This window comes from Synechococcus sp. UW106 (genome assembly GCF_900474015.1).
Classification (GTDB): Bacteria; Cyanobacteriota; Cyanobacteriia; order PCC-6307; family Cyanobiaceae; genus Parasynechococcus.
In genome coordinates, this window is record NZ_UCNV01000012.1 from 1 (window position 1) to 54,410 (window position 54,410).

A 54,410-nucleotide genomic window follows, 5' to 3' on the forward strand; every position below is an offset into this window, starting at 1 on the left:
GAGGACGTCGAACCATCCCCGCTGTGGCGCGCGTCCTACAGCGATCGTCATGAGAGGTGAACGGTGCGGAAAGCCGCAGGCTGTGGGATACGCCGCGACCTTAACAATCTTCAAGCGTCCTGCGGGGCTGAATTTACTGAGCTGAAACCCCTCGTATCGCTTTGTTTCTTAGGGATTTTTTCCTATTTCGACGCATGGGCCTTTCTGCGGTCACAATGGCGCTTCGTTCTGGCTGGGTCATGTCCGCAGCAGTGCTCGAGCAAACCGTGCTCGGCTCCCGTCGTCTCTCGAATTATCTGGTGGCATCTGCCGTCACCATTGGCGGAGTGGGCTTCCTTCTGGCTTCGCTGTCGAGTTATCTCGGTCGTGATCTCCTGCCTCTGGGCCATCCAGCTGCTTTGGTGTTCGTGCCGCAGGGGCTGGTCATGGGGTTGTACAGCCTCGCTGCGGCGTTGCTGGCCACCTATCTCTGGTACGTCATCGGTGTGAATGTCGGCGGCGGTAGCAACCGGTTCGACAAGGACGCCGGTGTGGTGACTATCAGCCGTCGCGGTTTCCGCAAACCCGTTCTGGTGGAGATCCCTCTTAAGGACGTGAAGGCCGTGAAAGTCGAGGTGCGTGATGGTTTCAATGCTCGACGTCGTGTTGCCCTGAGAATTCAGGGACGACGTGACATGCCACTGACCCGCGTCGGCGAACCGCTGCCTCTGGCGCAGTTGGAGCAGGACGGTGCTGAGCTGGCCCGCTTCCTTGGCGTCAATCTCGAGGGGCTCTGATCCGATGCGTCGTTTTCGTTTGTGGACGCTGCTGTGTCTCATCCCCCTGCTGGTGAGTTGCAGTCCCTCTCCGCGTGCCTCCGTCGTGACGGGCTGCGCTGATGCTCAGGCGGCCTGCCTGCAGGGGCTGGCCACCATCACCATGCAGACGAGCCAGGGCGAGTTCACGATTGAAGTGAACGGAGATGCTGCACCGCTCACCTCCGGAAATTTTGTTGATCTGGTGAGGCGCGGCACCTACGACGGAACGATGTTTCATCGTGTTGTGCGCGAGCCTGTCCCCTTTGTTGTGCAAGGGGGGGATCCGCAATCCAGCGATCGATCCGTTCCCTTGGGGCAGCTTGGAACGGGCAGCTTTGTTGACCCCGCCAATGGTCAAGCTCGGATGATCCCCCTTGAAATCAAGTTTCGATCGGAGACCCAGCCCCGATACAGCAGGGTCAGCACCAATCCCGCTGACCTGGATGGTCTGGAGCTGACCCATGAACGGGGGGCCGTGGCCATGGCCCGTTCCCAGGCGCCGGATTCCGCTAGTGCACAGTTTTATGTGGCTTTGCGCCCCTTGCCGGAACTGGATGGTCGTTATGCCGTCTTCGGCCGTGTCTTGGACGGCATGGATGTGGTGGATGCGATTCAGCAGGGAGATCGCATCATCAAGGCAGCGTTAAAGGAGTGAACTCAGGCCGGGACCCGGCTCTGGCTCGGGGACACCTTCAGCATTTCTGTGTTAACCCCTGAAGCCCGCTCCAGCGCCACCTTGCCGGTGCGGGCAATTTCGAGAATTCCGAAGGGAGCCATTAAGCGTTCCAGGGCTACTAGTTTCCCGGGATCTCCCACCACTTCCAGGGTCATGGCTTCATCGGCCACATCCACGACCTTGGCCCTGAAGACCTGAACGAGTTCGAAAACAGCGCTCCGAGATGCTGCCGGTGCTGAGACTTTCAGCAGCATCAACTCCCGTTCCACAGCGGGGCGCTGGGTGAGGTCCAACACCTGAAGCACATTCACCAGTTTGTCCAGCTGTTTGGTCATCTGCTGGAGCGTCTGGTCATCGCCTTCAACAACCATGGTCAGTCGAGACTGCCCTTCCGCCTCTGCTGGACCGACTGCCAGGCTGTCGATATTGAAACCGCGTCGGGCGAAGAGTCCTGCGATCCGGCTGAGTGCTCCGGATTCGTCCTCAACCACCACCGAGAGGGTGTGTTTCATCGCCGCTGGTCGTCCCCTGCCGGTCTGGTCCTCCCAAGTTACGGTCCAGCCAGGGCAACAACACAGAAAGGAAGCGATCGGGTGCTTCGTCATGGGGGCAGTGACCGCAGCGATCCAGCACACGCAGTACGAGTTGTGGATGCGTGGCTGCCAGGGATTCCCCGATCGCCAGGGGCACAAATCGATCCTGACGTCCCCAGATCAGAAGCATGGGGGATTGGAGCTGCTCGAGCAGTGCGGGGGCAGTGGCTCCTCTGGGGCGCTTCGACATGCCCAGGCTCATGCCCCGGAGGGCCTGAGCGGCCGTGGGCCTTCGGGCAGGACGGGCAACCAGCTGAAGCAGTTCTTGATCGGATTGGATCGAACTCCAGTAGGCCCCCTGTAGCCCGGCTTTGAGCAAACCTGTGCGTGCGATCAAGGGCACCACAAGCTCAAGGGGCAGAAGATGCAGAACCAGCCAAAGCAGGCGCCGCTGCCAGCGCCGTCGCCAGGGCGAGCGACGTTTCGGCAGCGGTTGGATCAGGGCGGGGTCCGGTAGCGGAGCTGCAACTACCGCCTGCACCCTGTCGGGCCGCAGCACCGCTGCGGTGAGCGCAGTCAGGCCCCCCAAGGAGTTGCCGATCACCACCGCTGGTCCTTGAACCACTTGATCGAGGAACGCGCAGACCTGCTGCGCCCAGAGCCGATTGTCCATGGGCCGCGCCGGCTGGGCGGACTGACCGAAACCCAGCAGATCCAGGCTGTAGACCCGCCAGCCATGATCAGCCAATCGCGGCGCAAAGTGGCGCCAGTGTCCGCTGGCGGCGCCGAAGCCGTGCAACAGCAGCAGAGCGGGGCCCGCTTCAGGGCCGCTGACGCGCCAGTGGCAGGGCCAGCCTCTCCAGCACCAGGTGCTTGGAACGCCCCACTCGGCAGTCTGGATGGCAGCAGACGGCACCCTTCTGACCTCAACCGATCATCACTATCGCGAAGGTCTGGCTGAGTTCAGCCTTGGCCCAGGGTTTTTCAGGCCTGAGTCACGCCCGGCACGCGATCTCTCGGTGTTGCTGGCCCGCCACCAGAAGGCACGCGCAACGCAACCACTCCGTTGGCTTGATCTGATGGCCGGTTGTGGGATCAGGGCGCTGCGCTGGGGCCTGGAGGCGTTGGGCAGCGATGCCGCTGAGACAGAGCTCTGGATCAACGATGGTGATCCGGATCGGCTGCCGCTGATCCAGTCCAATGTGCAGGCATTGGGGTGTTCAACGCGGCTCAGCGCTGAGGCGGCAGATTTGTTGCTTTATCGGTCGATCCTTCAGCGTCAGCGGTTCGATTTCATCGACCTCGATGCCTTTGGGGCTTCGGGGAGCTTGATTCAGCCGGTCCTTCAGGCTTTGCGCTTCGAAGGCCTGTTGTTTCTGGCATCGACGGATGGCCGTTCCCCCACCGGTCATGACCGTGTTGGTGCGATTCGAAGCCTTGGTGCCGCAGCTCGCGTGCATCCCGCTAGCTGGGAAATGGCTCTGCGGCAGCAGATCGGCCTGGTGGCCCGGCAGGCCTGGCTTCTGGGCCACGGTGTGCAGCCCCTGTTCAGCTTTAGTGAAGGGCGCACCTTTCGCCTCGCCCTGCGCTTGCTGCGTCAGATCCCAGCGGGGGATGAGAAGAAGCTTGGGCTGGTGGCACGTTGTGAACGATGCGGTGCTCAACGGGTGCAGCCTCTGCTGAAGCTCAGCGGCTGGCCTGCTTGTCATTGCTTGGAGGGTCAGGGGAGGTGGAGCATCAGTGGCCCTTTGTGGATTGGTCCTCTGCAGGAAGAACCTCTTTTGCAGCAGCTCATTGCCGATGCCCAAGACCTTGGCCTTCAGCAGATCAGCCCTGTCACCCTGCGCTTGTTGCGGCGCCTGCAGGCGGATCCTGGGGATTGCCCCACGGTCTGGCCTACAGATGAGCTGGCCTCGCGATTGGGAGGCGGTGGGCCGCCCGCCCTCGGTCGACTGGTGCAGGCGCTTCATGCCGAGGGCTACCGCGCAAGTGCCAGTGGAGTCATGCCAGCACAGGTCAGAACCGATGCGGAATTGCCGCAGCTGTTACAGATCTGCACCAGCCTGCGGGGGGAAGGGATTTAAATGGGCGTGCGATCGCTTTGCCCAGACCATGGCTGCTGAGATTTTTGGAACTGCTGCGATCTTCTGGGTCCTAATTCCCATCGGTCTCGCTGGTGGTGCTCTGCTGCTGAAACTGCAGGGCGACGACTGAAGCAGTCGCTTTGAAGCGGGGGCCATTAGGCTCCCGTCTTCGCGAGGAAGGCGCCGATGCAAGTGCTTGTGGTGGGTGGCACGGGCACCCTGGGACGACAAATCGCCCGTCGTGCCATCGATGCCGGCCACCAGGTGCGTTGCATGGTGCGGGCTCCGCGCAAAGCCGCCTTCCTCCAGGAATGGGGTTGCGAACTCACCCGTGGCGACCTGCTCGAACCAGACAGCCTGGATTACGCCCTTGAAGGCGTCGATGCCGTTATCGATGCGTCCACAAGTCGGCCCAACGATCCACGCAGCATCTACGAGACGGATTGGGACGGAAAGCTCAATCTGCTTCGTGCCTGTGAAAGGGCTGGGGTCAAGCGTTTTGTTTTTCTCTCCTTGCTGGGAGCCCATCAGCATCGCGATGTTCCATTGATGGACATCAAGGCCTGCACGGAGAAGCTGCTGGAGTCATCGGATCTGGATTACACGATCCTGCAGGGTGCTGCGTTCATGCAGGGGGTGATCAGCCAGTTCGCCATCCCTGTTCTGGAGAGCCAAACCGTTTGGGTCAGTGGCAGCCCTACGGCCATTGCCTACATGAACACCCAGGACATGGCTCGATTCGCTGTTGCGGCTCTCGAGCGGCCGGAGACCGTTCGCAGTACGTATCCGGTCGTCGGGCCTAAGCCCTGGAACACCGGTGAACTGGTGCAGCTGTGCGAACGCTGCAGTGGCAAGACGGCCAGGGTGTTTCGGGTTCAGCCCTTCTTGATCAACCTGATGCAGGGTGTGGCCTCCTTCTTTGAGCCTGCCGTCAACGTGGCGGAGCGGCTTGCATTTGCAGAGGTCACCGGTAGCGGTCAGACCCTCGACGCTCCGATGCAAACCAGCTACTCAGCTTTTGGTCTCGACGCATCCGAAACCACCGAGATGGAGAGTTACATCAGTGAGTACTACGACACGATCCTGAAGCGTTTGCGAGAGATGGAAGCGGATCTCGACAAGGACGCGAAGAAAAAGCTCCCCTTCTGAACCTTGATACCCCTTGGTTCTTTTGTACTATCGCCTTAATTGATCCTTTTCTGATGGCTGTCGCTCAGCTCAAAAATCTGCAGCGGCGTCTGCAATTGTTGTCGGATGAAGCAGAACAGGGTCTCAACCGTGTTTGCGGTCATGAGTTGTGGAAGTCGGTGGGCCCCGATGCGGTTGATGGTGTGGCGGATCCGGACCGTCGAGCCGAGGCCAACTACTGGTACGGCCAGTGGAATGTGGTGCGTGAGCTACAGGAGGCCATCGGCTGATGGCTGAGTCGTGCTGCCCTCCCTCTCAGCCCCAGTCTCTGGATCAAACGCAGGCTGTTGAAGCCCGTTACGGAGCCGCTGCACACGAGCAGGAAGCCTGCTTGTGCACCCCGGTTGGATTCGACCCTGCTCTGCTCCGAGTGATTCCCGATGCTGTTGTCGAGCGTGATTACGGCTGCGGTGATCCCACCCGATGGGTGAAGCAGGGTGATCGTGTGCTCGACCTTGGCAGCGGCAGCGGTAAAAACGCCTTCATCTGCAGTCAAATTGTCGGAAAGTCCGGCAGCGTCACCGGTGTGGATCGCAACGAAGACATGCTTGTCCTGTCTCGTTCGGCGATCCCGGTGGTGGCGTCAGCAGTGGGGTTCGACAACGTCCGTTTTGTTGATGGAGCCATCGAAGCCCTTGATGCGCCTTCTGCCGCGGGAGAGCCCCTGATTGCCGATGCCTCGATGGATGTTGTGCTGAGCAACTGTGTGCTCAATCTGGTGAATCCATCCTCCCGCGACAGGCTTCTGGCCAACATTCGCCGGGTTCTGGCTCCCGGCGGACGGGTTGCCATCAGCGACATCGTCTGCGATCAGGCTGTGCCCCTGCGTTTGCAGCAGGACCCTGATCTTTGGAGTGGGTGTATCAGTGGCGCCTGGCAGGAGCAGGATTTCTTGGAAGCCTTCGAGGCCCTTGGCTTTGAGCAGGTTCGCTATGCAGAGCGCAGCGAAAAGCCCTGGCGCGAGGTCGAGGGCATTGCGTTTCGCGCGGTCACCCTCGTCGGTTCCCTCCCCGACGAGGTCCAGAAGAGATCGTCTTGCTGCTGATGAGCTTGTTGAGCCGCTCTTGTTCAGCACCTGTTACTGCACGCCAGTCTCCGGCTTGAAGTTCTTTCAGGTCCAGCGGTGGGCCATTGTCCATCAAGTCAATGCAGCAACGCACCAAACGCAATGTCGGTAGTCCGACGGCCGCAGTCATGCGTCGCACTTGCCGGTTGCGTCCTTCGGTAAGTGACAGCTGTAGCCAGCTGGTGGGGATCGCGGCGCGGTAACGAATGGGAGGCCTTCTATCGGGGAGTTGCGGTTGGTCGTGCCCTTGAAGCCACTGTGCTTTCGCCGGCAGGGTGCGACGGCCTTGAATGACAACACCATCCCGAAGCTGTTGCAGCTGTTCGATGGTGGGCGTGCCTTCGACTTGCGCCCAGTAGCTGCGCCAATGGCCAAAGCGTGGGTCGGTGAGGCGCTGCTGCAGGCGACCGTTGCTGGTGAGGATCAGAAGCCCCTCGCTGTCGGCGTCAAGACGCCCAGCGGCGTAGACCTGGGGCACGTCAACAAAGTCGCTCAAGCACCCCCAACGGCTCCCTTCCTCTGGCGTGAATTGACTCAAGACCCCAAAGGGTTTGTTCAGCAGCAGCGTCGTCAAGTCAGCTCGCGTTCTCTCGCATCCTCCACAGGTTGACCACGCCGACGGAGATCAGCAGCAGACCGAGATCCATGCTCAACGGGGGAAGAATCACGGCGGGGGGAGAGGGGTCGGCGTTGGAGCCTAAGGGCTCTGTTCTCTCGGCGGGGCGCAAGTGGCCTTCTAAACTGATACAAGCAAGACAGAATTGGCTACCGACGCATGATCGAAACCTCGGGCGTGATCGAGAAGGAACAGGGCAATGGGTTCTATCTGGTCACCCTCGAGCAACCTGCAGGCCACCAATGCCTTTGCAGAGCGGCTGGAAAGCTCACCAAGTTTCGAATCAAATTGCTTGCCGGTGACAAGGTTCTGGTGGAAATCAGCCCCTATGACCTAACCCGTGGCCGCATCACTTATCGAGAGCGCAATGCAGGTGCGCCTGGTGGTCGTCCCGGTGGAAACCGCCCCGGTGGCCCTCGCCGTCGTTGAAGGCCGCTGCCCTTAGGCGGCAGCCTGAAGGCAGGATTCAATCGCAGCTTTGAATTCGCTGCGCTGCTTAACGCCGCGCCACTGCTTCACCATGGCTTTCTGGTGAAACAGTTGAACCGTCGGAGTGCCATTGACCCCAGCCTGTTCGGCGATCTCCTGATCCGCTTCGATGTCGATGACGACGGCCTGGGCAGATCCATTCAGCTCTTCGATCACCCGCCGCAGCTGAGGCTTCAGCACGTGGCAAGGACCGCAGCTGGGTGATGTGTAGATCACCAGTAGAGGCTTCGTGCTGTCGTGATAAAGCTTGCGGAGGGCAAAGCTTCCTTTCTGCCACAGCCCTTGTGGGTCGTAGGTCGCTTCTGTGGTGACCTCCACGTTGACCGGTCGTTCTGCCACCGCTGGCTCCACGTCCTGGCGTTGCACCCTGGTGGCCAGGTTGTGATGGCTTAGCCAGCGCTCTGCTGCCAAGGCTGCTTTGCAGCCACTCCCGGCTGCGGTGATGCCCTGTCGCCATTCAGCATCAGCCACATCGCCGGCAGCGAAGACTCCCTCCAGGGACGTTTCCGGACGCCCCAGTTCCGTTTTCAGATAGCCCTTCTCGTCGAGATCAAGTTGCCCCTGAAGCAAATCGGTGTTGGGGGTATGGCCGATTGCGTAGAAGAGCCCTTTGACAGAAAGGCTCTGAGAACTCCCTTCATTGCGATCCCGCAGGATCATCGACTGCATCCAGTCATCTCCGCTGACGTCAACGATCTCGCTGTTCCAGTGCACTGTGATGGCCTCATTGGCCAACACCCGGTCAGCCATGGCAGCGCTGGCACGGAGTTTGTCCGAGCGCACCACGAGATGAACATGGCTTCCATATTTGGTCAGATACACCGCCTCTTCGCAGGCGGAATCGCCGCCGCCGACCACCGCGAGCTCTTCGTTGCGGAACTGCGGTGTGGCTCCGTCACAGATTGCGCAGGCGCTGATGCCCTTGCTCCAAAAGGCAGCCTCTGAAGGAAGTTTGAGACGGTTTGCACTGGCTCCGGTGGCGATCACCAGGGCGTGGGTGTGGATGGTCTGTCCGTCGACCTCAATGCGATAAGGCTTCGACGTCAGATCAATGCTGTCGGCATCGGCTTCCAGCAGGTGGGTGCCCCAACGAACAGCCTGGGACTTCATCAGATCCATCAGGTCAGGACCGAGAACACCATCCGGAAAACCGGGAAAATTCTCGACATGAGTCGTGGTCATCAACTGTCCGCCGGGGATACCCCCGCGTTGAAAGCCGGTGATCAGCAGCGGTTGCAGGTTGGCGCGTGCTGCATAGATGGCTGCCGTGTAACCGGCTGGGCCTGAACCGACTACCACCAGATTTTCGATGTGATCCGAACCGCCTTGAACCACCGCTTAAGCGAACTGACTATGAGTTAAATCTAAAGCCCGGCTTGAGCCAGTGGTGAGTTGCAATCCGAAAAAAGATGCTTCAAGTTTGGAGAAATTTAAGGTTGTTTTTAGATTTCAACCTGGGAATCGTTGGACGTTGGGTCGTGAATCGGTCGACGCTTGCTTGGATTGCGCGGAACGGCCAAAACATTGGCCTCAAGCATCTCAATGTTTTCTCCTATGCAAGTGATCCATTCGCAGAATTCTTGGGTGATGGCATAACTGTCTTCATAGCGCTCTTCCTTGTCCAGGACTGCGATGCGCGTGGATGCCCAGCCGCTTGCAACGATGACCCGGCGTTCCATTGCGGCATCCATGACTGACTCCTCGATGTTGATCAGGTTGACGGATCGGAGGTCCCATTCGAGCCTCCCATTCGCACAAGTTCGCATTTTCCTCTGACCAAAGCTGTGTTCAGCGCTGCAAAAAAGTGGGCAATTCGGGTGTTTTCAGGCGGATCACCGCACCGGCTCCATCTTCAACCGCTTCGAGGGGAAGGCTGGGGCCGCGCCATGGCCCAACACCCTGCAAGTCATCCTGGGAGTCCTGGCCCTGAGGGCGCAGCACGTAAGGCTCTGCCACCGACCATGACCGTGCGTAGTCCATGAGCAGTGGGTCTGCCGGAGCGAAGACGAAGGAGGCTTCTCGGGGGATGGCTTCGCAGGCGGCTAGTTCTGGTGTCATCCGCACGGCCCGGGTGATGCCCTGCACAAAACGGCTGCGGGTCACAACGGTGGTCAGATAGGCAACCACCCTTAGTCGTGGTGCATCAAAGCCTTCCGCGCACATGTCAATGCTCACAAGCCAATCGGCACTCCCGCTTTGGAAGGCGTTCAAGCGTTCCGTCGCTTGGGGGCTCTGGGAATGAATCAGCTCCACCCGGTTGCCGTCGTCAATCAACACCCGGCTGATGGCCTCGGCGTGATTGATGTCGCGGGCGATGACAAGGCCAGCTGACTGTGGCTGACGCTCCTGAAGTTGATTCAGTTTCTGCTGCGCTCTCAGCAGCACCTGCTGGCCAATGCTGCTGCTGTCGGCTAAGCGTATGGCGCGACGCAGGTTGCGAGCACGCCAGCTTTCCCGCTGTTCGGAAGAAAGGGGGGAAACGTTGCGATCGGGTAGTCCCTCGCGGCTGTGTTCCACCCAGCCGTCTTGAAAGCGGAACTCCAGGGGGCGGACATCCCCTGCCGCGATCAGGTCCCTTGGTTCCACGCAGAGATCCGGACGGATCTGCTCGACCCAGCCACCGTCGTCCAGTTGAACCCGGATTCGACGGGCGGCACAGAACCCCAGGTTGTCGGCACGAAAGGGGGTTCCTGTGAGTCCCAGACGCAGGCGGACGGTCTTGGTCAGCTCCAGAAAGGTCTGTCCCCAGGCTGTTGCGTCCGGTTCGTCGGGATTGACGCCGAGATGGTGTGCCTCATCGGCGATCGCCATGCAGTCGCTTGTGCCCCATTCCTCAAGACGTGCTCGCAGCGCGTCTGGTTGACGACCCGCACCCTGATACGTCACCAAAAGACCGTCTGCTCCAAGGCTCTGTTCCGGCGTGCAGGGCCACTCCTCCAGCCGAAAGCCGAGCCGTGAAGAGGCTGATTTCCACTGATTCAGAATTGAGGTCCGGTGGCAGAAGACCACGAAATGGTTCAGCCGGCCTTGATCCCGCATCGCGCGGAATCCCAACAGGGCACCCAATGTTTTCCCCGCCCCTGGACCTGCAAACACCAGAAGGTCGCGGCTGCTGCCCTGAAGTTCGAGCCTGCGCCGCAGGAGCTGGATCAGCTGTTGCTGCCACTGTCTTGGTTGGACAAGTACTGGGTCTTGATCGGTGTTGACCTTGGACGGGAGGTTGAAGCTGACGGCTGAGATATCGCCCCCCCCCGGAAGATGAGTCTTTTTAACCATTCTTTTGCGCCGTGGCATCTCTACCGTCCGGCCATCAGCTCCATCGGGATCGGGTCCCGCCCATCGCCATGGCCCAACGCTCCTTCTTCAGCAGCCCCCTCGATCAGCATCGCGATCAACTGGATGGCTGTTGGGAACTCGATTGCGACATCGACCCATTGATTCTTCGAGCGCGCGTTCTGCATCGCCGCGGAGAGGTGAGCTGGGCCCTTGGGCTTGAACAGGAAGTGCTGCCGATCGTTTGATTCGGCAGCACGTTTTGGCGCCAGAGCCTTTCTTCAGAGCGCTTCAGCGTGGTTAACCACTAAGTGTTCCACTTCCATCAAGGCTTCTTCTGAGGCGGAGCGAGCGGCCTTGAAATCCCCCTTCGCTGAGTTCAGCATCTGTTCAGCGAGCCGATCCAGCAGCTCTTCCCGGCGTTCCTCAAGCATCGCCACGATTTCGGTTTCCACAAGCGTGCGGACCGCCTGGATGCGCAGGTCATCATTCTCCGCTTCTGCAAATGTGCCCTGCACGAGTTCCTGGATGAACAGGCGGTGCACTTCGCTGCTGCGCAGAAAGCTTTCCGTGGCGTTGATCATCCCGTCAACCAGGGTTCGATCGGGCTCGCATTCGCCGTCATTCAACTTGAATTCCCAGTCGAGGTGTCGCCGCTGCCAGCCGGCCGTGTGCAGGCTCGGCATCACGCTTTGAGAGAAGGTGTCGACGGAGATTTCATAGATCCGCTCCGCCAGTCGTTCACACCAGTCCTTGCCATGCAACTGGAGGGTGGATTGCATGGTTTCCCGTTCAACGGCGTGGCCGCCGTGGTGGCTGTGACAGAGGCCGTCGGGACACTCGATTGCGCTGAGACCCATGAGGAGCACAGAGGATGAGCTTCACGTAGCAAGAGCGACAGAACAGGGTGTCTTTCTTCAGGAAGCTTCCCGATCGTGAGAGGGCGACCTCGTAACCTCACTTGGGTCGGTGGTTGTGTTCCCCTTGCCCAGACTTCTGATACCGGTGGAGTCGACACCGGAAGAAACCCGGGTTGCGGCAACGCCCGACACGGTCAAAAAATTCATTTCGTTGGGCTGCAATGTGGCAGTCGAACGCGGAGCCGGTACAGCCTCCGGCTACCTCGATGAGGCTTATGCCGAGCAGGGTGCGGATTTGATCCATGCCGGAGATGCATCGGCCTGGAGTCAGGCGGATGTTCTGCTCTGTGTTCAATCGCCGAGCGAAGCCGGCCTAGCCCGCCTTCGCCAGGGAGCGTTGGTGGTTGGTCTGCTCTCCCCCTACGCCAACGAAGACTTAACGGCAGGCCTTCAGCGCGGCGGTCTCTCTGCCATGGCACTCGAACTGCTGCCGCGGATCAGCCGGGCTCAGTCTGCGGATGCTTTGTCCTCCCAGGCCAACATCGCTGGCTACAAGTCGGTGTTGCTGGCTTCCGCTGCTCTGGATCGTTACTTCCCGATGCTGATGACGGCAGCGGGCACCGTTCAACCTGCAAAGGTTGTGATTCTTGGAGCTGGTGTGGCGGGCCTTCAAGCGGTCGCCACAGCCCGCCGCCTCGGTGCAGTCGTCTATGTCAGTGACATCAGGCCGGCGGTCAAAGAGCAGGTTGAATCGCTCGGCGCCCGTTTCATTGAGCCACCTGAGTTGGAAGACAAGCCGGCTGAATCCGGCGGTTATGCCAAACAGGCCTCCGATGCATTCCTGGCTGCTCAGCGACAGCAGCTGTCTGATCAACTGGCTGAGGCCGATGTGGCCATCTGTACCGCCCAGGTGCCCGGTCGCCGTGCTCCGCGCCTGATCAGTGAAGACATGCTCGATCGGATGCGTCCAGGCGCTGTGGTGGTTGACCTGGCGGTGGCTCAGGGCGGTAACTGCGCCGACACCGTGCCTGGTCAGACCGTGGACCGTAAGGGTGTGAAGCTGATCGGCGGCAATGATCTGCCCTGCAGCGTTCCCAATCACGCCAGTGCGCTCTACGCCCGCAATCTCGTGGCTCTGTTGGAGCCCACCATGAAGGACGGTGTCCTCAACCTCGATCCCGAGGATGAACTGATCGCCGGCTGTCTGATCGCCCAGGACGGCACCATCCGTCGTGGCGACGTCCTTACCCCAGGTGCCAACTGATGTTTGTTGAATTCCTTTGGGTTCTCCTGCTTGGCAGCCTGCTTGGGCTGGAGCTGATCGGCAAGGTCCCCCCCACCCTTCACACTCCGTTGATGAGTGGTGCCAATGCCATCTCGGGCATCACCGTCCTGGCAGCGCTCACTGCGATCATCAAGGCGGGAGATAACACCGTGGTGTTGCTGCTCGGCTCCGTCTCGCTGGGCTTTGCCCTGTTCAACGTGATCGGGGGCTTCCTCGTGACCGACCGCATGCTGGCCATGTTCAGCCGCAAGCCTGCTCGCAAGGAGAACCGCTGATGTCTGACCTTCTGAAATACGCGATTGAGCTGGTTGCGGTTCTTCTGCTGGCCCTTGGCATCAAGGGGCTCTCCAAGGTGCGTTCAGCCCGGGGTGCCAATCAGCTGGCGGCTGTGGCCATGGGCCTAGCGGTGCTTGGTCTGCTGATCAACTATCTCGGCACCACCGGCATCAGCAGCGCGGCCTGGGTCTGGATCATTGCCGGCACGCTGGTGGGTGGTGTGCTCGGAGCCATCACTGCCCAGCGCGTGCCGATGACCTCGATGCCAGAGACGGTCGCCCTCTTCAACGGCTGCGGAGGCATGTCCTCGTTGCTGGTGGCGTTGGCTGCTGCGCTTTATCCGGTGGCCCTTGATGCGGCGGGTCCTGTGGCCGTGGTGTCCATCGTTGTGTCTGTCTTCGTGGGTGCGATCACCTTCACAGGCTCCATCGTGGCCATGGCCAAGTTGCAGGGCTGGCTTTCCACGCCTGCTTGGATGCAAAGCAAGGGCCGTCATGTCGTCAACATCGCGCTGGCGGTGGCATCCCTCGTGGGTGCCATTGAGATGCTGCGTAACGCTGATTCAGGCACGGGCCTCTGGCTTCTGATGGCGGCCTCCGGCCTGCTGGGCATCGGAGTGACGCTGCCAATCGGCGGGGCTGATATGCCCGTGGTGATTTCGCTGCTGAACAGCTACTCGGGTGTGGCTGCGGCCGCCGCCGGTTTCGTGGTGGGAAGCCAGTTGCTGATCGTGGCGGGTGCCATGGTCGGTGCCGCCGGCCTGATCCTCACCCAGGTCATGTGCAACGGCATGAACCGTTCTCTGGTGTCTGTTCTGTTTGGTGGAGCTCTTGGTGCGACCACTGCCACAGGCGGTGGTGGTGGCGAATACACCAACATCACCAGCTGCAGCGTCGAGGAATGCGCCCTCACCCTGGAGGCTGCTGAACGGGTGGTGATTGTTCCTGGTTATGGCTTGGCTGTGGCCCAGGCGCAGCACACGCTGCGGGAAGTGACCCGTGTGCTGGAGAGCGCCGGCATTGATGTGGCCTATGCCATCCACCCTGTGGCTGGTCGCATGCCCGGCCACATGAACGTGCTCCTGGCTGAGGCGGATGTGCCTTACGAACAGCTCCAGGAGATGGACCAGATCAATCCCGAGTTCCCTGCTACTGATGTGGTGCTGGTATTGGGGGCGAATGACGTGGTCAATCCCCAGGCCAAGAGTGATCCCAATTCGCCGCTGTACGGCATGCCGGTGCTGGATGTGCAGGATGCACGCACGGTGTTCGTGGTGAAACGGGGCATGAGTGCCGGCTACTCCGGCATCAAGAACGATCTGTTCGAGCTCGCTAACACTTCGATGTTGTTTGGGGATGCGAAAAAGGTTCTTGGCGACCTCTTGGTGGAACTCAAAGATCTGGGTCTGGGCAAGAAGTGATGAGCCGCGGCGTGGATAACCCCCAGCTGCGTGAGCGGCTGGGGGTTGCTTCGTTTCAACAGCGCTGGCCGTGGATTGGTGGCGATCTGCAAACCCTGCGAGACACCCTGCGCGAGGTGGATCTTCCCCACGATCAAGGGGTTCCGATTCCAATCCCTGTGCCTGCCTTGCCCAGTGGGGCTGCCGCTGCTGGGGCCTTGTTGGCGCTGCTTGATCAGCCTGAAGGGGAAGCCAGAGGCCTGGTGTTGCTTCTGCACGGGCTGGGGGGATCCAGCTCTCGTGAAGGCCTAAGGCGGATGGGTGTGGCTTTGCAGGCTGCAGGTTTTGCAGTGCTGCGGCTGAATCTGCGCGGTGCTGATCCCGGCCGGCATCTGGCGGGTGGTACCTACGCAGCGCGCTGCAACAGTGATCTGCTGCCGGTGATTGCGCGGGCACGAGCGTTGGCGGCGGGACGCCCGCTGCTGGGGGCAGGCATCTCCTTGGGCGGCACGATGCTTCTTAATGCCTGTCTGGCATCGCCCGGTGTGTTCGATGGCCTTTTTTGTGCAAGCAGTCCGCTTGATCTGGCGGCCTGCAGTGCCTCGATCGAACGGCCGCGCAATCGGATCTATCAACGCTGGCTGCTCAAGCGGTTGGTGCGGCAGACCTTGGCAGATCCCTTTGGGGTGAGCAGCCAGGAGGAGTCCACGCTGCTGACGACGCCACCACGTTCAATCCGTGCCTTCGACAGCGCCGTGACAGCTCCACGTTGGGGATTCTCGGATGTGGAGGCGTACTACCGCGAGGCCTCACCCCTTCAGCATCTGTTGTCGCATTGTGATGTGATGCCGCCCACGCTGCTGCTGCAGGCACTCGACGACCCCTGGGTTCCAGCTTCAGCTGCCATGGATCTGGCTGAGGGTTTGCCTCCCGAGGCTGGTATTCGCACATTGTTCACCCGAAAGGGGGGGCACAACGGATTTCACGGGCATGGCGGCTGTTGGGGTGATCAGTTGGCGGCAGCCTGGCTTGGCAGTTTGGTTGCTCGAGGTATTTGACCATCTGTTTTGTGGCTTGGTCCTAGGTAGCAAGCTCCAAGGAGATGTCGGCTTAAATGCTGTTAATCCTGCGCGAAATATCGATTATTTCTACAAAATTGACTTGCTTTTAGTGATTTGATGAATCTTTATCAGGGTGGAAATTGAAAAAATATCTGTTCTTGCTTTTGCTGCAGAACTCAGTCTCGAATTGAATGAATTGGATCTAGTTTTGCTGGGTTTTTGTGGGTTTGCGAGGGTATGCCTAGATTCAGGTAAACCCATCTAGAAGTAAAACGCTTTGTCAGAGGGGTTTTGATAGACAGCTCCGCCGCATCTTGTCGCAATCCTCCAAAGAGCTTTATGGATTGGGGTGGGGTCGTATCGCACTAGCTCGGGAAATCTTTGCCTCAACAGATTTGTTCCGTGCCAAGCGTTGTAGTGGGGAATCGATGAATTGACGTGATGACAAACGTGAGTAGATCCGATCCCGTGGTGCAAAAGATTAAGGATAGGTCCGTAAGGGCGGTCAACCGTCTGAAGAGCTCCCTTCGGCCAAGACCATGTTTCATTTGAAAAATGAGGAATATCGCTATTCGTATGTTGTAGCCAGGTGTATGTTGTCAGCCACATGTTGATTACCATGTATGGCAATCCATACAGACAGAGCACTCGAAGTGGGGAATATTGTATCGATGCTGCAATCAAGAAAGAAACCATGGCCAGCAAGCCAAGATTGGAACGGACCATCCATTTTTTGAATGTTTCAGGAAACAAGCGCCGCTTTCCGTTGGTGATTCGCTTGCCATTCCAAAAATGAGATGTAGGAGAGTCGTAGTCTTCCCCGCCAGTTGCTCCAAAAAATAGATAAAGCTGCCAGCCGATAACGAGATGGTTGAAGAGAGAGATAATCCCGAAGATGAATGGATGCAGGTTTTGCTTCAGCTGTTCTGTGGTTTTTCCTAATGGTGACGTTGCCCTTGGCGGTACGTGGGTTTCTCCTTTCTCAAGGTGATTGCAGTGGGCGTGATGTACGGCATGGCTATGGGCCCAGCTGTAGTAAGGCACAAGGAGAATGCTATGGAGAGCAAACCCCACGACCCCTTCGATCCGACGATTGGGGTGAAAGGCGTGATGGCCGCACTCATGGGCAATGACCCAGCAGCCCATCGCAATGGTGCCGGTAACAGCTCCATAGAGAATCCACAAAGGAGTGGCTGAGGCAGAAAGTGGGATAAGCGTTCCAATGCCAACTGCCAAGGCCGAGAGCCCAACTGACATCGCCAAACTCATCCACGCCTTGATCGGGCTCAACTTGGAGAGCTCAGGTGGCAAGGTTTTCAGTAACTCCGCTTTTGTCGGATAAGCGGCTGATTTATGAGTGTGTTCAGAGGCCGTTTTTGGTGGTCTGATCGTTGCTGCAAATGCCAATCGAGAGCCTCAGGACAAGCGAGAAGTGATCAACGCTTAAGGTTTTCATCATAGTTGTTCGTCTCGCGAGCTGTGGGTGCTGTCGAGTGGTAGATCCTGGTTGCTGCTCTGGAGGTCCCCTTGCTCAGTCGCCAGGAAAAAGCTGGTGCATTTGATCAGTTCCTTTTGCACTTTCTTGTGCCTTGCAGGAGTTATGGTGACGCTTGTTGGTGTATAGAAATATATACGCTAGATTGTTATTTGCTCTGCGAAGGAAATATGTTTAGAGCCTAATGGTGTTTTTTTTAGGATCCATTCTTCGACGGGTTGTTTGTCAACAATGTGCTTTTGAATAATTTTTTTTATCCTGCTGGGCGACACTTCTGCGTACCAAATTCCGTCTGGCCAAACAACAAGAATGGGTCCACGCTCACACACCCTGAGGCAATCAACTTTGCTCCTTAGGACAATCCCTTCAGGGCGTTGCGTGTTTTCTAAGTCCAGCTCACGAACAACGCTTTTCAGTTCATTCCAGGTTTGTGAACCTAGGGCAGGATCGCAGCATTTGGCTTTGTTGGCGGTAGCGCAGAGAAGAAGGTGGTGACTGACCCGTTGCATGCTTAAGCGGCGAGAGCTCCCACGGGTAAGCGGGTCACACCCCGATCCACCTGTTCACGCACCGCGGTTCGGGCCCACTGATCGACCCGCAGCACATCGTCCAGTTGCGGCTGGGCCATCAAGTCGGCTTTATGCCGCTCACAGGCTGCCTCGATCACCGTTGGGATATCTAAGAAGTGAATTCTCTCCTCAAGGAACTGCGCCACGGCTTCTTCGTTGGCGGCATTCATCACCGCAGGCATCGTGCCACCAGCGCGACCGGCGGCATAGGCCAGTTCCATGCAGGGGTACTTGGCGGGGTCAGGTGCGCGGAAGGTGAGCTGGCCGATTTCGGTGAGATCCAGCCGGCGCCATGGCGTCTCCAGGCGAGACGGCCAGCTCAGGCAGTAGAGGATCGGCAGCTTCATGTCGGGCCAACCCAGCTGGGCCAAGACTGACGAATCCGCCAGCTCGATCATGGAATGGATGATGCTCTGGGGATGGATCACGATCTCAATGTGGTCGTAATCCAGGCCGAACAAATAGTGGGCTTCGATCACCTCTAGGCCTTTGTTCATCAGGGAGGCTGAATCCACGGTGATCTTGCGGCCCATGCTCCAGTTGGGATGACTGGTGGCATCGGCCACGGTTGCCTTTTCCAGGTCAGCGGCCTTCCAGTCGCGGAAGGCGCCGCCGGATGCCGTTAGCTGAATCCGACGCAGTCCCGGTGTGGGCACTCCTGTAGACAGCCGTGCGTTTTCAGCCCAGGGGGTTCCCTGCAGGCACTGGAAAATGGCCGAGTGTTCTGAATCAGCTGGCAGCAGCCTGCTGCCGCTCTTTTTCAACTCCGGCAACACCACGGGTCCGGCAGCAATCAGCGTCTCCTTGTTGGCCAGGGCCAGGTCTTTGCCTGCTCGGACCGCCGCCAGGGTCGGTAACAATCCGGCGCAACCAACAATGCCCGTCACCACGAGGTCAGCGCTGTCCCATGCGGCAGCGACATTGAGGCCGTCAGCGCCCCCAACCAGCTTCGGCGTATGGCTGGCAGCAACGCCCGAATCCTTAAGACGCTCCTGCAGATCCGGCAGCAGATCGGCATCGGCCAGGGCCACCACTTCAGGGCGATGCCTCTGGATTTGTTGAACCAGAAGATTCAGGTTGCGGCCGGCCGTTAGTGCCACAACCCGGAACTGATCGGGGAATTCCTCAGCGATCTGAAGGGTCTGGGTGCCGATGGAGCCCGTGGATCCCAGCACGCTGATGGCTTTCACGCTGATCCGGCAGTTGCGACAAGTCTCCCACCAGGACTGTTAATCGCTGGCAAGCTGGCGGACAGCTTGTTGAGAGCGCATGGCGAAGGAACAGTGGCGATCGGGACTGGGCTTTGTCTTGGCGGCTGCGGGTAGTGCCGTTGGGCTGGGCAACCTCTGGGGTTTTGCCTACCGCGCATCTCAGGGGGGTGGCGGGGCCTTCCTGTTCCTATATGTGGTGATTGTGCTCTTGGTCTGCCTGCCGGTGCTGGTGGCCGAAATGGTGCTGGGTCGCAGCACCGGCCAGAGCCCTCTTCTTGCGCCGGTGACGGCGGCTGGTCGTCGCTGGCAGCCCATGGGCTGGCTGTTCGTGCTGGCTGCCTGTGGAATTCTGGCCTTCTATGCCGTGCTGATGGGCTGGACCGGGGCGACTCTTGTACAGACCCTGACGCAGGGACTTCCTGCGGATATCCCCTCAGCTGAAGCATTTTTCGCGGGTCTCAGTGGCGGACGTTCCGCCTTGATCGGCCAGCTTCTGAGTCTTGTGGCGACTGCCGGCGTGGTTGCTGCCGGCGTGCGCGGAGGAATCGAGCGTTTGTCCCGCTGGGGCCTTCCACTGCTGTTCGTTCTGCTGATCGGCCTTGCGGTTTGGGCCGCTGGCCTTGAGGGCGCCTCGGAGGGCTACCGGACCTTCCTGCTGCGCTGGGATAACAGCCAGTTGCGTGACCCCACCACGATTCGTAATGCCTTCACGCAGGCCTTCTTCTCGATTGGGACGGGAATCGGTTGCATCCTTGCCTACTCGGCCTATCTGAGCAGGCGTGCCCACCTGCCGCGGGAAGCCGTGGCGGTGGTTGGGATGGACACCGCTGTGGGATTGCTGGCTGGAATGGTCACCTTCCCCGTGGTGATGAGTTTTGGCCTTCAGGATGTGATCAGCGGCTCGACCCTGGGCACGATCTTTATCGCTTTGCCCACTGGCCTGGGGTCGCTTGGCTCCACAGGCCAGGTGGTGGCTGTGCTCTTTTTCGCCTTGGCCCTCATTGCTGCGATCACCTCAGCTGTGTCGCTACTGGAGGTGCCGGTGGCATGTCTGATCGATCGACTGGGTTGGAGTCGAGCTCGGGCCGTCTGGGTGTCCACGGCCTTGATCTTTGTGGCCGGGCTTCCGGCGGCCACCTCGATGGAGGTTCTGGGCTGGATGGACTCCGTGTTTGGGGGTTTATTGCTGATTCTTGGTGGGTTGCTGCTGGCGTTGTTGCTGGGCTGGGTGCTTCCGGAGCGCTTTCAGGAGGAGCTCACCCATTCAGGCAGCCCTCTTTGGTTGAAGCGCTTTCTGCTGGTCATGCTGCGTTGGATTTCGCCGCCTGTGATTGCCGTCGGTCTGGTGATCAGCGTGATCGATCTGATGTCTAGTTGAAGGATGCCGTGGGCCCAAAGGTGGCCTCCAACTGCTTTGAGGCGAGCGTGATTTCGCGTAAGAAGCAGAGCGCTGCTGAGGTAAGCGTCAGCATGGCGGCCACGAACAGCGGTGCCACAACCATCGAAAGGTTGATCTGTAGGGCCACCGTGAGAAAGATCACGGCAACAACCGTTGAAATTAATAGGGTCGACAGCGTGAGTAGGCCAATGGCACGAACCACCAACCGGATGCGCTGACGAATCAACCTGAATTCAGCCTGCTCGTCGCAGTCCAGCTCCTGGCAGCGACGTTTCAGCTCTCTGGCGCGATCCACACTGCGGCTCAACCGTCCCGACAGCACATTCATCATCGCTCCGATGCCAGCCAGGAGAAACACCGGTGAAACCGAGAGCTGAATGGCTTTCAGCAGTGTCTCCGCTGGTGCCGCACTCATGGCTCACCAGGAGGATTCAACATGGATTCCATTTTGCGGATCCTGAGCAGCATCTTGTTCCAGACCTCCGCTTTCCAGGCTTGCTCCGCATCGCCACTGGATTCAGCTAACTGCCTCTGAGTTGCGAGCTTGGCGTCGAGGTCTTCGCCGGCATCCAGGGCTTTCATCAGCTCCATTTCCAGCTTGGCGGTTTCCATGAAATTCAGCTTTTTCAGCCAGAGCATGGGGAGCGAGGTCGATGTGCTTTTCAGTCTGCCGGGATCAGGAGCGGATCCACTCCGTCACACCACCGGGTTTGTCGATCAGCTCCACACCCTTGGCAGCGAGCTCATCCCGGATCCTGTCGGCTTCTGCGTAGTTCTTCGCGGCTTTGGCAGCCTTTCTGTCTGCGATGGCCGCATCAATCGCGCTGTCATCGAGGATCGAGGCCGCCTCTGCTTCTGTGCGCAGTCCCAACACCGCCGCCAGTTGGCGTAGGAGCTGCCAGCGACCCTGGAGGGCGTTCAACTCCGGCTCAGGCAGTGCGGCGTCCTCGCCCCGTTCCAGCCGGTTGGCAAGGGCCCGGAGGGGCTTGGCCAGATCGAACAGAACAGCCAGTCCCCCCGAGCTGTTGAGGTCATCATCCATGGCGCTGATGAAGCGTTGCTCGAGCTCAATCAAAACGGTGTCGGTGGGACCGCCATCGGCATTCACGGCTCCCTCCTGCAAGGGTGCGGCGGAGCTCCAGCCGAGGCTGTCGCCATGGCGATTGCTAAGACCCAGTGCCGCGTTGAGCCCCTTCCAGCCGGTGGCCGCGGCATCCAAGGCATCCGCGGTGAAATCAAGCGGCTTGCGGTAGTGCGCTTGAAGTACAAACAGGCGCAGGGTCATCGCCGAGACCCCACTCTCCAGCAGCGCGCGGATGGTGGTGAAGTTGCCGAGCGATTTGCTCATCTTCTGACCGCCGACATTGACCATGCCGTTGTGCATCCAGATCCGGGCCAGGTCTTGGCCTGTAGCTGCTTCGGATTGGGCTATCTCGTTCTCGTGGTGCGGGAACACCAGGTCGGCGCCACCGAGGTGGATGTCGATTGTGTCTCCGAGCTCCGCCCGCACCATGGCTGAGCATTCGATGTGCCAGCCAGGGCGTCCCTCACCCCAGGGGGAGGGAAAGCTGGGTTCTCCGGGTTTGGCCCCTTTCCATAGCGCGAAATCGAAGGGGTGTTTCTTGCGGGCCTCTTCGGTATCGGCCACGCGACCGGCGGCATTGTCTTGTTGTTCGCTCAGATCGCGGCCACTGAGCTTTCCGTAACCGGCATGTTTCATCACCGCGAAATACACATCCCCCTCAGCGCTGTAGGCCGCACCCTTGGCTTCCAGTTCTCCGATGAGCTCTCGGATCCCATCCAGGCACTGGGTGGCGCGGGGCATGCGGTCGGGCCGCAGGATGCCAAGGGCGTCCATGTCTTGGTGGAATGAAGCAATGTTCCGCTCGCTCACCTCGGTCATCGAAGAGTTTTCCTCGTCGGCCCGCTTGAGGATCTTGTCGTCGATGTCGGTGAAGTTCTGAACGAAGGTCACCTCGAGGCCTCGCCAGATCAGATAACGCCGCAGCACATCCCAGTTGATGTAGCTGCGGGCATGGCCCAGGTGGCAGAGGTCATAGACCGTCACGCCGCAGCAGTAGATGCTCGCTTTGCCCGGTGTCAGCGGTGTGAACGGCTCGGTGCGGCGGGTGAGGGTGTTGGTGAGCCGCAAGGACACAGCCGTTCAGAAGCTGCGGCTGAGGCTACGGCCTGTTCGGTTGCGTTTATTTCGCTTCCATCCAGTTCGCGCCGACGCCGGTCTCCACCACCAAGGGCACAGTCAGCTCGACGGCCTGTTCCATGGTCTTCACCACCAGCTCTCGGAGGGCCTTCAAGGCATCCGGTGCGACTTCGAGCACCAGTTCGTCGTGCACCTGCAGCAGCAGTTGGGCCGGCAGCCCCTGACGCTGCAGGGCTGCTTGCAGCTGCACCATCGCCACTTTGATGATGTCGGCACTCGATCCCTGAATCGGAGCATTGGCCGCGGCCCGGAGTTGCTGCGCCTCCATGCCTCCGCGGCGGGCTACATCCAGATCGATCTCCAAGGGATCCTTGCCCAGCAGTCTGCCCAAACCATTGCGGTCAAAATGGAACGGGCGCCGGCGGCCAAGGATGGTTTCCACGTAGCCGCGGCTCAGGGCAAGACGTTCCTGCAGCTCCAGGAAGGCGAACACCTTCGGGTAGCGCTGCTTGTATTTGGCCAGGAAATCCTTGGCTTCGCTCTGGTTGACGCCGGTTTCCCGCGCGAAGCGCTGGGCCCCCATGCCATAGATCACGCCGAAGTTAATGGTCTTGCCGAGGCGGCGTTCATCCGGGCTGACCTCGTCTTTATCCAACAGCAGCCTGGCGGTCAGCTCGTGCACGTCATCGCCGTTGCGGTAGGCCTCCTGCAGCACCTCTTCGTCCGAGAGGTGCGTGAGAATGCGTAGCTCGATCTGGGAGTAGTCAGCACTGAGCAGGGTCCAACCTTCCTGAGGCAGGAAGGCCTTGCGGATGCGCCGGCTGTACTCGGTGCGGACTGGGATGTTCTGCAGGTTGGGGTTGCTGCTGCTCAGCCGGCCCGTCGCCGTCACCGCCTGGTTGAAATCGGTGTGGACACGCCCTGTTTCCGCCTCCACCAATTGGGGCAGGGCATCGATGTACGTGCTCTTGAGCTTGCTGAGCACCCGGTGCTCCAGCACCAGCGGCACCACGGGGTGGTCATTGCCGAGTTTCTCCAGGACGGTGGCATCGGTGCTGAAGCCGGTCTTGGTTCGGCGGGATTTCTTGCGATCCAGCCCCAGGGTGTCGAACAGCAGTTCCCCCAGCTGCTTGGGTGAGGCCAGGTTGAACTCAACGCCGGCGGCTTCTTTGGCTTCGGATTCCAACCGCTGCAGGGTGGTTCCCATTTCCTCCGAGAGGCCCTGGAGGTAGGGCACATCGATCCGGATTCCGGTGGACTCCATGAGGGCCAGCACCGGTTCCAGGGGCTGCTCCACCTGTTCGAGCAGCGGCAGCAGCTGGGGACCCATTCCCTCCAGCTGACTGTGAAGCAGCAGTGCCAGACGGCGGGTGACGTGAACGTCCATGCCGCAGTACAGGCTGGCGGGCTCCAGAGGGACATCGGCGAAGGTTTGTTTTTTGCCCACCAGATCCGTGAAGGAGGTGGGCTGGAAGCCAAATTCCCGCTCCGCCATCAGCTCCAGGCCATGTTTGGCTGCTGCATCCCGTAAGTAATCCGCCAGCAGCGTGTCGATCACAACACCCTCCAGGGCAACGCCGTGTCGCAGCAGGATCAAGCGGTCGTATTTGGCGTTTTGAAGGGTTTTGGGGTGGGTGTTGCTGGCCAGCCAAGGAGCGAGGGCGGTGAGCACGGTTTCCAGCGCCAGCTGCTCAGGGCTGCTGTCTTCGGTGCCCTTGTGCCCCAGCGGGATGTAGGCCAGCGCGTCCAGGGCCTCGTCCCAGCAAATGCCGATGCCCACCAGCTCAGCCCGAAAGGGGTTGAGGTCGGTGGTCTCCGTGTCGAGGGCGACAGGCTGGGTGCTGTCGGTGCAGGCCATCAGCCTCTGCACAAGTGCATCCAGGGCTGTTTCGGTTTGGATCAGCTGGGGTTTCAGGGCGGGCAGCCCCACCTCCTCGTCTGTCGCCTGTTCGGCCGCGGCATCGGCACTCGGCTGTTCTGAGGGGGCTGGGCGGGTGGTCTTGGCAGCAGCGGCCTCCGCGTTGGCCCTGTAACCACCTTCTGAAAAGGCCGCCACAAAGCTCCCCACCTGGCGCAGCAGGCTGTTGAGCTCGAGGTCTTCCAGGCAACTCCTCAGGCCGTCGGCATCCACCGAAGACAACGGCAAGCTTGGTTCCTTGGGGAGGGGAACATCCACAAGAATCTCGGCCAGCTTGCGCGAGAGATAGGCGTTGTCATGGTCTGAGCGCAGTTTTCCCTTGAGTGCTCCCTTGATGGCTCCCCGACTGGCTTTCGGCCCCTCCGCTTCCACTTGCTCGAGGGTGGCGTAGACCGCGTCGAGATCGCTGTTCTCCTTGAGCAGGTTGATCGCCGTTTTCGGGCCCACACCGCGCACGCCGGGGATGTTGTCGGAGCTGTCACCGGTCAGGGCCTTGAGATCCACCACCTTGTCGGGCATCACGCCGAGCTTGCCGAGCACCCCCTCTTCACGAATCAGCATTGGGCCACTGCTTTTGGCGTAGGGGCCTCCGCCCATGTACAGCACCGCGATGTCGCGGCTGTCATCCACCAGCTGAAACAGGTCGCGGTCCCCAGACAGGATCCGAACGCCCCAGCCCGTGTCGGCTGCTCGGTTTGCCAGGGTTCCCAGAACATCGTCAGCTTCGAAGCCCGGTGCGATGCAGAGGGGGAGCTGCAGGTGCGTTTCCAGGATCTGCTGCAACTGCTCAAGGTCCTGGAAGAACACCTCAGGTGCCACATCCCGATGGGCCTTGTAGTTGGCGTCTGCCTTGTGGCGAAAGGTGGGCTCGGCCGTATCGAAGGCGATCGCGACGCCTTCAGGCTTCAGGGATTTGCTGTTGTCTAAAAGGGCTTTGAGAAAGCCATAGGTCACGCTGGTCGGCCTGCCGTCTTTGGTCGCTAGGCCACCCTCACCCCCCTTGCTGAAGGCGTAAAAGCTGCGGAATGCCAGGGAGTGGCCATCCACAAGCAGCAGAAGGGGCTTGGCGGTGGCCTCAGGCATGACGGTGTTGAAAAGTTGGTGGATTAATCGCGGCGATCAGCCCATGGAGGCAGATCGATGAACACGCGGGTTCCTGACTCAAGACCGTTCAGGATCGCAGTCTGGTCGCCGCTGCTGTTGCCCAGTTCCACCGGCTGGAAACGTGGTTTCTGGTTGTCATCCACCAGCAAAACGCCCGGTTTGCCCTGCTCCGTCACGATTGCCACGGTGGGCACCAGGAGTTTCGGTGCACTGCGCCCTGTTTGAAAGTTGATGTCGGCAGTCATGCCGATCAGCAGTTTTTTGGGCGGATTCACGAAGTTCAGCTTCACTTCGAAGGAGGTGACGTTGTCTTCTTTCTCAGCGCGGGGGGCAATTTCACTCACCCGTGCGGAGAAGCGTTCATCGGGGAAGGCGTCAACGCGGATCTCGGCGTTCTGGCCAGTCACGATGCGTCCGATATCGCTTTCCGGAACGCGGGCGCTGACTTCCAATCCCTGCGACAGCTCAACAATCGACGCGCTGGTGGCACCTGCGGTTGCCGAGGCGGCGGTGGTGGGGGTTACAAACGATCCAGGTTCGGTGTAGCGCGCGGTGATGGTGCCGGCGAAGGGCGCGCGGATTCTCTGCTCACGGCTCTCCTGTTCCAATTGCTCTAGACGTTCTCGAGCTGCAGTCAGGCCCGCCTGGCGGGCCAGCATCTCGAAGCGCACGTCGCTGAAGTCGTCAGCGCTGATGACGCCACTGGCATACAGCTGGCTTCGACGGTCGAAATCCTCTTTTTTGGTCTGGAAGTTGGCTTCCGCCTGGCGCAGCAGAGCTTGCCTCTCTTGCAATCGATCCTCGAGATCCGCTTGATCCATCACCGCCAGCACCTGGCCTTCTTCCACAGCATCGCCTTCATCCACCAGCAGTTCATCGAGCACCCCCTGCTTGCGCGGACTCACGTTCACCTTCCGCTGGGCCTGCAGTTCGCCGCTGGCGGTAATGACCCCTGAGAGAACGCCCCGCTCAGCGGTGGTGGTGAACGGCGTCAAGTCCCGCTGACGGTTGCTCCAGGGACCGAACCGCAGCAGGACCCCCCCACCGCAGAGGGCCAGCACCAGCAGCCCAACGATCGCTGCTTGGGGTCGCCTGGATCGCGCTTGCGTGACCGACGCAAGCTCTGCCTCAGGAGATTGGGACGCAGGGGAGCGCAAGGACTGCAGCATGGGCCCACAAAACTTCACAACAGTCTCGCCGTTGGCCGGTAGATTCCGCCGATGCTCAAAGCCGGAATTGTTGGATTGCCCAATGTGGGCAAGTCCACCTTGTTCAACGCATTAGTGGCCAACGCCCAAGCGCAGGCTGCCAATTTTCCGTTCTGCACGATCGAGCCCAATGTGGGCAGCGTGGCAGTCCCCGATGAGCGGCTGGATCGGCTGACCGAACTCAGCAAGAGTCAGAACACCATCCCGACCCGAATGGAGTTCGTGGATATTGCTGGATTGGTGAAAGGTGCCAGTCAGGGCGAAGGTCTGGGCAACAAGTTTCTGGCCAATATTCGTGAGGTGGATGCGATCGTTCACGTGATCCGTTGTTTCGAGGACGATGACGTCATTCACGTCTCGGGGTCTGTGGGACCTTCCAGAGATGCGGAGGTGATCAACCTGGAGCTGGGGCTGTCTGACCTTGCCCAGATCGAGAAGCGACGGGAGCGACTGAAGAAACAGATGCGCACCAGCAAAGAGGCACAGCTGGAGGATGCTTCGTTGGGGCGGATTCAGGCTGTGCTTGAGAACGGTGGCGCGGCACGCAGTGTCGAGCTGGCAGATGAGGAGGCTGCCTTGATCAAGCCCTTGGGGCTGTTAACGGCCAAACCAATTATCTACGCCACCAATGTGAGCGAGGAGGATCTTGCCGATGGCAATGCCTTCTGCACCGAGGTGAATGAGCTAGCGGCCAAAGAAGGAGCCGAAACGGTGCGGATTTCAGCCCAGGTGGAAGCTGAGCTGGTCGAACTGGGTGACGACGAGCGCGCCGATTACCTCGAAGGTTTGGGGGTGACTGAAGGGGGTCTGCAAAGTCTGATCCGCGCCACCTATCGCTTGCTGGGTTTGCGCACCTACTTCACCACCGGTGAAAAGGAAACCCGGGCCTGGACGTTCAAGGCTGGGATGACCGCACCGCAAACCGCTGGGGTCATCCACACCGACTTTGAGCGAGGCTTCATCCGAGCTCAGACGATCGGTTGGGAGAAGCTCTTGGAAGCTGGATCACTGGCAGAAGCACGCAACAAGGGTTGGCTGCGTAGTGAAGGAAAGGAGTATGTGGTGGACGAAGGTGATGTAATGGAATTCTTGTTCAACGTCTAATCAAGATCTGATTTGGATTTCATGAATGTCAGAGCAGAAAATATGTGCGTGAAATTGGATTAATTTCAAGGCTTTGATGGCAATATGTTTTGCGATTTTAATGTGCTGGCAATTTGTTGATCATAAGAATAGCTTCTTGATGGTAAAAGCATCTTCGGAATTGTTTAGCGGTTCGGAAGGATTAGATCGATCAATCGTTTCGGGGGTGAAGATTTTTTAGCGGATTGTTGTCGCATGATGCGGCCAAGCAATCGTTGCGCAGAAGCATGCATGCGCATTTCAGTTTCTATGGATCCTGGGGTATAAACAGATCGTCTGCGATGTTCGGCTTTGTTGGATTTGGAGAAAGCTTCGTCCCAGCTGCAGTTCCATGCTGCTTGGGCGAATTTCGCGTTATTTTTCTCGAAATGTCGCGTCACTTTTTTGGTCAGTTTGCGTGAGTATCCCCAGAAAGATGGATCGCGCCAAAGCTGTCGTTGCTCCTCTTTGAGAATGATCTGAGAGGAATTTTCAATCACTTTTGGGGAGATATTACGCTCCTTAAGGAGTTGGCTTAGTAACCTGGCCAGCCAAACGCCTCTGGTTCCTGGGCTGCGGTTGTAGTGGCGCTGGGGACAGGGTTTCCATGACAGTTCCGTTGAGAGGTTGATCGCGAAAATGAACTGCTCAAAAGGATCCAGGTCCCCTTGGCGGAACGGAAGAAAACTCACCTTTAGGCCCTTGTCTCTCGCTTTGAGTAAGGGCTGGAAATAGCTCCAGAAATCAAACACATCCTGGCGGCGTTCGATTTTGCCTCGCTTGGTTTTCTCGTTCTTGAGCCTTCCCTTTAAGGCATCGTCAACAAACTGCTCAAAGGTTTGGTGGTGGTAAAACCGCCGCAGTGAATAGATGTATCGCGAGTTGATGTAGTCGAGCTGGCTGCGGATGAAAATCACAATGTGAAGCTCATAGCCTGCTTCATCCGCCATCGCCTCCAGTTGCCGGATGCAGTCGGGATCGGTGAGGGGGACGGCGAATTGCTCCGCACTGAGAAGGCGATGCGATCCCTTCAGTTGTTGCTTGAAGAAAGCCTTCCAGCGTCTGCTCCTCTGTTTGCACAGCTCAGCTGCGAGTTTTTTCGGTTTGGGCTTGCAGTCCACTGGGTCCTGCAGGCTCACGCCTTGGCTCTTTAGGAGATCACGATTGCGGTGCAGCCGTTCTTGGATGTACGTCGAGGCTGTTTTGTGTGTGCCGGCATGCACGATCAGCTGAGGCCGTTGGATCCCTCGGGGCTGACTGCCCGCGCCTGATTTTTTTTCCGTCATGGCTGATCTCAATCCTTCGATTGCCCGATGGGTGGCCTGCGACCTTCGCTTGCGTTCATTCTCGCCTCGCTAATGCACGATCAGAGGCGGTGGCCTTTGCTACCGAAGATTGCCTGGACTGCCTGCCACGGCATCAATGCGCTGTTGCTTTTTCCCAGGTAGGTGCGCATCAGCATTGATTGCTGTCGCTCGATACCGCGGTTTCAGGTTGCGAAGGGTCGGCACCACGACAATGCAGGCTCCTCCCATCAACAACCAGAGCACGAGGCCGTTGCTCTGAAGATCCAATAAGGCTCCTCCAGCGAGGGGCGCCACGATGGCGCTGATGGCGAAGCACTGGGAAAACAGTGCCATGGCCAAACCCCTGTGTTCCGGTGGAGTCTCTTCAATGACCGCTTCTGTGGCGGTGGGAAGGAACGCTGCCTGGGCGAACGCCATCGGCAGCAGAGCTGCCAGCACGAGTGCTGTTCCGCTTTCAAAAAGGGACGAAAGCGCGATTAAACCGCAGCCAACACTGAATCCCGCAAGGCTCAGGCCCAGGCCGAAGGCAACGCTGCGCTCCGCCAGCCAACGACCCACCGGCCACTGCAGGCTCACCAGCAGGGTCAGCTGCAGAGCGATGAGGGCACTGCTATGGCTTTCGCTCAGGGCCGGTCTCAAGAGCCCCCCGCGCACTAAATCCAGGGGAAGTGCACTCTGCTGAAGGGCAAGGATTCCTGTCGCCACCACGCTGATCACCAGCACCGGCAACAGGGGAAGCAACCAGGGCAGACGGGAGGTTGGTAGTTGATCTCCAGGTTCTGGGCTGTTACAGCTGAGGACGCGATACGGCGGGCCATCTTGGAGCGGATAAAGGCTGATCAGCACCAGGACGGCTCCCATGCACACCGCCTCAACGCTGTACACCGTCCGCAGGGTGCCCAGGGTTGCGGCAGCGGTTCCGATCAACGTTCCGATGCCGATGCCGAGAGCATCGGCGCTGCGCACCAGGGCGTACCCCTTGCCTGAAGGCATGCTTCCGCAACTCAAGGGAACGGCCAATTCGATCGCAGGCCAATACAAACCAGCTGCACAACCGAGAAGAAGTTGTCCAACGAGGTAGCTGTTGTAGTTGTCGGCCTGCAGCAAGATCAGATCCGCCGCAATCGCCAACAGCGTTGTGCCCCTGACTGGCCACGAGCAACGGATGCCTCGATCGAGCAGTGCACCGCTCAGAAGACGCACCACTGTTCCAATCAGGGCTGAGACGGCCAGCCCACTGCCAACCTCACGCGCAGAGAAATCGATCGCATGAAAGATCAGTGGTGTCATAAACATCACTCCACCTGCACCGATGGAGGCCAGGAACCTCAGTCGGGTGACATTTCTCAGAGGTGATGGAAACTGGTTCCACCACCGCAGAGGGTCAGGCGTTGCTGCGCGGACGCTTAACAGGACGATGCATCGCGATGGGCTTGCTGGGCAGTCTGCTGCTCAGCACGGGCGGATCGTGGCCTGTTCGCTCCACAGAGCACGTGGAGGTCCAGATCGATGGCGTGGTTTTACCTGTTTCCGTTGAGGAACTCGGTGCCTTTGTGCGGTCACCAGAGGGTGATCCATCGCAGTTCTCCCGATCGGAGCTGTCCACCTGGATGCGTCTTCTCGCTCCAGAAAGTAAAGAAGGGCTGATTCGTCTGCTGAAGGCTCCGGTTCTCTCCCGGCGCAGCCTCGGGCGTCAGATGCTCAGCAGCTGGGGAGCCGGTCCACTTCTGGATGCGCTGGGGGAATTGATTCGGGTGGAAGACGGAGGGCGTATTAACAGTTCGTTGGTTCTTTCCACGCTCGAACTGCTGCTTGAACAGCAGGAGACCGTTTCGACATTGGATGTGCTGGAGGCTTTGCCAACCCAGCAGCTTCGTCTGGATCTCGATGCGCTCGTGGGTGCCGCCAATCGCTGGAAGCTGGAACTGAAGCGACATCACAGGCTGATGAACTCGCTTGGCCTGGAAGAAGCGCGTTTGCAGCCTCTCCCCCCAGGTGAGCGTTCCCCTTTGTCAGACGGGTCCCGTCCGTCAACGCTGTCTGTCGGCCATCGTCAGCGTCCATTGCAACTGGAACGCTGGATCCCCCAGTCGCCCCGTGACGATCGGACCTGGGTCTTAATCATGCCCGGCCTTGGAGGCGATCCCAATCACTTCTACTGGCTCGCTCGCTCGCTGATGAAGGCGGGCTGGCCTGTGGCGTTGCTTGAGCATCCCGGCAGTGATGCCACTGCCGTTCAGGCTTTGCTCGAGGGGCGTCAGTCGTTTGACGGCGCTGAGGTGCTCCAGCAGCGGCTGGCTGATCTTGAGGCGGTGCTGGATGCGCAACGACAGGGCGACTTGAACATCCCCGGAGACGAGGTCGTGCTGATAGGGCACTCCCTTGGAGCTTTAACAGCGCTGCTGGCCAGTGGGGCGGCAGTGGTGCCTGGGATGGATCAGCGCTGTGAAGGGGCGTTGGCTGGCTTACCCCTCACCAACCTCTCGGAATTGCTCCAGTGCGAACTTGCTGCAGGGCGAGTGCTTGAAGGCAATGCGATGCTTCCGCTCCCTCGGGCGGTGGTGGGGCTCAACAGCTTTGGTGGTTTGATCTGGCCCCACAGCTCCAGCCAGGCGTTGTCACTTCCCGTGCTTCTGGTCGGTGGCACTCTCGATCTGATTACCCCTGCTTTGGATGAGCAGGTGGCTCTCATGGTCGGACTGTCGCAGCATCCCGCCAGCAGAGTTGTTGTTGTTGAGGGGGCCAGTCACTTTTCGCCGATTCGTGTGGATGGCCAGGAGTCGGCCTCGCAAGCAGACGATGTCTTTCGCCTAGGTGAGGAGCTGGTGGGGGTCAATCCCCTCAGAGTGCAACGGGTGATTGCCTTTGAAGTCATCGGCTTCCTCAATTCCCTCAGCGCCGGGCCATCCCGCCAGGACTCTCTTCACCTCAAGGATTCCACGTCAATGACGCGTTGGCATCGCTTGGAGCGTCGGCGGGCTTTGGACCTGATCGGTCAGTAACGCACGCGCGGATCGAGGGCAGCCACCAGCAAGTCAACGGCAACACTCACCAGCACCACCAAGGCGGCGATCACCACCACGATCCCTTGAACGACGGGGTAGTCCCTTTGGTTAATGGCTTCCTGCAGGCGTAGGGCGATGCCTGGCCAGGAAAAGGTGACTTCAATCAGCAGGGCTCCACCGATCAGTGAAGCCACGGTGATGCCCGCGATGGTGAGCACTGGTAGCAAGGCATTTGGGAGCCCGTGGCGCAGGATGACCTGACGCTCACTCAGGCCACGGCTGCGCGCCGCTTCCACGTAGTCGCCGCGCAGGGTGCGTCGCAGGTTCAGACGCAATGCTGTTGTGAAGGTTCCGCTGAGAAGCAGTGCCAGGGTTCCTGCGGGCAGGATCAAGTGACGCACGGTGCCCCGGAAGGCTGCCCAGTTGCTCTGCAGCGCGCTGTCAAGAAGGAAAAAGCCGCTTCCATCAGGGGGAAGAAGACTGGGTGGGAATCTCCCGCCCACCGGCAGCCACCCCAAGCTGACGGCGAACACCAATTGCACCAGCATGGCGACCCAAAAGGGCGGCAGTGCATAGGTGCCCAGTCCGTAAAGGCGGCCGCCAAGATCAAGGGTTCCTTCCGGTCTGGCGATGCCGCTGAAGCCAACGCTCAGCCCGACCACAGCGGCCATCACCAGTGCGATGACGCTCAGCTCCAGGCTGGCGGGCAAAGTTTTGCCGATGATCGTCCGCACTGGCTCCTGGTTGATCAGGGCCTGTCCCAGGTCTCCATGGAGTAAACCGTTGAGATAGGTGAGGTACTGATCCAGCAACGACTGATCCAGTCCCAGCCGAGCCCGCATGGCAGCTTTGGCGGCAGCTGGTGCCCGGCTGCCGAGGACCGCATCCACCGGATCCCCAGGGGCGACGCGCAGCAGCAGGAACACCAGGCTGGCGATCAGCCACAACATCAGAGGCGCCAGAGCGAGGCGGGTGGCGCTGTAGCGGGCTAGGTCTCGGGCACGTCCCATTAGTTGTTTGTCGTTCCTTCGAATCGGCGCTCCAGTTCAGCGAGCATCAACTGACCACTGCCATCAAATTTTGGAGGGCTGAGGTTCAGTTGGGCCCAGGCTCGAGGTGAATCCAGCCAGACGGGGATGTAAGCGGCACCGTTGGCCGAGAGATGTTCCACGCGATCCAGGGCGTTCCGACGTGCTTCGCCAACCAGCGTGTCGGTTTCTAGAAGAGTGGTCTGCAGACCCGGTGCACTCCAGAAGCTGCCGCTGATCGCTGCTTCACCATCGACACAGTGGTCGCCCCTCACCGATGTGCAGCTCAATAGCGGCGTCAGATACGCCTCAGGGTCGGGGTAGCTGCCACGCCAATCCAGCATCACGGCTTTGAAGGCACCCTCCCCCAGTTGGCGGTAGATGGTTGTGGACTCAACTCCATCAAGCTCCAACACCAGGCAGTCGGGGAGGTCACGTTGCACCTGGGCCTGCCAGGTGAGGGCTAGCAGTTTGTCGGCGGGCACATTGGAGCGGAAGGTGAGCGGAAAGCGCAGGGGGCGGCCGTTGCAGTAGCCAGCAGCCCGGAGCAGTTCGCGGGCCTGGTTGGGGTTGTGTTTCGGCCATGAGGCCAGGGCTCCGCCTGGAAGACTGGGGGGCACGAGCGCCCGCAGCGGACGGCGGAGGCCGTAGCTCACCCGCTCACTGATCTCAGTTCGGTTGAGACTGACGGCCAGGGCACGTCTCAGGTTGGGGTCCTGGAATGGATCCTGATTGCTAAGCAAGGTGATGTAGCCGATCTCCATCGCCGGGCCAACAGACTCGTGCAGGTCTCCCGCGATGGCCTGTTGATGCAGGGTATGGCGTTGGTCTTCGTCGATGGAGGCGGAGAGCAGCAGATCCACCTCGCCACTGCGCAGAGCCCCATACAGCGCCGTGGAGTTGCTCAGCGTGATCAGATCCAGCCCGTTGTTTCGTGGTGCCTCACCCCAGTACTGGGCAAAGGGTTCCAGCCTTTGCTGATGTTCGCTGAAGCGGGTCAGCTTGTAGGGGCCTGTTCCAACAAAGCGATCGTGTAGAAACCGGTCCTGGTGACTGCTGTAGGCCTTCGGTGAAATGGGGGTGAGGTTGATGGACGTCAGTAACCCACGCAGTGAAGTGGATGGGCGACTGAGGTGTAGACGCAAGGTATGAGCGTCCGCTTCCTCCACCGATGCGATGCGATCGCCCACCACGTAGCTGAGGGTTCCAATGTTGAGGAAGCGCCGCAGGCTGAAGGCCATGGCTGCGGCGTTAAACGGCGTTCCATCGTGGAAGCGCACATCGGTGCGCAGTGGAATCGTGACGGTGCGACCGCCATCACTCAGGACTGGAGCCGATGCCGCAAGGCGTGGCTCCAGGGATCCATCACGCTTGAGGCGGTAAAGCGGATCCCCCAGGGCGCTGATCAGTTGCGTGGCACTGAGGGTGCTGGCCTGAGCTGGATCTAGAGAACTGATTCGTCCTGCTGATGCCACCGTGATGCGGGTGGTCGGGGGTGGTGCTTGACACCCCATCTGAGCGAGGGCCAGAACGAGCCCTATGAGCACCCAACCGCACGTCCGTGTCGTGGGGCGATCGGTGCGCTTCAAAGGGCCTCGGGCATCAACTGGTCGGCCTATTCAACAGCGAGTTAGCCGACCTGGCGAATCCGCTCCATGGAGATTTCGAACACCGGTGAACCCTCGCTTCTTTGAAGAGGCCAGCGGCGCACCCAGCACCGATCGTGATCGCCATCGACGCCGATGACCTGATACGTGTTGTCATCACTGTCCAGGTTGACGCAATCCCCTTGATGCACAGTCATCGGGTTGATCCCCTCCTGCAGAGAGCAGCCTTGACCCGGGACCGAACAGATGAGGTTCTGCATGAACCGTTTCGTGCACAAATCCGTGGATCCGGACCTGTGCTGTGAAAGTTCTTGACATTCTGGCGTATGCCCGGACCCATCCGCCAGTTCTGTTGGTCTCCCTAGAGGCAGCCGAGGTGAGCGGCCAGGCCTAAAACCTCAGGGAGGGCCTGGATCGCTTCGAGAGCCTCATCCATCTGGCGTTGACTCACTTCATGGGTGATCACAACGATCTCGGCTCCGGCGTCACTCGCATTGAATTGCACGATCGACTGGATGGAGACTTTGCGTTGGCCGAAGCAGCCGCCGACATTGCCGATGACTCCCGGTGCATCTTTTGTCTTAAAACGCACGTAATGGCGTTGGCGAATGTCGCCTGACTCGACTAGGGCGCAGGGCCGCCAGCTCCCCGCAGCCAGTAGGGGGTCTACCTTGCCGGGGCCGTCGCTGGCCTGGCGAATTCCGGCGATGTTGAGAATGTCGGCAACCACCGCGGAAGCCGTCGGGCCGGCCCCCGCTCCAGGGCCGTAGAACATCACCCGGCCGATTGGATCACCTTCCACAAGGATGGCGTTGTTCACACCGTTGACGCCCGCTAGAGGGTGGTCCTTAGGAACGAGTGTCGGCTGCACGCGCAGAGAGAGCGGCAGCGGATCGCCACTTGCCGCCATGCGCTCAGCCACAGCCAGCAGCTTCACGCCATAGCCCAGCTGGTTGGCGTAATCCACATCCACACCCTGAAGGCCACTGATTCCTTCGGTGGGAACCGCGGCGCGCTCCACACTGCCGCCGAACGCAAGGGTGGCCAGGATCGCGATCTTGTCGGCTGCATCGAGGCCATCCACATCCGCTGCCGGGTCGGCTTCGGCATACCCGAGGTCTTGGGCATCCTTGAGCACCGCGTCGTAGGCGGCTCCCTCCTCAGCCATCCGGGTGAGGATGTAGTTGGTTGTGCCATTGATGATGCCGCTGACGCGGTTGATGCGGTTACCACCAAGGGACTGCTTCAGCGGCTCAATGATGGGAATCCCCCCGCCGACGGCGGCTTCGATCAGCACGTACACCCCGGCGGCTGCAGCGGCTTCAGCGATTTCCTGGCCGTGGCGTGCGATCACGGCCTTGTTGGCGGTCACCACGGATTTGCCTGCTGCGATTGACTGAAGGATCAGGCTGCGGGCTGGTTCCAGGCCACCGATAACCTCCACCACAACGTCCACCGCCGGGTCCTGAATCACCGCCGATGGATCGGTGGTGAGCAGGCTCTCGTCCAAGACCACGGGGCGGGGCCGGCTCAGATCGCGGACGGCAACCCGGATCAGCTCAAGTTCATTGACCAGCGGGTGGCGTTCTCCTGGACTCTGGAGGATCGAAGCCACTCCACCGCCAACCGTGCCCAGCCCCAGGAGACCCACGCCGACCTTTGCTGCCATTCCCTGATCCGTGTTGCAACGATTTTGAGCGACTCTATGTATTGGCGTGATTTCGCCTCAGTTCTCCAACTGCCTGGCCTGTTCCTGCATGGCCAGAAGGATGTTGAGGAAGCCATTGGCGCGCGAAGGCGTCAGGCTCGCTTGTAAGCCTGTTGCAGCAATAAAGGCTGGGTCCACCGCCTGAACCTCGGCCGGGGTCAGCCCATCCAGACCCTGGATCAACAAGGCCAGAAGCCCCTTGGTGATCAGAGCATCGGAGTCTCCCCGCCAGCGCATCACCCCGTCATCCAGGGCGCCCCGTACAAAAACCTGAGACACACACCCTTTCACTTTGATCTCTTCGGTTTGCTCTTCTGCCGGCAGAGGAGCAAGCTTTTTTGCCAGCCAGAGCACGTATTCGTAGCGGCGTTTGGGATCGGCAGTGCCGCCCAATCGCTCCACCATCCGGTCGAGGGCATCACTGCCAGTGCTAGTGGCCATGGCGGGCTCAGTCGTTTCGACGTCGCACGCTAACCAGCAGCCCCACCAACACCAGGCTGAAGGGGAACACGACCACCTCGTTCAGATTCACGGCGCCATCGTGAACCGGGAGCTCCAGGTAGTCGCGGTGGCCCGGACCACCGTCCACCTGAAGATCGACGGTGCCGTTGACCACCGTGCTGAGATCGAGGCTGAGGCGTCCGTCTGCATCGGTGCGGCCCAGTTCTTGCCCCGGGGTGCCATCGGCATTGAGCAATCGCACAACGGCTCCTTGGGTGGGTTCCCCGTTGGAAAAGTTGCTGCTCAGTTGCAGATCACCATCGAGATAGTTCAGAGCGCTTTCGATCTGATGGGCTTTGGCGGGAGCTAGAACCGTGCCTTGAAGAACCGCGCTGAGTAGGACCAGTGGAGTCAGCAGACGCAGCATGGAAGGGCGATCAATGGAGCCCATGATGCGGTGAGTCAGGTCGGCCGACCAGCACCCTGCTCCGTGATCCATCCTGTAAAAGGAAGATCCCAGGGATCTCGGGGCAGCAGCTCGGTCGCCATGCAGGCCGAGGGCAGCACCACCCAGGCTGGTGTGGTGGCCCAGGCGGGATCCGCCCTGAGACGGTCGTAGTAACCACCGCCGTAGCCCAGGCGGATTCCATCGCGGTCAATCGCTAGCGCCGGCACCAGCAGCAGCGCCAATTGATCGGGCCGAAGAGCCTCTCCCTCGGCGGGCGCAGGAATGCCGCAGCCATCCGGTTGAAGAGGTTCTTGGGTCCAGCTTCGATAGATGAGTCCTCCTTCGCCATCGGCAACCGGCAAGGCCAGCGGCGGATGGAGAACATCACGCAACGGACGTAAATCCGCCTCACCCGGTAGGGGCCAGTAGATCCCCACATATCCGTTGCCACAGATTGACCTGCCGACCAGGTTCACCACCGCTTCCTGGATGGCGCGGGTGGCAACCTCTCCCAATTGGCGCTGCTCTCTGAAGTGATGGCGCAGCATCTGCTTTGCGCTCATCGCTGTAGCCACGCTGTCAGAGCGACCGCCAAGGCATCGGCCGCATCATCCGGCCTTGGTGGTTCATTCAGATTCAACTCCCTCATCACCGCCTCCAGGACTTCGTCTTTCTCGGCATGCCCAAAACCCGACACGGCGAGTTTGATCTGCATGGGAGGGAATTCCACCATCGGGATCTTGAAGCGAGCCAGCGTCATGACCACGACTCCGCGTGCCTGAACCACGTTGATGGTGTTGCTCGATCGGTAGAAGAAAAACTTCTCCACGGCGGCCAGATCCGGTCGCCAGATCCGGATTAGTTGGCGTAGGTCACCAGCGATTTCAACCATTCGGTCACCATCCGAGCGACCCGGGTCGGTCTGGATGATGCCGCAGTCGAGCATGCGCTGGTATCCGTCGCCGATGTCGATCACCCCGTAGCCCACCCGGGCCAGGCCCGGATCGATGCCGAGGATGCGCATGGGCTGATTGTGGTGGGATCAGGCGGCGAGGGCCAGTTCGAAATCAGCGCGATCGCTGCTCTCACTTCGTTCAAACACCTTGCAGAACACTTTGACCACACGGTCGCCGGAATCCACCTGTTCGAGGGGGTCTTTACGTAGACGGTGCCGCAGGCAGCAGGAGGCGACGCGGGCGACATCTTCTTCACTGACTTCGGTGCGCCCCTCGAAGGCGGCCAGGGCCCGGGCGGCTCGGTTGGTGACGATGTCACCCCGCAGGCCATCCACATCCAGCTCACCGCAGACGGCGGAAATGCGCAGGCGCAGATCGTCGTCGATGGTTACCTGGTCCAGGCGCTGCTGGGCTTCCACCACGCGTTGCTGAAGGGCATTCTGATTTCCCTCCACAGCTGTGCTGAAGCCATCGGGATCACTGTCAAAGGCGGTGCGTTGGTCCACCACCTGAACCCGCAGCTCTGGATCGCGCACGGTGCGCACCTCAACGCTCATCCCGAAGCGATCGAGCAGTTGGGGACGTAGCTCGCCTTCCTCCGGGTTACCCGAGCCGATCAAGACAAAACGAGCGGGGTGGCGTACGGACACCCCTTCACGTTCCACGGTGTTCCAGCCGGAGGCGGCCGAATCGAGCAGCACGTCGACAAGGTGATCGTCGAGCAGGTTCACCTCATCCACGTAGAGGAGGCCACGGTTGGCCTTGGCCAGCAAACCAGGCTCAAAGGCGCGAACACCTTCGCTCAGGGCTTTTTCGATGTCGATGGTGCCGCAAAGACGGTCTTCCGTCGCACCCAGAGGGAGGTCCACCATTGGCACCTGCCGCGGCTCGGTGCTCAGGGTTTCCCCCTGTTGCATTCGCTCGCTCACCTCACTGCTCTGGAGGTCGGGATCGGTGGACGAACTGTTGTAGGGGTCACCAGCCACCACCTCGATGTCGGGCAGCAGATCCGCTAAAGCTCGGATCGTGGTGGATTTACCGGTTCCGCGGTCCCCCATGATCATTACGCCACCGATGCGTGGGTCGATCACGTTGAGAAGCAGGGCCAGCTTCATCTCCTCCTGACCGATCACTGCAGTGAAGGGGAAGACCCTGCGCTTCCGGGGTGCAGTCACGAGCAAATCTGTTGGCGTGCTCAGGATTGTTTCACAGGCTGCACAGTGAGGACCTGCGGCGGTGTGGCATCAGCGGGATAGATCAAGCGAACGCGCACTTGCTTGCCTTCCCCTGGTTTGAGCATCACCTGTCCCAGGGACGATCCCTGCTGACCCTGGCGCAACACAAGATGCTGCGTTTGGCGTCCCTGGGGAACACCCTCTGGATCCTCTAGACCCATGGTCTGGATGGGCCCCCGGAACATGACCGGTCCGTTGAGGTCATCGCGGAAGCGCAGGAAGGAGGTTTGGCTGTTGCCTTTGAGGGGTGAATCCAGAGACAGTTGCAGCTTCACAGGGGCTGAACTGGTGTTCTTCAGGGGCAGGGTGAGGTCGTATTCCACCCCGTAGTTCCCATGGGCAGCCCAGGCTGTTCCGGGATAAAACCTCTCGAGCTCAGCGGTTTGAACCTGGTTGGTGGCGAGGGTTCCGCGTTCCAAACTGCTGATCGGCCATGAAATGGGTGCCTTAGGTGCGGCCAGAACAGTGCTCCCTGGGTCGGTTAAGCGCGCCCGCCAGCTGCTTCCGATCTGAACACCGCTCACCCGTGAATAAATGATCTTGCCTTTCCTGCCCCGTGGGGTTGGTTGATGCTCCTTGCTGCTCAAGCGTCGGCTTTTCAGCAGCTGAAGCCAGTGCTGATCGTTCGGAGCCTGTCCATCGTTTCCATGGGCAGCCAGGGTGGCTATCGCCACGGGGGCGGAGCTGTGGAACCGCAGTTGCACATTGCGACCATTCAGCAGTGGGTCGAGACCTGCCACTGGAATGGGCAACAGCATCAGCCGTGTGGGTGAGCCTGGAGGAAGAGTCCAGCGACGCCTGGAGACTTCCGGTGCGCTTCGACTTGCCAACAGATCTCCGGCGACGCGGCTGCCAGGTCCAGCGGCCACAACCTCGGTGGTCTCCTGCATCAGGCTCGGCAAAGGGAGGAAGGGAGCTTGGGTTTGGCCTGGTTCCGTCGCTTGAGATAGTGAGGTGCTTCCCGAGAGCAGCTGCAGGGTCACCGGAGCGTCTCCCAGGGGAGCCGCCAGAACCGCCAGCCATAGAGTCGACTTTGGACTGCCTTCCGCATCACCGGCATAGACGTGGTGGCTGAACAGGTCAAAGCGGCCGTTCAGCACAACGGGAACGGACGCTGCATCCCCATCTGGAAATGTTGAAATCAGGATGCCGTCGTTCTGAATGAGCTCGGGGTTGTTGTCGTTCACCATCAACACGCTGTCGAGGGCTCCCGGTAAGGGGCGAACGCTTTGCTGACGCTCAATCACCTCTGCAGAGACGGGCATCGCCGCAATACTCACCCAAGCGGCGGAGAACAGAGCGGCGAGCTTCATGGTTTTGGAGGGGCAGGGTTGGGTTTCAGATGCGGTGCCATGGCAGCGGATAGCTGACGAATCAGTTCCGTGGATCTGGGGTCGTTGAAGGGGCCTTTCACCAGAAATCCCGCCACAGCGCGTCTGCCGTCCGGCAGTTCGATCAGACCGGCATCGGCGTAGGCAAGTCCGATGTCACCGGTTTTGTTGTAGACGCGGTATCCCTTGCGGGCCAGGCTGTCGTCGGGTGCACCCTGAGCACCCCCCAGGCCGCGCATCAAGCCCGTGGGTAGAAGGGTGTTGGTTACTGAGGTCCCCATCACCTCGCGAAATAGATCCCGGCTTCGGGGACCCAGTACCTCGCCGCTATCCACCAAAGCGATGGCACGGCTTAGATCCCGTGCACTTGTGGTGTTGGTTCCATCGAGATCCGGCAGCCAGTTGTTCACAACGGTTGCTGGGAGGTCCAGCGCCTGAAAGCGGGCATTGATCTGCTCCATTCCCCCCGCCCTGGCAATCATCAGATTGGTGGCGGAGTTGTCGCTGACCCGGATCATTTCTGTGGCGACCTCATAGGTGGGAAAGCGGCTGCCCAGCGGACGGGAGGCCATCCATCCGGCGCCTCCACCCACCAGCTCTTGGCTCAGCGTGAGGGGCTCGTTCCACTGAAGCGTTCCTTGGTCCAGCAGTTCCAGCACTGCCAGAAGGATCGGTGTCTTGATTGAACTGGCGGCTGGCATGGGGCGCTCCGCCTGCATGGCTGCAAAGCGACCGTCGTCCAGGATGAGCATGTAGGCGCTTGCCTGCAGATCGGTCTGTTGGTTGGCCAGTTCCACCCAGCGCTGGGATAAGTCCTTGATTTCCTGCTTTGGGGCAAATCGTGCCTGCTTGAGGACGTTCGCTGCTATCGGCGCAAGCTTCTCGTCCTTAGAGGCCTCCTCAGTGGTTTGGGGCTCAACGGCTTCACCGAGCAGCGTTGTGATCACCGCTTGATCGGCCAGCCAGCTGGGCAGTGGAATCTCCTGCTGCTGCACGCGCGGTGCCAGGAGCCGGAGGCCCGTGCCTGTGAGCAGTCCCAGGCCGACTCCCATCAAGACAAGACGCAGTATGAGCCAAGCCGGCCCTCCCCAGCCTGCGGAGCGACGTGAAGAACGACCGTTGGTCAACCTTTCAGCCGTGACTATGCGGCAGAGATTAGGGGCGCTCGGTGCGGATGGCCCAGCGCAGTTGGCGCACCATGCCCCGCAGGAGAGCCACTTCCTCGGCGCGCGCCGTCGCGCGTTGCAGCAGATCCTGCACTTTGGCCATGCGCGCTGAGGCGGTGTGCTCCAACAGAAAACCAGCCTCCAGCAGGAGGTCTGTTGCATCATCCAGCAACGCTGACAGCGCTTTTGCGGCTGCCGGGTCAGGTGATGGGGGGGCGATGCTGCGAGCTTCTGTTTCGGCACTGTTGAGACGGGCTAACTCATGCAGAACCACAGCCACGGCATGGGACAGATTCAGGGAGGGATAGGCCTCACCGCTCTGTAAACACAGAACTTTCTGGCAGAGCCTCAACTCACTGTTGCTAAGGCCGCGGTCCTCCCTCCCGAACACGAGGGCCACGGGCGCCTTTGCCCTGGATGCGCTGCCATCGCTGGCCAACAGCCATCCAAGGGCCTGTTCAGGATCTTGTAGAGGAATCTCGCCGTGGTCCAGACGTCCGCAACTGCCTACGGCGCGTCGGCAGTCGTTGATGGCTGTGAGCAAGTCAGGAAACACGGCTGCGGCGTCAAGCAGCGATTGCCCGTGAACAGCCATTTGCACGGCCTGCTTGCAGAGATGGTCACAGCGGGGGGCCACGAGCCGCAGTTCGCTCACACCGAAATTGGCGCAGAGCCTGGCCACGCTTCCAATGTTCAGAGGGCCGGCAGGCTCGACCAACACAACGACGGCATTCAAGGCATCGGCTCAGCTGAGTGTGTGCAGGTAGGCCAGTAGGTCCGCCATCGATTGCGGTTCCATCTCAAAACTCGGCATGGGTGGTGTTTCGCCGCTGATGATCTGGTGAACCAAGGCTGGGTCCTTCACGTTGTTGCTGACGCCCTGCAGAGAAGGTCCGACCAGTCCTTGGCCGGCAAGACCGTGACAGCCCGCGCAATTGATGCGGAACAGCTGGCCGCCGTGGTCAACTGCACCCTGCAGTTCAAGGCTGGCCTTGATGTAGGGATCTCGCTGGGCACTCCCAAGAACCCAGAGCACCAGTACGACGCAAGCGGTCGCGGCCGAGACCACAAGAGCGGCGATCAGGCCGCGGCCTCGATCGGCCGAATCAGCATCAGCTGATTCGGCCGCAATTCGTGACGGCTGGACCACAGAGCTTGAGTTCCAATGAGAGAATTCTGCTCAATTCTGATTGTTGACGCGACACGATGATCGAACCTCTGCTCTGCGGCATCGTTCTTGGTTTGATTCCCGTCACCCTGATGGGTCTGTTTGTGGCAGCTTGGAACCAGTACCGCCGCGGTGGCAGCGCTCTGGGGGGCTGAGCAGCAGCACGCCGCTGATGCCGTAGCGGCGCTGATCAAGAACAGACCAGCCTGAGCCCGGTACGGGATTCAGGTTTGATCTGTGTTCGCAAACCACTAGAGAGTATTGGTGAAGCCAATCCCCTTGGGCGAGCGCATCAAGGCCCGGTTCATAGAGGCCTTGGTCGTAGGGAGGGTCGAAGTAGACGATGTCGAAGGGGTCTTGGCTCCAGCCTCTGCGCAGCCATCCGATCAGTTCCCGACGTTCTGTGAGCACTTCGGGCGTCGGTGAACAATCAGCTGCAACCGTGCTGAGGTTGGCGCGAGTGATGCGGATGCACTTTGGGTCTTGATCGACGGCTACCACGCAGCGTGCACCCCGTTGCAGCGCCTCGCAGCCCATCACCCCACTGCCGCTGCATAGATCCAGCCAGCGGCAATCTTGCAAGTGCGGCGCGAGGATATTCATCACCGCCTCACGGACTCGGGAGGTGGTGGGTCTTGTGGCGCGTCCTCCAGGGCTTTGCAGACGTCGACCGCCGCTGAGCCGAAGTTGCCCGCCACCGCTCATCGGATGGGCTCGGCCCCGCGCTGCAGCCAGGTCAACCAGCGTCGCAGCATTTCTTCTCCGGCATCAGACGACTTCTCCGGATGGAACTGACAGGCTCCCAACCGGCCTTTCCAGACAACAGCAGTGACCTCCTGATCGCCGAAGGCGGCCGTGGCTTTCAAGTCATTCCGATCGGTGGGAACTGCGGCGTAGCTATGGACGAAATACACCCATTCAGAGGGGACATCGCTGTCGCTGTTGAGCAGTGGGCAATTGCCGTGATGCCGTAACGGGGCCCAGCCCATGTGGGGGATCCGTTCGCCGCTGCCACTGGGGAGACGTTTTACCCGTCCGGCAAGGAGGCCAAGGCCGGGTTCGCTTCCTTCGTCGCTGTGTTCGAACAGCAGCTGCAGGCCGAGACAGATGCCAAGCAAGGGGCGATTGTCATGACCCCAACGCAGCAAGTGGGGCACCAGCCCCGTGGCCCTGAGGTTGGCCATGGCGGGATCAAAAGCTCCTACCCCCGGCAGGATCAGAGCATCAATGCCATCGAGCTGGTCAGCGTGATTGATCAAGCTGCAGCTTTCACCCAGACGCTCTAAGCACTTCTCCACTGAGTGGAGATTGCCCATGCCGTAATCGATCAACCCAAGGTTCAGACTCAATCGACCTCTCCGATCTGGAGACAGATTCAGAGGTATTTGGAGATTGTGCCCGACAGGGTTGCCTTGGGAACAGCGCCCACAACCGTGTCGACCTTCTGACCGCCCTTAAACACCATCAAGGTTGGAATGCTGCGGATTCCGTACTGGCTGGCGACGTTGGGATTTTCGTCAGTGTTGAGCTTGAAGACTTTGATCTGTCCGTCAAATTCTTTGGCAATCTCCTCGACGATCGGAGCCACCATCCGGCAGGGTCCGCACCAGGGCGCCCAGAAGTCGACAAGAACCGGAACGTCGCTCTGGAGTACGTCCTGCTCGAAGGAAGCATCGGTAACGGCAGCGGCGCTAGACATATGAGCAGGAAGATTTAGGGTGAATTTAGCAACCGTTTTGAGCGAAAACACGGCCCTTCCCTGTCAAGAAGGGAACTTGTGACAGTCACTCTCCATCAATAGTAAAAGCCCGATCGCGCCGGGCTAGGGGGTGTGAGGAGTGTGTGGGCCTAAGCCCGCACACTCCTCAGCCTAGCTCTGCTCTATTTGCCCATCCCGAGGTGCTGGGCCTTTTGGTAAACCTTCCCTTCCGTCAGCAATGACGGCGCAACGACCACCTCGACCTGCTGCATTTCTTTGATGGTCCGGGCGCCAAGGGTTCCCATGGATGTTTTGAGACACCCCAACAAGTTGTGGGTTCCGTCGTCCAACTTGGCAGGGCCGCGGAGAATGCGTTCGATGCTTCCTGTGCTCCCAACATTGATGCGGGTGCCGCGAGGCAGCACCGGGCTTGGCGTTGCCATCCCCCAGTGGAAGCCCCGGCCGGGGGCTTCGTCCGCACGGGCAATGGGCGATCCAATCATCACCGCGTCGGCCCCGCAGGCGATGCATTTGCAGATGTCACCACCGGTCACGATGCCACCGTCAGCAACGATCGGGACATAGCGACCGCTCTCCTTTTCGTAGTCGGCCCTGGCGGCCGCGCAGTCTGAAACCGCTGTGGCCTGTGGAATCCCGACACCGAGAACGCCGCGGGAGGTGCAGGCGGCACCCGGTCCGATTCCCACCATCACGCCCGCAGCACCAGCACGCATCAGTTGCAGGGCTACGTCATAGGTGACGCAGTTGCCGATCACCACGGGGACGCCCATGTCGCGACAGAGGGCTTTGAGATCAAGGGTCTCCTGGCCTTCAGGACCGATGTGATCCGTCGAAACCACGGTGGCCTGCACAAAGAAGAGATCGGCTCCTGCTTCGGCGATGGCCTTGCCGAAACGCAGAGCAGCTACCGGGGTTCCGCTCACGGCGGCAATGCCTCCTTGGGCCTTGATGTCTTGGATGCGTTTGCGGATCAGTACTTCTTGAACCGGTTGGCTGTAGATCTCCTGCATCAGTGGGACGAATTCGTCCTTCCCGACGGCTGCGATGCGATCCAGAACCTGGTTGGGGTCCTCATATCGGGTTTGCACCCCCTCCAGATTGAGAACGCCAAGGGAGCCGAGCTGGGACAGACGGACGGCCATTTCCACATCCACCACGCCGTCCATGGCGCTGGCGATGATGGGGATCTCCCGCTCGATGCCCCCGAGTTTCCAACAGGTATTAGTCACCTCGGGGTCAACCGTGCGACCCCCAGGCACCAGAGCGATTTCATCGATTCCGTAGGCCCGGCGAACGGTCTTTGAGCGTCCGAGCTGAATGTCCACCGCGCGACTTAATAAAGTCTGATCAAGCTACCAATCGGGATGATCGCTTCAGCTCGAGCTGCCCGTGATACGGCTCCAGGCTGACCGGGTGGCCGTGATGAATTTGTCCCGGTCGCTGTTCCTGATCAAGTTGCGAAGAGCAAAATTCATCAACCAGATCAGGCCGGCGAGCTCAAGAAGGCCTGGAGCGAGAGGAAGGCTGTCAATGGTGTTGAGCACACCGGAGTACACCTTCGCCACCAGGGCGAAGGCAATCAACCCTCCAATCACCCGCAGCGGCAACTGGGCTTTGGTCCAGAGCTGAGCAAGATCGTTCTGCTCTACCCAGGCCTTGGCCTTGCCCACCAGCAGCTCCCATTCACCTCCGTCTTGATCTGAGCCGTCCTGATCTGAAGCGTCCTGCGCAGGGATGGAGACCGTGGACGCGATCACAGGGTCCGGCGTAGGCGCGGGGGTTGGTGCCGGTGCTGGCGTGGGTTCAGGTGTTGGTGCTGGCGTCGGTGCTGGTGTGGGCTCAGGTGTTGGTGCTGGCTCCGGACTATTGACGGGAGTAGGAGTTGGCGTGGGGTCGCTGCCTGGGGTTTCGGCTTCAGGGCGAGGCTCGTCTACAGGACCCATCACGTCAGTGCAAAGCGGTTGGGATTTTATCCGGAGTTTTCCTATTGCTTCCACTGTCCGAGATAGACTGTTAAAGGACGTCTGATGCACGTATGACGGATTCTGTGGGGCCTGTCGGCGGCGGTCCTGGCGGTTCCGACGATCGGATTATTCAGACGGACCTACGCAACGAGATGTCGCGCTCCTATTTGGAGTACGCGATGAGTGTGATCGTTGGCCGGGCCCTGCCCGATGCCCGCGATGGTCTCAAGCCCGTGCATCGACGAATCCTTTACGCGATGTATGAGCTGGGCCTCACCAGCGACAGGCCATATCGCAAATGTGCCCGTGTGGTGGGCGAAGTGCTCGGCAAATATCACCCCCACGGCGACACCGCTGTGTACGACGCCCTGGTGCGCATGGCCCAGGACTTCTCCATGTCGATGCCCCTCATTGATGGGCATGGCAATTTCGGCTCTGTGGACAACGATCCACCGGCAGCCATGCGTTATACCGAATCGCGGTTGCGGGCGCTGACCACCGACAGCCTGCTGGAGGACATTGAGGCTGAGACGGTTGATTTTGCCGACAACTTCGATGGTTCCCAGCAGGAGCCCACGGTGCTTCCCGCCAGGATCCCTCAGCTGCTGCTGAATGGTTCGGCAGGCATCGCGGTGGGCATGGCCACCAACATTCCCCCCCACAACCTCAATGAGCTGATTGACGGGTTGCTGGCGTTAATCGCCGATCCCGAGATCAGCGACCAAGAGCTGATTCGGTTGATTCCTGGCCCCGATTTCCCCACCGGCGGTCAAATCCTCGGTCGTGATGGCATCCGCGACACCTACCTGGGCGGTCGGGGCTCAGTGACGATGCGCGGCGTGGCCTGCATTGAAACGCTTGAGGTCCCCGGGCGCCCCGATCGCGATGCTGTGATCATCACGGAACTTCCGTACCAAACCAACAAAGCGGCACTGATTGAGCGCATCGCTGAGCTGGTAAACGACAAAAAGCTCGAAGGGATTTCCGACATCCGGGATGAGAGCGATCGCGACGGCATGCGGATCGTTGTGGAGTTGCGCCGTGATGCCTACCCGCAGGTGGTGTTGAACAACCTGTTCAAGCTCACCCCTCTGCAAGCCAACTTCAGTGCCTACATGTTGGCGCTGGTCAACGGCGAGCCGATCCTGCTCACCCTGCGCAAGATGCTCGAGGTGTTCCTCGACTTCCGGGTCGAGACGATTGAGCGCCGCACCCGCTACCTATTGCGCAAAGCGGAGGAACGCGACCACATCCTGCTGGGCCTGCTGCTTGCCCTCGATCAGCTGGACCCGATCATTGCCTTGATCAGGGCCGCTCCCGACACGGCGACGGCACGCCAACAGCTGCAGGAACTTCACGGCCTCTCAGACATCCAGGCCGACGCAATTTTGCAGATGCAGCTGCGTCGTCTAACCGCCCTTGAAGCCGACAAGATCCGTCTTGAACATGAGGATCTGGTCACCAAGATCGCCGACTACAAGGACATCCTTGGCCGCCGCGAGCGGGTGTTCGGAATCATTCAGGCCGAGCTCGGTCAGTTACAGGATCGCTACCCCATCCCTCGTCGCACGGAGATCCTGGACCTCGGAGGTGGACTCTCCGACATCGACCTGATCGCCAATGAGCGTTCGGTGGTTCTGCTCACCGAGACCGGTTATCTCAAGCGGATGCCGGTGAGCGAATTTGAAGCCACCAGCCGCGGGACGCGCGGCAAGGCCGGAACCCGGAGCCAGGGTGAGGATGCCGTGAAGCTGTTCATCAGCTGCAACGACCACGACACCTTGGTGTTGTTTAGCGATCGAGGCGTGTCCTATGCCTTGCCCGCCTACCGGGTTCCCCAGTGCAGTCGGACTGCGAAGGGTACGCCGGTGGTCCAGCTGTTGCCGATTCCACGGGAAGAAGCCATTACATCGTTGATTCCCGTGTCGGAGTTCAGCGACGACACCGACCTGCTGATGCTCACCACCGGCGGTTTCATCAAACGCACCCGGCTTTCGGCCTTCAGCAACATCCGCTCCAATGGCTTGATCGCCATCAACCTGGAAGAGGGCGACGCCCTCACCTGGGTGCGCCTTGCTGTTCCCGGCGACAGCGTCTTGATTGGCTCCAAAGCGGGAATGACCATCCACTTCCGTCTCAGTGATGAGGAGCTGCGGCCCCTGGGGCGCACGGCACGTGGCGTGCGGTCGATGAATCTGCGCGATGGTGATGCCCTGGTGAGCATGGATGTGCTGCCGGTGGAACTCGCCGATCAGGTGGCCGCCAGCGCAGAGGAAGAAGAGGACGCCGCCAGCGAGGGCCCCTGGGTGCTAGTGGCTTCGGCTTCGGGTCTGGGCAAGCGCGTGCCCGTGACGCAATTCCGTTTGCAGAAGCGAGCCGGCATGGGTCTGCGGGCGATGAAGTTCCGCACCGAGGCCGATGAACTGGTGGGCCTGAGTGTGCTCGGTGCCGGAGAGGAATTGCTCCTCGTCAGCGAGAAGGGGGTGATCGTGCGCACCAGCGCCGATGCCATTCCCCAGCAGTCGCGGGCTGCCACGGGTGTTCGTCTGCAGAAGCTGGACAAAGGTGACCGGCTGCTCAAGGTGGTGCTGGTGCCGCCGGAAGCCGTAGACGAATCTGCTGACGACGACACCACTGCATCGGAAGTCACCGGATCAGACGCGCAGGACAGCTGACCTTGGCTGAGCCGGTGGATGTGCTGGTGCTGGGGGGCGGTCCTGCCGCCCTCTGCATCGCTTCTGAACTGAATCAACGGGGAGTGGCTGTTGCCGGCATTGCTCCCGAACGGGTCGACGCTCCTTGGCCAAACACCTACGGCATCTGGGCCGATGAACTCAAAGCGGTGGGACTCGTACAGCTGCTGGAGCACCGCTGGAGCGACACCGTCAGTTATTTCGGCGCAGGCGGCACAACGGCTCAGGATCAGAGCTACAGCCATGGCATTGACTATGGATTATTCGATCGGGCTGCCTTACAGCACTACTGGCTGGAGCGGGCTCAAGGGGTGACATGGCGTCAGGAAAGCGCAGAACTTGTGGAGGTGAGCGGAGCAACAACCAGCGTCAGCTGTGCATCGGGAACCACGTTGAAGGCACGATTGGTGATCGATGCCTCCGGCTCGCGCACACCCCACATTCGCCGCCCGGATCAGGGGCCGGTGGCTGGCCAGGCGGCCTACGGCGTGGTGGGGCGCTTCTCCAAACCGCCGATCGAGTCGGGTCGCTTTGTGTTGATGGACTACCGCTGTGATCACCTCAGCGAAGCGCAACGCCGTGAACCGCCCACCTTTCTCTATGCGATGGATTTTGGTGATGGGGTGTTCTTCGTGGAAGAAACCTCTCTTGCTTTGGCACCGGGTGTTCCCTACGAGGTGCTCAAGCAACGGCTGCAGCAGCGCTTGGATCAGCGTGGTGTGGAAATCACTGAGGTGATCCATGAAGAGTTCTGCCTCTTCCCGATGAATCTGCCGTTGCCCGATCGCAGTCAGCCGGTGCTGGCTTTCGGTGGAGCGGCGAGCTTGGTGCATCCGGCCTCGGGCTACATGGTGGGATCGCTGTTACGGCGGGGTCCGGATCTAGCTCAGGCACTGGCGGTCGCGCTGGCCAACCCATCGCTTGGTTCAGCGGCATTGGCACAAAGGGGCTGGCAGGCGCTCTGGCCGATCGAGTTGGTGCTACGCCATCAGCTGTATCAGTTCGGGCTGGGTCGGTTAATGGGATTCAACGAAGCGTTGTTGCGCACCCACTTCGCCACCTTCTTTTCCTTGCCGCGGGAAGACTGGTTTGGCTTCCTCACCAATACCCTGCCGCTGCCGCGCTTGATGGGCGTGATGCTGCGTTTGTTTGCACTTTCACCTTGGGAATTGCGGCGGGGGCTGGTGCTGGGGGCAGCCCCAGCTCAATCGCCGACCTGGGCCCAGTCCAACGGCTGAATCAGCGGGAACAGGCGGTCATCCATCTGCACCTCTTCGAGCCACCCCTCCGGCAGCTCGGTGGTTCCGTCGATCGCCTGCATCAGCTGCCAGAAGCGACCCAGGTGTCGCTGAACCCGGTCTCTGGCCAGTTCGGTAGTGGTGCCGGCCCGGAGGATGAAGCTCCAGTCGGAGGACTGCGCCAGCAACAGTTCTCGCGCGGCCTGCTGCAGCCACTGCATGGCCTGCTCGCTGCCCACCCCGCGGCTGCAGCGCTGCACCATTGCTGCACTGGCCCGTTCCCACTCTGGGATGATCCAGGCGTTGCTGTCGTTCAGCCAGTAGTCGTGATAGCCCCCCTGCCCCCAGCTTGAGGGGGAGGGGTCACAGAGCTGGAGCTGGCCAACGCTGTTCAACACATCGCGCAGCCGGGTGAAGCTCACCCCTTGCTGAGGCGCCTGCTGGAACAACTGGCTGAGAAAGGCCGGCCCTTCAAACCACCAGTGGCCAAACAGTTCGGCGTCGAAGGGGGCCACCAGCAGTGGGCATACATCCATGGCACTGTCGAGCTGATCTAGCTGACGGCGACGGCCCTGCAGGTAATCGGCTGCATGCTGCTTCACCCTTTCGGCAGCCACCCCCGGTTCGTAGGGGCGTTTCTGGTCTAAGGGTGCGCTGTGATTGGTGACCCGATGCAGCTTTAGCCCGAGGGGTCGCGGCTGGTCGAGCCCGAGGGGCTTGAGCTCCTCAATGGGTAGGTCCCAGCCCAGATCGCGATGGAACTCCCGGTAGTGGGGATCGCCGGGGTAGCCGTCCTTGGCTGACCACACCGGCAACGTGGCTTCGCTGTCACGCCCAAAGAACGCCACCCCATTACGGCTGCAGATCGGGGCGTACACCCCATAGCGGGGCCGGGGCCGGCCATGCAGCAGCCCATGGCCGTCCAGCACGGCATAGCGGAGCCCGGCATCGCGCATCCAGCGATCCAGCCCTTCGTAATAGGCGCATTCAGGTAGCCAGATCCCCAGAGGCGATTCCCCGACGAGGCGCTGGTGTTCCCGCACCGCGGTGCGCAGTTGACCGCGCACCGCTTCCGGGTGATGGCGCAGCAGGGGGAGGTAGCCATGGGTTGCGCCGCAGGTGAGTAGATCGATCACCTCCTGGCGCTGCAGGGCTGCGAAACGCTGGATCAAGTCACCATCGCAGTCCTGCCATGCCCCTTTGTGTCGCTTGATGGCCGCCGCCAGATGCTCGGCGCCATCGCGGAGCGCAGGATCCGCCTTTGGCAGCAGCGCGAGCCTCTCGTTCAGCCACTGGGGAAAGCGCTGCTTGAGGTCCTGATCACTCAGCAGCGACAGCAGCGTCGGCGATAAGCCGATGGTGAGTTTGGGCTGTTGGTTGGGGTCGGCGCTGGCCTGTTCCAGCGCTTCGAGCAGGGGCAGGTAGCACTCAATCAGTGCCTGGAAAAACCAGTCCTCTTCCAGAGAGCCTGGTTTTGCCGATCGCACGTAGGGCAGATGGGCATGCAACACCAGGGCGACAGCGCCTTTGGTCACGAACAAGCCCAAACGGTGGCTGAATTTAATCCGATTCCATCTCCATGCCTGAACTAAGATGAGTTAACTCATAGTCATTCCGACTAAGACCTCCGCTGGAGCCCCTTCCATGGCCAAGGACCCCGGTCGCGTCCTGATTTTTGACACCACCCTGCGGGATGGTGAGCAGTCTCCGGGGGCGAGCCTCAACCTTGAGGAGAAGCTGGCCATCGCCCAGCAGCTGGCTCGGCTCGGCGTGGATGTGATCGAGGCTGGATTCCCTTTCGCCAGTTCCGGTGATTTTGCCGCTGTGCAGCGGATCGCCCAGCAGGTCGGTGGGGACAACGGTCCGATCATTTGCGGCTTGGCCCGGGCCTCGAGGGCAGACATCAAGGCCTGCGCCGATGCGGTTGCACCGGCGCCGCGTCGGCGCATTCATACCTTTATTGCCACCAGCGACATTCACCTCGAGCACAAGCTGCGCAAAAGCCGTGCCGATGTGCTGGGCATCGTTCCCGAGATGGTGAGCTATGCCCGCTCGCTGGTGGAAGACGTTGAATTCTCCTGTGAAGACGCAGGGCGAAGTGATCCGGAGTTCCTCTATGAGGTGATTGAGGCGGCGATTGCTGCGGGTGCCACCACGATCAACATTCCCGACACCGTTGGCTACACCACGCCGTCGGAGTTCGGTGCTCTGATCGCGGGCATCACTCAGCACGTGCCCAACATCGCCGATGCCGTGATCTCGGTGCATGGCCACAACGATCTCGGTCTGGCGGTGGCGAATTTCCTTGAAGCGGTTAAGAACGGCGCCCGTCAGCTCGAATGCACGATCAATGGCATTGGCGAACGCGCCGGCAATGCATCCCTCGAGGAGTTGGTGATGGCGTTGCATGTGCGGCGTCGCTACTACAACCCGTTCTTCGGACGGGATGAGGAAAGCCCTACGCCGCTGACCGCCGTACGCACCGAAGAGCTGACCAAGACCTCCAGGCTGGTCTCGAATCTCACCGGGATGGTTGTTCAGCCCAACAAGGCAATCGTCGGTGCGAACGCCTTCGCCCATGAATCTGGCATTCACCAGGACGGCGTGCTCAAGAACCGGCTGACCTACGAAATCATCGATGCCAAGACCGTGGGGTTGTCTGACAACCGCATCTCTCTCGGCAAGCTCAGCGGTCGCAGTGCCGTTCGCGCCCGTCTGGAGGAACTGGGCTATGACCTCACTCGCGACGATCTCGATGAAGCGTTTGCTCGCTTCAAGGAACTCGCCGATCGCAAGCGGGAGATCACAGACCGAGATCTGGAGGCGATTGTCAGCGAACAGGTGCAGCAGCCTGAAGCCCGCTTCCAGTTGAAGCTGGTTCAGGTCAGCTGCGGAAGCAGCCTGCGCCCCACCGCCACCGTCACGCTGTTGGACGAAGAAGGCAGTGAGAAAACTGGGTCTGCGGTTGGGACTGGTCCGGTGGATGCCGTGTGTCGTGCCCTGAACGACTTGGCTGGTGTTCCGAATGAGTTGATCGAGTTTTCGGTCAAGTCCGTGACGGAGGGCATCGATGCCATGGGGGACGTGACCATTCGTCTGCGCCGCGATGGTGCTTTGTATTCCGGCCACGCTGCCGACACCGACGTGGTGGTCGCTGCGGCAATGGCCTTCGTCAATGCCCTCAACCGTCTGGTGGCCGGTCAGGAGCGTCAGTCATTGCATCCTCAGAAAGATCCTGTTGTTCTGGAGGGCCGACCGACGCTCTAGAGCCGAAGCCATGCGCACCTCAATCGCACGGGCTATCCAGCTGGTGCTGCTGATTCTTCTGGCTCTTCTGGTGCTCACCCCTCTGCTCTGGTTGGTGAGCACCTCCCTCAAGGGGCCAGCCGAAGACATCTTCAGCAGTCCGCCGGCGTTGCTGCCCTCACAGCCGAGCTTTGATGCCTATCTCCGGCTGTTTCAAGACAATCCCCTCACCACCTATCTGTTCAACAGCACCGTTGTGAGTGTGTTGGCGGTACTGGCCAACCTGCTGTTCTGTTCCCTGGCCGCTTATCCCCTGGCCCGGCTTCGCTTTGCGGGCAGAGGAGTTGTGCTGGCCCTCG

General features: G+C 60.3%; 56 protein-coding genes and 1 pseudogene (1 of these 57 running past the window's edge). 21 read left to right on the top strand and 36 right to left on the bottom strand.

Translation table 11 applies throughout. From position 1 onward, the window contains the following. The first annotated feature begins 239 nt into the window (after nucleotides 1–239). Nucleotides 240–776 (top strand): photosystem I assembly protein Ycf4, encoded by a 537-nt coding sequence (locus DXY30_RS12310; protein ID WP_115025401.1) that lies wholly within the window; start codon nucleotides 240–242, stop codon nucleotides 774–776. A gap of 4 nt (nucleotides 777–780) precedes the next feature. Then, on the top strand, nucleotides 781–1,452 hold the full coding sequence (locus DXY30_RS12315) for a peptidylprolyl isomerase (RefSeq protein WP_115095220.1): 672 nt from the start codon (nucleotides 781–783) through the stop codon (nucleotides 1,450–1,452). Between the two features lie 2 nt (nucleotides 1,453–1,454). On the opposite strand, the gene ilvN is transcribed toward DXY30_RS12315, so the two are convergent. Both ilvN and DXY30_RS12325 read right to left on the bottom strand, forming a co-directional pair. Next, nucleotides 1,455–1,985 (bottom strand): acetolactate synthase small subunit, encoded by a 531-nt coding sequence (ilvN, locus tag DXY30_RS12320; RefSeq protein WP_115025349.1) that lies wholly within the window; start codon nucleotides 1,983–1,985, stop codon nucleotides 1,455–1,457. Further along, complete coding sequence (locus tag DXY30_RS12325; RefSeq protein WP_115025348.1) at nucleotides 1,957–2,922, bottom strand: alpha/beta fold hydrolase; 966 nt, start codon at nucleotides 2,920–2,922, stop codon at nucleotides 1,957–1,959. The genes ilvN and DXY30_RS12325 overlap by 29 nt, the downstream gene beginning before the upstream one ends. Between DXY30_RS12325 and DXY30_RS12330 the strand changes: the two genes are divergently transcribed. The 5 genes from DXY30_RS12330 to DXY30_RS12350 are packed head-to-tail and all read left to right on the top strand — an operon-like array spanning nucleotide 2,906 to nucleotide 6,323. Then, entirely contained in the window at nucleotides 2,906–4,090 is a 1,185-nt protein-coding gene (locus DXY30_RS12330; RefSeq protein WP_115095221.1) for a N2,N2-dimethylguanosine tRNA methyltransferase, read from the top strand. The two genes, DXY30_RS12325 and DXY30_RS12330, sit on opposite strands and share 17 nt — an antisense overlap. Before the next feature lie 28 nt (nucleotides 4,091–4,118). After that, a complete protein-coding gene (gene petM, locus DXY30_RS12335; protein WP_038553686.1) occupies nucleotides 4,119–4,220 on the top strand; it encodes a cytochrome b6-f complex subunit PetM in 102 nt (33 codons plus the stop codon). Nucleotides 4,221–4,276: 56 nt separating this feature from the next. Next, nucleotides 4,277–5,239 (top strand): NAD(P)H-binding protein, encoded by a 963-nt coding sequence (locus DXY30_RS12340; protein WP_115095222.1) that lies wholly within the window; start codon nucleotides 4,277–4,279, stop codon nucleotides 5,237–5,239. Between the two features lie 53 nt (nucleotides 5,240–5,292). Continuing rightward, entirely contained in the window at nucleotides 5,293–5,508 is a 216-nt protein-coding gene (locus DXY30_RS12345) for a hypothetical protein (protein WP_006851288.1), read from the top strand. Next, nucleotides 5,508–6,323: a methyltransferase domain-containing protein gene (locus DXY30_RS12350; RefSeq protein WP_115095223.1), complete on the top strand. Its 816-nt coding sequence runs from the start codon at nucleotides 5,508–5,510 to the stop codon at nucleotides 6,321–6,323. Before DXY30_RS12345 ends, DXY30_RS12350 begins: the two co-directional genes overlap by 1 nt. Here the strand turns inward: DXY30_RS12350 and DXY30_RS12355 are convergent. Next, nucleotides 6,268–6,918, bottom strand: a complete 651-nt coding sequence (locus DXY30_RS12355; protein ID WP_115095224.1) for a pseudouridine synthase — start codon at nucleotides 6,916–6,918, stop codon at nucleotides 6,268–6,270. The genes DXY30_RS12350 and DXY30_RS12355 overlap by 56 nt on opposite strands. A 201-nt stretch (nucleotides 6,919–7,119) precedes the next feature. On the opposite strand from DXY30_RS12355, the gene infA reads away from it, so the two are divergent. Further along, entirely contained in the window at nucleotides 7,120–7,389 is a 270-nt protein-coding gene (infA, locus tag DXY30_RS12360; protein WP_006041809.1) for a translation initiation factor IF-1, read from the top strand. A 12-nt stretch (nucleotides 7,390–7,401) separates the two neighbouring features. Here the strand turns inward: infA and trxB are convergent, their stop codons facing one another. The 3 genes from trxB to DXY30_RS12375 all read right to left on the bottom strand — a co-directional run bounded on the left by trxB (nucleotide 7,402) and on the right by DXY30_RS12375 (nucleotide 10,743). After that, the gene (gene trxB / locus DXY30_RS12365) at nucleotides 7,402–8,784 is read right to left on the bottom strand and encodes a thioredoxin-disulfide reductase (protein WP_115095225.1); all 1,383 of its coding nucleotides are present in this window, start codon (nucleotides 8,782–8,784) and stop codon (nucleotides 7,402–7,404) included. Nucleotides 8,785–8,891: 107 nt separating this feature from the next. Continuing rightward, nucleotides 8,892–9,140, bottom strand: coding sequence for a hypothetical protein (locus DXY30_RS12370; protein WP_115095344.1), 249 nt, complete (start codon nucleotides 9,138–9,140; stop codon nucleotides 8,892–8,894). A gap of 97 nt (nucleotides 9,141–9,237) precedes the next feature. Next, nucleotides 9,238–10,743: a DEAD/DEAH box helicase gene (locus DXY30_RS12375; protein ID WP_244281404.1), complete on the bottom strand. Its 1,506-nt coding sequence runs from the start codon at nucleotides 10,741–10,743 to the stop codon at nucleotides 9,238–9,240. Between DXY30_RS12375 and DXY30_RS13695 the strand changes: the two genes are divergently transcribed. Then, nucleotides 10,737–10,970, top strand: coding sequence for a hypothetical protein (locus DXY30_RS13695; protein ID WP_137006866.1), 234 nt, complete (start codon nucleotides 10,737–10,739; stop codon nucleotides 10,968–10,970). The two genes, DXY30_RS12375 and DXY30_RS13695, sit on opposite strands and share 7 nt — an antisense overlap. Before the next feature lie 33 nt (nucleotides 10,971–11,003). Here the strand turns inward: DXY30_RS13695 and DXY30_RS12380 are convergent, their stop codons facing one another. Next, nucleotides 11,004–11,582: an EF-1 guanine nucleotide exchange domain-containing protein gene (locus DXY30_RS12380; protein WP_115025339.1), complete on the bottom strand. Its 579-nt coding sequence runs from the start codon at nucleotides 11,580–11,582 to the stop codon at nucleotides 11,004–11,006. Between the two features lie 124 nt (nucleotides 11,583–11,706). Here DXY30_RS12380 and DXY30_RS12385 point away from each other — a divergent pair, with 124 nt between their 5' ends. The 4 genes from DXY30_RS12385 to DXY30_RS12400 are packed head-to-tail and all read left to right on the top strand — an operon-like array spanning nucleotide 11,707 to nucleotide 15,600. Then, nucleotides 11,707–12,846, top strand: a complete 1,140-nt coding sequence (locus tag DXY30_RS12385; RefSeq protein ID WP_244281405.1) for a Re/Si-specific NAD(P)(+) transhydrogenase subunit alpha — start codon at nucleotides 11,707–11,709, stop codon at nucleotides 12,844–12,846. Further along, entirely contained in the window at nucleotides 12,846–13,142 is a 297-nt protein-coding gene (locus DXY30_RS12390; protein WP_115025338.1) for an NAD(P) transhydrogenase subunit alpha, read from the top strand. Before DXY30_RS12385 ends, DXY30_RS12390 begins: the two co-directional genes overlap by 1 nt. Beyond that, a complete protein-coding gene (locus DXY30_RS12395; RefSeq protein ID WP_115095226.1) occupies nucleotides 13,142–14,563 on the top strand; it encodes an NAD(P)(+) transhydrogenase (Re/Si-specific) subunit beta in 1,422 nt (473 codons plus the stop codon). The genes DXY30_RS12390 and DXY30_RS12395 overlap by 1 nt, the downstream gene beginning before the upstream one ends. Then, the gene (locus DXY30_RS12400; protein WP_170951258.1) at nucleotides 14,563–15,600 is read left to right on the top strand and encodes an alpha/beta fold hydrolase; all 1,038 of its coding nucleotides are present in this window, start codon (nucleotides 14,563–14,565) and stop codon (nucleotides 15,598–15,600) included. The genes DXY30_RS12395 and DXY30_RS12400 overlap by 1 nt, the downstream gene beginning before the upstream one ends. 264 nt (nucleotides 15,601–15,864) lie before the next feature. Here DXY30_RS12400 and DXY30_RS12405 read toward each other — a convergent pair whose 3' ends face one another. The 3 genes from DXY30_RS12405 to DXY30_RS12415 all read right to left on the bottom strand — a co-directional run bounded on the left by DXY30_RS12405 (nucleotide 15,865) and on the right by DXY30_RS12415 (nucleotide 18,857). Next, nucleotides 15,865–17,010, bottom strand: coding sequence for a fatty acid desaturase (locus DXY30_RS12405; protein ID WP_115095227.1), 1,146 nt, complete (start codon nucleotides 17,008–17,010; stop codon nucleotides 15,865–15,867). A gap of 228 nt (nucleotides 17,011–17,238) precedes the next feature. Next, nucleotides 17,239–17,607, bottom strand: coding sequence for a ferredoxin (locus DXY30_RS14485; protein ID WP_115095228.1), 369 nt, complete (start codon nucleotides 17,605–17,607; stop codon nucleotides 17,239–17,241). Between the two features lie 2 nt (nucleotides 17,608–17,609). Beyond that, on the bottom strand, nucleotides 17,610–18,857 hold the full coding sequence (locus tag DXY30_RS12415) for a 1-deoxy-D-xylulose-5-phosphate reductoisomerase (RefSeq protein WP_115025335.1): 1,248 nt from the start codon (nucleotides 18,855–18,857) through the stop codon (nucleotides 17,610–17,612). 79 nt (nucleotides 18,858–18,936) lie between these two features. Here DXY30_RS12415 and DXY30_RS12420 point away from each other — a divergent pair, with 79 nt between their 5' ends. Beyond that, nucleotides 18,937–20,256, top strand: coding sequence for a sodium-dependent transporter (locus DXY30_RS12420; protein WP_115025334.1), 1,320 nt, complete (start codon nucleotides 18,937–18,939; stop codon nucleotides 20,254–20,256). Here the strand turns inward: DXY30_RS12420 and DXY30_RS12425 are convergent. The 5 genes from DXY30_RS12425 to DXY30_RS12445 form a co-directional block, all read right to left on the bottom strand. Beyond that, the gene (locus tag DXY30_RS12425; RefSeq protein WP_115095229.1) at nucleotides 20,249–20,692 is read right to left on the bottom strand and encodes a DUF2721 domain-containing protein; all 444 of its coding nucleotides are present in this window, start codon (nucleotides 20,690–20,692) and stop codon (nucleotides 20,249–20,251) included. The two genes, DXY30_RS12420 and DXY30_RS12425, sit on opposite strands and share 8 nt — an antisense overlap. Then, complete coding sequence (locus DXY30_RS12430; protein WP_244281406.1) at nucleotides 20,689–20,889, bottom strand: hypothetical protein; 201 nt, start codon at nucleotides 20,887–20,889, stop codon at nucleotides 20,689–20,691. Before DXY30_RS12430 ends, DXY30_RS12425 begins: the two co-directional genes overlap by 4 nt. A 64-nt stretch (nucleotides 20,890–20,953) precedes the next feature. Continuing rightward, entirely contained in the window at nucleotides 20,954–22,435 is a 1,482-nt protein-coding gene (gene cysS / locus DXY30_RS12435; RefSeq protein ID WP_115095231.1) for a cysteine--tRNA ligase, read from the bottom strand. A 46-nt stretch (nucleotides 22,436–22,481) separates the two neighbouring features. Beyond that, complete coding sequence (polA, locus tag DXY30_RS12440; protein WP_115095232.1) at nucleotides 22,482–25,439, bottom strand: DNA polymerase I; 2,958 nt, start codon at nucleotides 25,437–25,439, stop codon at nucleotides 22,482–22,484. A gap of 23 nt (nucleotides 25,440–25,462) precedes the next feature. Then, nucleotides 25,463–26,629, bottom strand: a complete 1,167-nt coding sequence (locus DXY30_RS12445) for an efflux RND transporter periplasmic adaptor subunit (RefSeq protein WP_115095233.1) — start codon at nucleotides 26,627–26,629, stop codon at nucleotides 25,463–25,465. Nucleotides 26,630–26,680: 51 nt separating this feature from the next. On the opposite strand from DXY30_RS12445, the gene ychF reads away from it, so the two are divergent. Then, nucleotides 26,681–27,772: a redox-regulated ATPase YchF gene (gene ychF, locus DXY30_RS12450; RefSeq protein WP_115095234.1), complete on the top strand. Its 1,092-nt coding sequence runs from the start codon at nucleotides 26,681–26,683 to the stop codon at nucleotides 27,770–27,772. 164 nt (nucleotides 27,773–27,936) lie between these two features. Here ychF and DXY30_RS12455 read toward each other — a convergent pair whose 3' ends face one another. Continuing rightward, complete coding sequence (locus DXY30_RS12455) at nucleotides 27,937–28,740, bottom strand: hypothetical protein (protein WP_137006868.1); 804 nt, start codon at nucleotides 28,738–28,740, stop codon at nucleotides 27,937–27,939. A 435-nt stretch (nucleotides 28,741–29,175) separates the two neighbouring features. Continuing rightward, nucleotides 29,176–30,447 (bottom strand): MFS transporter, encoded by a 1,272-nt coding sequence (locus DXY30_RS12460; protein WP_256359560.1) that lies wholly within the window; start codon nucleotides 30,445–30,447, stop codon nucleotides 29,176–29,178. 5 nt (nucleotides 30,448–30,452) lie between these two features. On the opposite strand from DXY30_RS12460, the gene DXY30_RS12465 reads away from it, so the two are divergent. After that, entirely contained in the window at nucleotides 30,453–32,099 is a 1,647-nt protein-coding gene (locus tag DXY30_RS12465; RefSeq protein WP_244281408.1) for an alpha/beta hydrolase, read from the top strand. On the opposite strand, the gene DXY30_RS12470 is transcribed toward DXY30_RS12465, so the two are convergent. The 13 genes from DXY30_RS12470 to DXY30_RS12530 all read right to left on the bottom strand — a co-directional run bounded on the left by DXY30_RS12470 (nucleotide 32,093) and on the right by DXY30_RS12530 (nucleotide 43,172). Continuing rightward, the gene (locus DXY30_RS12470) at nucleotides 32,093–33,112 is read right to left on the bottom strand and encodes an ABC transporter permease (RefSeq protein WP_115025325.1); all 1,020 of its coding nucleotides are present in this window, start codon (nucleotides 33,110–33,112) and stop codon (nucleotides 32,093–32,095) included. The two genes, DXY30_RS12465 and DXY30_RS12470, sit on opposite strands and share 7 nt — an antisense overlap. Further along, nucleotides 33,112–34,644: an ABC transporter substrate-binding protein gene (locus DXY30_RS12475; RefSeq protein WP_115095237.1), complete on the bottom strand. Its 1,533-nt coding sequence runs from the start codon at nucleotides 34,642–34,644 to the stop codon at nucleotides 33,112–33,114. Before DXY30_RS12475 ends, DXY30_RS12470 begins: the two co-directional genes overlap by 1 nt. 116 nt (nucleotides 34,645–34,760) lie before the next feature. Next, the gene (locus tag DXY30_RS12480; protein WP_115025397.1) at nucleotides 34,761–34,997 is read right to left on the bottom strand and encodes a hypothetical protein; all 237 of its coding nucleotides are present in this window, start codon (nucleotides 34,995–34,997) and stop codon (nucleotides 34,761–34,763) included. A gap of 101 nt (nucleotides 34,998–35,098) precedes the next feature. Next, on the bottom strand, nucleotides 35,099–36,406 hold the full coding sequence (locus tag DXY30_RS12485) for a homoserine dehydrogenase (protein WP_115095238.1): 1,308 nt from the start codon (nucleotides 36,404–36,406) through the stop codon (nucleotides 35,099–35,101). A gap of 57 nt (nucleotides 36,407–36,463) precedes the next feature. After that, entirely contained in the window at nucleotides 36,464–36,886 is a 423-nt protein-coding gene (locus DXY30_RS12490) for a SufE family protein (RefSeq protein WP_115095239.1), read from the bottom strand. A 7-nt stretch (nucleotides 36,887–36,893) separates the two neighbouring features. After that, complete coding sequence (locus tag DXY30_RS12495; protein ID WP_115095240.1) at nucleotides 36,894–37,337, bottom strand: hypothetical protein; 444 nt, start codon at nucleotides 37,335–37,337, stop codon at nucleotides 36,894–36,896. A gap of 11 nt (nucleotides 37,338–37,348) precedes the next feature. Beyond that, a complete protein-coding gene (locus DXY30_RS12500) occupies nucleotides 37,349–37,897 on the bottom strand; it encodes a 5-formyltetrahydrofolate cyclo-ligase (protein ID WP_115095241.1) in 549 nt (182 codons plus the stop codon). Further along, entirely contained in the window at nucleotides 37,894–38,358 is a 465-nt protein-coding gene (gene ruvC, locus DXY30_RS12505; protein ID WP_115095242.1) for a crossover junction endodeoxyribonuclease RuvC, read from the bottom strand. The genes DXY30_RS12500 and ruvC overlap by 4 nt, the downstream gene beginning before the upstream one ends. Before the next feature lie 18 nt (nucleotides 38,359–38,376). Next, nucleotides 38,377–39,465, bottom strand: coding sequence for a magnesium chelatase ATPase subunit I (gene bchI, locus DXY30_RS12510; protein WP_115095349.1), 1,089 nt, complete (start codon nucleotides 39,463–39,465; stop codon nucleotides 38,377–38,379). A 20-nt stretch (nucleotides 39,466–39,485) separates the two neighbouring features. Beyond that, nucleotides 39,486–40,838 (bottom strand): DUF3370 domain-containing protein, encoded by a 1,353-nt coding sequence (locus DXY30_RS12515; RefSeq protein ID WP_115095243.1) that lies wholly within the window; start codon nucleotides 40,836–40,838, stop codon nucleotides 39,486–39,488. Further along, nucleotides 40,835–41,983: a serine hydrolase gene (locus DXY30_RS12520; protein ID WP_170951259.1), complete on the bottom strand. Its 1,149-nt coding sequence runs from the start codon at nucleotides 41,981–41,983 to the stop codon at nucleotides 40,835–40,837. Before DXY30_RS12520 ends, DXY30_RS12515 begins: the two co-directional genes overlap by 4 nt. A 28-nt stretch (nucleotides 41,984–42,011) precedes the next feature. Further along, the gene (locus DXY30_RS12525; protein ID WP_115095245.1) at nucleotides 42,012–42,758 is read right to left on the bottom strand and encodes an RNA methyltransferase; all 747 of its coding nucleotides are present in this window, start codon (nucleotides 42,756–42,758) and stop codon (nucleotides 42,012–42,014) included. Nucleotides 42,759–42,767: 9 nt separating this feature from the next. Then, nucleotides 42,768–43,172 (bottom strand): cytochrome c, encoded by a 405-nt coding sequence (locus DXY30_RS12530; RefSeq protein ID WP_170951260.1) that lies wholly within the window; start codon nucleotides 43,170–43,172, stop codon nucleotides 42,768–42,770. Nucleotides 43,173–43,228: 56 nt separating this feature from the next. Between DXY30_RS12530 and petG the strand changes: the two genes are divergently transcribed. Beyond that, complete coding sequence (gene petG, locus DXY30_RS14490; protein ID WP_071823076.1) at nucleotides 43,229–43,345, top strand: cytochrome b6-f complex subunit V; 117 nt, start codon at nucleotides 43,229–43,231, stop codon at nucleotides 43,343–43,345. A 16-nt stretch (nucleotides 43,346–43,361) separates the two neighbouring features. Here the strand turns inward: petG and rsmD are convergent. The 5 genes and pseudogenes from rsmD to DXY30_RS12560 all read right to left on the bottom strand — a co-directional run. Beyond that, nucleotides 43,362–43,895, bottom strand: a pseudogene (rsmD, locus tag DXY30_RS12540) (16S rRNA (guanine(966)-N(2))-methyltransferase RsmD); the annotation flags it as partial. Next, nucleotides 43,892–44,539: an imidazole glycerol phosphate synthase subunit HisH gene (hisH, locus tag DXY30_RS12545; RefSeq protein ID WP_115095247.1), complete on the bottom strand. Its 648-nt coding sequence runs from the start codon at nucleotides 44,537–44,539 to the stop codon at nucleotides 43,892–43,894. The gene hisH and the pseudogene rsmD, both read right to left, overlap by 4 nt. A 26-nt stretch (nucleotides 44,540–44,565) precedes the next feature. Beyond that, nucleotides 44,566–44,889, bottom strand: a complete 324-nt coding sequence (gene trxA / locus DXY30_RS12550) for a thioredoxin (RefSeq protein WP_006851354.1) — start codon at nucleotides 44,887–44,889, stop codon at nucleotides 44,566–44,568. Nucleotides 44,890–45,071: 182 nt separating this feature from the next. Next, nucleotides 45,072–46,235 carry a GuaB3 family IMP dehydrogenase-related protein gene (locus DXY30_RS12555; RefSeq protein WP_115095248.1) on the bottom strand — a complete coding sequence of 388 codons (1,164 nt, stop codon included), beginning with the start codon at nucleotides 46,233–46,235 and terminating at the stop codon, nucleotides 45,072–45,074. A 48-nt stretch (nucleotides 46,236–46,283) separates the two neighbouring features. Further along, on the bottom strand, nucleotides 46,284–46,853 hold the full coding sequence (locus DXY30_RS12560; RefSeq protein WP_115095249.1) for a CAAD domain-containing protein: 570 nt from the start codon (nucleotides 46,851–46,853) through the stop codon (nucleotides 46,284–46,286). Between the two features lie 92 nt (nucleotides 46,854–46,945). On the opposite strand from DXY30_RS12560, the gene gyrA reads away from it, so the two are divergent. Next, the gene (gene gyrA / locus DXY30_RS12565; protein ID WP_115095250.1) at nucleotides 46,946–49,549 is read left to right on the top strand and encodes a DNA gyrase subunit A; all 2,604 of its coding nucleotides are present in this window, start codon (nucleotides 46,946–46,948) and stop codon (nucleotides 49,547–49,549) included. 2 nt (nucleotides 49,550–49,551) lie between these two features. Continuing rightward, a complete protein-coding gene (gene crtL / locus DXY30_RS12570; protein ID WP_115095251.1) occupies nucleotides 49,552–50,805 on the top strand; it encodes a lycopene beta cyclase in 1,254 nt (417 codons plus the stop codon). Here the strand turns inward: crtL and DXY30_RS12575 are convergent. Next, complete coding sequence (locus tag DXY30_RS12575) at nucleotides 50,772–52,340, bottom strand: glycoside hydrolase family 57 protein (RefSeq protein WP_115095351.1); 1,569 nt, start codon at nucleotides 52,338–52,340, stop codon at nucleotides 50,772–50,774. The two genes, crtL and DXY30_RS12575, sit on opposite strands and share 34 nt — an antisense overlap. A gap of 109 nt (nucleotides 52,341–52,449) precedes the next feature. Between DXY30_RS12575 and DXY30_RS12580 the strand changes: the two genes are divergently transcribed. Continuing rightward, on the top strand, nucleotides 52,450–54,072 hold the full coding sequence (locus tag DXY30_RS12580; protein ID WP_115095252.1) for a 2-isopropylmalate synthase: 1,623 nt from the start codon (nucleotides 52,450–52,452) through the stop codon (nucleotides 54,070–54,072). A gap of 10 nt (nucleotides 54,073–54,082) precedes the next feature. Continuing rightward, nucleotides 54,083–54,410, top strand: the start of a protein-coding gene (locus DXY30_RS12585; RefSeq protein ID WP_115095253.1) for a carbohydrate ABC transporter permease. Its footprint extends 497 nt past the window's final position; 328 of the gene's 825 nt are visible here — the first part of the coding sequence; its start codon is at nucleotides 54,083–54,085; its stop codon lies off the right edge, out of view.

What these genes read in the sequence shown, in the direction of transcription:
- DXY30_RS12310 (WP_115025401.1), top strand. Translation starts at nt 240, where the DNA reads ATGTCCGCAGCAGTGCTCGAGCAAACCGTGCTCGGCTCCCGTCGTCTC.
- DXY30_RS12315 (WP_115095220.1), top strand. Translation starts at nt 781, where the DNA reads ATGCGTCGTTTTCGTTTGTGGACGCTGCTGTGTCTCATCCCCCTGCTG.
- ilvN (WP_115025349.1), bottom strand. Translation starts at nt 1,985, where the DNA reads ATGAAACACACCCTCTCGGTGGTGGTTGAGGACGAATCCGGAGCACTC.
- DXY30_RS12330 (WP_115095221.1), top strand. Translation starts at nt 2,906, where the DNA reads ATGGCAGCAGACGGCACCCTTCTGACCTCAACCGATCATCACTATCGC.
- petM (WP_038553686.1), top strand. Translation starts at nt 4,119, where the DNA reads ATGGCTGCTGAGATTTTTGGAACTGCTGCGATCTTCTGGGTCCTAATT.
- DXY30_RS12340 (WP_115095222.1), top strand. Translation starts at nt 4,277, where the DNA reads ATGCAAGTGCTTGTGGTGGGTGGCACGGGCACCCTGGGACGACAAATC.
- DXY30_RS12345 (WP_006851288.1), top strand. Translation starts at nt 5,293, where the DNA reads ATGGCTGTCGCTCAGCTCAAAAATCTGCAGCGGCGTCTGCAATTGTTG.
- DXY30_RS12350 (WP_115095223.1), top strand. Translation starts at nt 5,508, where the DNA reads ATGGCTGAGTCGTGCTGCCCTCCCTCTCAGCCCCAGTCTCTGGATCAA.
- infA (WP_006041809.1), top strand. Translation starts at nt 7,120, where the DNA reads ATGATCGAAACCTCGGGCGTGATCGAGAAGGAACAGGGCAATGGGTTC.
- DXY30_RS12370 (WP_115095344.1), bottom strand. Translation starts at nt 9,140, where the DNA reads ATGGATGCCGCAATGGAACGCCGGGTCATCGTTGCAAGCGGCTGGGCA.
- DXY30_RS12375 (WP_244281404.1), bottom strand. Translation starts at nt 10,743, where the DNA reads ATGCCACGGCGCAAAAGAATGGTTAAAAAGACTCATCTTCCGGGGGGG.
- DXY30_RS12380 (WP_115025339.1), bottom strand. Translation starts at nt 11,582, where the DNA reads ATGGGTCTCAGCGCAATCGAGTGTCCCGACGGCCTCTGTCACAGCCAC.
- DXY30_RS12390 (WP_115025338.1), top strand. Translation starts at nt 12,846, where the DNA reads ATGTTTGTTGAATTCCTTTGGGTTCTCCTGCTTGGCAGCCTGCTTGGG.
- DXY30_RS12395 (WP_115095226.1), top strand. Translation starts at nt 13,142, where the DNA reads ATGTCTGACCTTCTGAAATACGCGATTGAGCTGGTTGCGGTTCTTCTG.
- DXY30_RS12400 (WP_170951258.1), top strand. Translation starts at nt 14,563, where the DNA reads ATGAGCCGCGGCGTGGATAACCCCCAGCTGCGTGAGCGGCTGGGGGTT.
- DXY30_RS14485 (WP_115095228.1), bottom strand. Translation starts at nt 17,607, where the DNA reads ATGCAACGGGTCAGTCACCACCTTCTTCTCTGCGCTACCGCCAACAAA.
- DXY30_RS12420 (WP_115025334.1), top strand. Translation starts at nt 18,937, where the DNA reads ATGGCGAAGGAACAGTGGCGATCGGGACTGGGCTTTGTCTTGGCGGCT.
- DXY30_RS12425 (WP_115095229.1), bottom strand. Translation starts at nt 20,692, where the DNA reads ATGAGTGCGGCACCAGCGGAGACACTGCTGAAAGCCATTCAGCTCTCG.
- DXY30_RS12430 (WP_244281406.1), bottom strand. Translation starts at nt 20,889, where the DNA reads ATGGAAACCGCCAAGCTGGAAATGGAGCTGATGAAAGCCCTGGATGCC.
- polA (WP_115095232.1), bottom strand. Translation starts at nt 25,439, where the DNA reads ATGCCTGAGGCCACCGCCAAGCCCCTTCTGCTGCTTGTGGATGGCCAC.
- DXY30_RS12445 (WP_115095233.1), bottom strand. Translation starts at nt 26,629, where the DNA reads ATGCTGCAGTCCTTGCGCTCCCCTGCGTCCCAATCTCCTGAGGCAGAG.
- ychF (WP_115095234.1), top strand. Translation starts at nt 26,681, where the DNA reads ATGCTCAAAGCCGGAATTGTTGGATTGCCCAATGTGGGCAAGTCCACC.
- DXY30_RS12455 (WP_137006868.1), bottom strand. Translation starts at nt 28,740, where the DNA reads ATGGCGGATGAAGCAGGCTATGAGCTTCACATTGTGATTTTCATCCGC.
- DXY30_RS12465 (WP_244281408.1), top strand. Translation starts at nt 30,453, where the DNA reads ATGGAAACTGGTTCCACCACCGCAGAGGGTCAGGCGTTGCTGCGCGGA.
- DXY30_RS12470 (WP_115025325.1), bottom strand. Translation starts at nt 33,112, where the DNA reads ATGGGACGTGCCCGAGACCTAGCCCGCTACAGCGCCACCCGCCTCGCT.
- DXY30_RS12475 (WP_115095237.1), bottom strand. Translation starts at nt 34,644, where the DNA reads ATGGGGTGTCAAGCACCACCCCCGACCACCCGCATCACGGTGGCATCA.
- DXY30_RS12480 (WP_115025397.1), bottom strand. Translation starts at nt 34,997, where the DNA reads ATGCAGAACCTCATCTGTTCGGTCCCGGGTCAAGGCTGCTCTCTGCAG.
- DXY30_RS12485 (WP_115095238.1), bottom strand. Translation starts at nt 36,406, where the DNA reads ATGGCAGCAAAGGTCGGCGTGGGTCTCCTGGGGCTGGGCACGGTTGGC.
- DXY30_RS12490 (WP_115095239.1), bottom strand. Translation starts at nt 36,886, where the DNA reads ATGGCCACTAGCACTGGCAGTGATGCCCTCGACCGGATGGTGGAGCGA.
- DXY30_RS12495 (WP_115095240.1), bottom strand. Translation starts at nt 37,337, where the DNA reads ATGGGCTCCATTGATCGCCCTTCCATGCTGCGTCTGCTGACTCCACTG.
- DXY30_RS12500 (WP_115095241.1), bottom strand. Translation starts at nt 37,897, where the DNA reads ATGAGCGCAAAGCAGATGCTGCGCCATCACTTCAGAGAGCAGCGCCAA.
- ruvC (WP_115095242.1), bottom strand. Translation starts at nt 38,358, where the DNA reads ATGCGCATCCTCGGCATCGATCCGGGCCTGGCCCGGGTGGGCTACGGG.
- DXY30_RS12515 (WP_115095243.1), bottom strand. Translation starts at nt 40,838, where the DNA reads ATGAAGCTCGCCGCTCTGTTCTCCGCCGCTTGGGTGAGTATTGCGGCG.
- petG (WP_071823076.1), top strand. Translation starts at nt 43,229, where the DNA reads ATGATCGAACCTCTGCTCTGCGGCATCGTTCTTGGTTTGATTCCCGTC.
- trxA (WP_006851354.1), bottom strand. Translation starts at nt 44,889, where the DNA reads ATGTCTAGCGCCGCTGCCGTTACCGATGCTTCCTTCGAGCAGGACGTA.
- DXY30_RS12560 (WP_115095249.1), bottom strand. Translation starts at nt 46,853, where the DNA reads ATGGGTCCTGTAGACGAGCCTCGCCCTGAAGCCGAAACCCCAGGCAGC.
- gyrA (WP_115095250.1), top strand. Translation starts at nt 46,946, where the DNA reads ATGACGGATTCTGTGGGGCCTGTCGGCGGCGGTCCTGGCGGTTCCGAC.
- DXY30_RS12580 (WP_115095252.1), top strand. Translation starts at nt 52,450, where the DNA reads ATGGCCAAGGACCCCGGTCGCGTCCTGATTTTTGACACCACCCTGCGG.